The organism is Paenibacillus sp. 1-8 (assembly GCF_056316205.1).
In genome coordinates this window covers 4319999-4376549 of the sequence record NZ_CM149995.1, presented here as the reverse complement: position 1 = coordinate 4376549, position 56551 = coordinate 4319999, and the positions used below count along the sequence as shown (strand labels likewise).

Below are 56551 nucleotides of genomic sequence, written 5' to 3'. Positions count from 1 at the left end.
AAAACAATCATTCGCAGTATGAAGCGAAAAAGAAAATAGTGTTGTTTTATTTCTTATTATTCTTATTTGATTTTAAGTATATTATATTTGCTTTTTTTGGAATCTAATATTAAAATGGAAGTAACTTTCGAAAAGGAGATGACGTGAATTGGCAGAGCAAGTGCGTATTGGCAAAACAGATCTATATGTAAAACCAATCGGTTTGGGTGCAAATAAGGTGGGAGGACATAATCTTTTTTCCGGTTTGAACGATGAAACGGGCAAAGAAGTTGTTCGCACAGCTTTGGATAACGGCGTCAATTTTCTGGATACGGCTTTTATTTATGGACCTGAGCACTCAGAGCGGTTGATCGGTGAGGTGCTGAAGGAGCGCGGCAAACGTGAGGAAGCTGTCATTGCGACCAAGGGGGCACACAAATTTGTGAACGGAGAGGTTGTTGTTGACAACTCGCCTGCTTTTTTACGTGAATCCGTCGAATCCAGTCTGAAAAGATTGCAGACCGATTATATTGATCTGTTCTATATCCATTTCCCGGATGAAGCTACGCCGAAGGCAGAGGCTGTCGGAGAATTGAAGAAGCTCAAGGACGAAGGCAAAATTAAGGCCATTGGCGTATCTAACTTTTCCATTGAACAATTGAAGGATGCGAATAGTGACGGCTATGTAGATGTGCTTCAATCCCATTATAATTTGCTCCAACGGGAAGCTGAGAAGGAACTGCTGCCTTACACCAAGGCTAATGGCATTTCGTTTGTGCCTTATTTCCCGCTGGCTTCCGGATTGCTGGGCGGTAAGTATACGAAAGACACAACCTTCACAGACAACAGAGAGAAAAGTCCATTGTTTCAGGGAGAAGCATTTGCTCGTATTTTGGACAAAGTGGAGCAGGTACGGGAGATTGCCAATGCGTTGAATGCAGAGGTCGCTCATGTTGTGCTCGCATGGTATTTGACCCGCGATTCGATTGATGCCCTCATTCCAGGGGCGAAGGGGCCGGAGCAGGTGCTAGCGAATCTGAAAACGCTGGATGTTAAGCTGAGTCAGGCAGATATTGAAAAGATTGACCGTATTTTTAAATAATTTTCAAATAATCTTAAGAATCACATCGGAAATTATATATTTTTAGTACACCAAAAGGAGCTGCCGGACGGGCAGCTTCTTTTTCGTGTACCCGCTGCATATCCTTGTAGGGTAAGCTCATCGCTGCGGAGGGATCGGGATGAAGAGAAGACCGCATTGGCACAGCAGGCCTAACAGAAGGCGACATGGAAGACACAGAGTATGGCTCATTGTGGGGCTGATACTGCTGGTAGGAATCGTACAGGTTGCCTCTTATGTAGAGCAGCATTTGAAGCCGCCTATGATGCATTTGGCAAAAGTGCGGGTCAAGCAAATGGCGACGGAGGCCATTAATTCAGCGATTACTGCGCAGGTAGAGCAGGGCGAGACCGCTGATAAACTGATCGAATGGAGAACGGATGCGCAAGGGAAAACCTCCGGCTTTGTTCTGAATTATGCGGAGCATATGAGAATTACTTCGGATACGCTCAAGGCAGTCAAGGCAACGATGGACAGCATGAGCCATTTTGATGAGAGTGTTCCGATCGGTCAGGCATTGGGTAGTCCGCTGCTGGCTGCTTATGGCCCGAAGGTTCCACTCAAGGTGGAGCCGCATGGAGCTATCAAGGTAGATTTAAATACACGCCAGCAGGATGCGGGCATCAACATGGTTTTGGTGGAAGTGTATATTCGGATTACGACGGAGGTGTCCGTCGTGATTCCTTTTGAAATGCAGCCTCAGGTTGTGGAGACGGAAATTCCGGTGTCTTATTTGCTCGTGGTGGGCAATGTCCCGATGTATTACTATGATAATCAAGGTAAGCCTGTTGGTAAAAATGGAGCTGTCGCCCCCAATTTGGCGCTTCCACCCCATTCGACAGAGACAGGCGGTGCTGCGGATTCCGGCATAGAGAGTGTTCCACAAATGCAGGAAGATGAACCCACCACTTCATCCCCAACGCCATAAGCGAAGGCAAGTGGAATGTGAGAGGGCTTGATTGTTGTATATGCAAAGCAAAAGGGACCTTATGTGGAGGTCCCTTTTGCTTTGCTGGTTTTGAGCGCTTTGCGCTCCGTTTGCTCCCATTGTCTTAATAACGGATATGGGTCAAAGGACCAGTCCGTCCAACCGCTGTCCTGGTATATCCCATAGTGTAGATGTGGCGGGAATTTGCCTTGGGTACCGGGCTTGCCGTAACCCGAGCTACCGACCCAGCCGATAATCTGACCTGGCGTGACAATGTCCCCATTGTGAACGGTCTTGTCAAAGCCGGAGAGGTGCGCATAGTAGTGATAGCGATTGTTGAGATCCCGAATCCCGATTCGCCATCCACCGAAAGGATTCCAGCCTTTCATTTCGACTACGCCGTAGCAGGTACTTCGAACTGGTACGCCATAGCCGGCGAACAGGTCTGTTCCTTCATGAATGCGGTAACCGCCCCAGCTCCGACGACTGCCCCAAGTGCTGCGATAGCTATAAATGCTGCCCAAGGGAAGCGGGAAGGCTTGTTTGCCAAGCTCCAGCTTTCCATAGGTCCGATACAGTTTGGCAAACTGCTGCACTCTTTGAACCGCGCGGCTGTTGTGGTAATATTCCCATACTGCAATGGAAAATTCATCCTGGGTGATTCCATATTTACCGAGATAAGAGGCCATGCTGAACAGCAAGTCCCTGTCATTATCGCGGTCGGCAATTCCGTCACCCGAGCCGTCCTGTCCCAGCCCGGAAAAAAAAGAAATGGAACGTGGATACCGGTCCTCGGGATCAGGATTCATCAAACCGGACCAGACGGGGCCTGTGACAAAGATACCTGTGACTCGCTCCCCATGCTTGCGATCCTTGGGACGCGCAATCGTAAGCGTGCGTTCATACTGGTCGATAGCGGCCAGCCTGTACCACGGAATCCCTGTCAGGGCTTCGACGGAACGATATAGAGCAAGCCTCGATTTATACAGTGATGACTGGGAATTTGGAATAGCAACATGTGCTGTCTGGATGCTTTGGGATGAGGCTTCTAAAGGTTTAGCCAAGGCCTGAGCAGGAAGCGGACAGGCCATTGTCAGTGTAGTGGCGCACAACAGCAGCGGCAACAGGCGAATAGCGCGAACTGTACGTTTAGGGTAAGGCACGTGAACCGACCTCCTCATGAGGGAGCTTGACAGCCCCCGTAGATTACAGGCCCGCATCCAACGGCATCGGTACGGGCACTTTGGTTTAGGTTGAGCCATATCCGTCGCTTTTATCCATCTAAGGAGTTTACTTTTCCGGCATCAAAGTCATATCAAAAAGGGAACAATGAATGGAGGTTTTTCCATGGCTTTCATGTTATAATGTATGGCAATGACAGCTCAAGCTTATCAGAAAGAAGGTTTATACCATTGTCTAGAAAAGTGAAGGAAGCCAAGCCCGACTGGATTCGTATTAAACTCACGACAGATGATAACTATCAGGAAATCAAGAGCATGATGCGTTCCAAGACATTACACACCGTATGTGAGGAGGCGCGATGCCCTAATATATATGAATGCTGGGCCAACAGGACAGCTACATTTATGATTTTGGGTGATATTTGTACGCGTGCGTGTCGTTTTTGCGCAGTGAATACGGGAATGCCTACGGAACTGGACTTACAGGAGCCTGAACGCGTCGCGGAAGCGGCTGAAAACATGAATTTGAAACACTGTGTCGTAACCAGTGTGGCCCGCGATGATTTGAAGGATGGAGGAGCTACTATATTTGCAGAAACGGTGCTTGCGATTCGCCGCCGCTTGCCTTTTTGCAGCGTAGAAGTGTTGATTCCTGATTTTATGGGCGATATCGAATCGCTGCGTATTGTCATGGATGCCAAACCAGATATTTTGAATCATAATATTGAAACGGTGGAGCGGACGTCCGATAAAGTTCGGGCCAAGGCCAAATACCGTCGCTCTCTGGAGCTTCTTCAACGTGCGAAGCAATTAAATCCGTCCATCCCTACCAAATCCAGTATCATGCTGGGTGTCGGAGAAGAGTGGGACGAGATCTTACAAACCATGGATGATCTGCGTAAAGTCGATTGCGATATTATGACAATTGGACAATATTTGCAGCCATCCGAGAAACATTTATATGTGCAAAAATATTACCCACCGGAAGATTTTGCGAAGTTAAAGGAAGAGGGATTACAACGGGGGTTCAGCCACGTCGAATCCGGTCCGTTGGTCCGCAGCTCCTACCAAGCGCATGAGCAGGTGAAGTCCGCCGCTCAGCATAAGGAAGAAGGCGCCCTTTCGCAGGCTTGATCCGGGAAAGGCGGTCAGATTAGCTTGTTTCATATCGGTGGTAAAAACTATGAAGTGTTGCAGGATCACAAGAACGGGTGGAATCCCGAAGCTTTTCGTGACCGGTATAGTGAAGTGCTGGAGCGTTATGATTATATTATTGGTGATTGGGGTTACAACCAGCTACGTCTAAAGGGCTTTTATCGTGACGGACATCCCAAGGCCAATAAGGATACATCCATAGCGGTACTGGACGATTACATTAATGAATATTGTAATTTCGGTTGTGCTTATTTTGTGCTGCTTAAGAGCCGCGAAGTGATCAGCAAGATTGAAAACAATGATGAATCCGTTACGCCGGATAATCAACAGTTGGAAGAACCTCAAGCGGAACCAACGGAAACGGTTGAAGCCGGTGAGCCGCAAGAAGTGCTGCAACGCGCAGACGGAGAAGAACGGGAATGGCCAGAGCCACAGCGCGAGTCAAGGGAAGCCGAGGAGCCGCGAGTGGAGCAGCCGCGTGAAGCTCAGGAAATTCAGGAGCTGCAACGACGTGAACCAAGGGAATTCCAGGAACCGCGTGAGCGACAGCCGAGGGAATTCCGTGAAAACCGTCCGTCCAGAGAAGGACGTGAAGGGAATCGGCAGCGTGAGCCACGGGAAGCACGTGATTCGCGCCCGCCGAGAGAACCGCGTGAGGCGAAGGACGGGCGAATTTCCGGTGAAGGACAGCAAGCCCGGGAACCACGGAAACAGCGCAATCAGCAAGGGAATTTCGATAAAAAGGAATCCCGTGGCCCACGCTATGAGCGTCAACCGAAGGAAAATCGGGAGGGACGGCAAGTCCGCGTCTCACGTGATTCCGGAGGCCAGCGTCAGGCGCAGCCTGCTGCCAAAGCCGAAAGAGCTGAGGGAAGCAAAAAGATATAACATTCACAGCTCCACAACAAAACGGTTCCTGAATTTCAGGAGCCGTTTTGTTGTGGCAAAAGGATTAACCATGGATTGAGTTGGCCCTATTATACAAAAAAGAGCCAAGGTTGGCTCTTTTGCATGTTCTAGTGCTTTTCAGTTCTATGTGTATTCCAAAGCGCTTGCCTAATTGAGAAAAGCATTGCGTACCCGATCCCAAAATGGAAAGGGACGATAACGAGCGAAGCTGATTTTGTGACTGGAAACCTGGCAACGAACAGAAATCAAATCATCCACAGGGAAGTTCAGATGATCTACCGTCAGCAGAAGACGCTGATCTTTTCTCGAAAAAATATCACAATGATGGTGCTTGGGTAGCAACAATGGCGATCCAACTGTCCGATACACCCGGTTGTTGATGGAGGCAATCTCAGTTAATTGCAACGCTTCAATGCTGGGGTGAACCATAGCTCCGCCGAGTGCTTTGTTATAGGCAGTCGTGCCTGAAGGGGTAGAAACGCATATACCGTCTCCACGGAACATTTCGAACGTGACATCGTTAATATCCACTTGCGCAACGACCGTGCCATCGACCCCTTTTAACGTAAATTCATTCAACGCAATAAAAGAAGCATTTCCCGACTTCTTGTGAATCTCCAGCTCGATCAATGGATACTTGACGATTCTCGGTTTAAGCGGTCCCTCAGATCCGCTTTGGCTCATCAGGTGGATTAGCTCCTCCAGCTCGTCCGCACGCCAATCGGCATAAAAGCCCAGATGACCGGTATGTACACCAACAAAGGCTATATCCGAAAGTCGGTCGATGAAGGTATGAAACGCATGCAGCATAGTACCGTCGCCTCCAATTGACACGACGATTTCCGGCGATTCGGCATCCAGCTTGAAATTCTTTTCTTGGGCAAGACGGTGAAACTGCTGACTCAAGTCCATGGAGTGCTGATCCCCGCGATCCAGAACATAATATCTCAAGATGAAAAGCTCCTTTGTCATGGGTATATACCGATCATAATCAATTATGAGCAAGAACACAAACGTTCATTGCCTGGACGCTCTCCTCAGACGTGCGAATAAGCGGCTAGTGCCTGCACTCAACCAAGAGAGACAGAGCATGGCTATCAGCAGGCAAGTGAGGAATAGCAGGCTTTGCCACAACACAGTGGATGAGAAGCCGGGAGACCAGGTGATATCGTGTATCGGAGAAAAGACTGGCGAGCTTCCCTGTCCCATGAGCGGACGCCATAGCACGAGAGCCAGCAGAGCAGAGATGATGCCGTGCGCAGCGCGGGCTAGCAAAAAAGGCAGGTACCGGAGATTCGTTGTATTCAAAATACTCGCGACCTGCGCATGAACCGATAGTCCGCCCCAGGAGAGAACAAAGGCTGCTGCGGCTACCTTGAATGGCAAAGCTGCTCCTGTGGCTTCACCAGCGGCTTGTGCCCCTAGAGTGACTTCGAAGATACCGCCTACAATGGAGTCTGTTAACGTAGGAGGAAGGCCACAGGCGGACAATAAGCTTGCTGTAAGCAGGCGAAGCCCGCTCATTAAACCGGAGTTCGTTAAAGCTTCCAGAATGACGCAGAAGAATACAACCAGTCCTCCTACGACAATAATAAGACGGAGGGAGGAAGCAATAGCTTGACGCAGCAGCTCGCCAAATGGACGGCCATCTTCCAGGCGCGCTGTATGCATGGCATATATCGCTTGGCGCAGTCGTCCGCGTCGCTGCACAGAGGACGTGTCTGACTTGGCATTTGGAGCGACAGTGAGGGATGTTGGTGTAGGCTGCCCGGTGTGGCCTGCTGGGGTTGCAGCAGACTGGGGACGCTTGCCGTGAGTATCAGCGTTCCCCGAACGGGAGCCGTGGAAGCGCATGAGCAGGCCGATGATCAGCACGCCACCATAATGGGCAGCACCCAGCACGGCTGCAATTTCAGGCTGATGGAAGAAACCGACGGAAACGGCACCGATCAGAAATATCGGATCAGAGGAGGTTGTAAAGGCGACCAGCCGTTCTCCTTCGATGCGGGTGATCCATTTTTGCTCCCACAGCTTGGCCGTTAATTTGGCTCCAATGGGGTAACCGGATGCACAGCTGACCGCAGCGACAAAACCCCCACAGCCAGGTACACGGAATAGGGGCTGCATGAGCGGGTCCAGCAGCGCACCTATAAAATGGACGATGCCAAAACCGAGCAGCAGCTCGGAAATAACGAAAAACGGGAATAAGGACGGGAAAAGCACGTCCCACCAAATAGCCAGACCACGAAGTCCAGCATTTAGAGAAGATTGCGGGTGTGCCGCCATAAGTATAAAAAGGAATAGCAGCATAAGAATGAGCAAAGGGAGCGAGTAACGGCGGTACAGCGACATAGAGGCCCCTCCTTTGGAGTTCTACTACTATTCCTATGACGAGGATGGACAAAGAGTACCAAAAAAACAAGAAAGCGTTTGCATGGAATGCTGTGTTTTTGTAAAGATTATGTTAAAATTAAAAAAATAACGATCCATAACCTTAAGGATGGAGTGATCAGGATGAGCATCGTTGCCGGTCTACTCGTGTGTGCTTTTGTGTATGTCATTCGTGCCTCTCTCGTCCGTCCCGGTGAAGAGGATTGGCGGAGTTATTAGCTGTATTCGTAGATTGGCAGGCTGTTTGCAAGTCGTGCAAGCCTGTCCTCATACGTGAAATGATAAAATGACGCTTATTCTTAGCGTCATTTTTTGTTTTTTGTTATAATACGGGTGTATATTTATTACCATAGCACAGAAAGTTGGAGGAAAAAGTGAATCCTAGCCTGAGCATTTATGACAACCTTGGGGGTGCGGAAGGTGTTCGTGCTATTATTGAGGCCTTCTACCCGAGAGTTTATAAAGATCCGTTGTTAAGTCCCCTGTTTCCTAAAGACATGGAACCGGTAAAGGAAAAGCAGTATATGTTCCTGAGCCAGTTTTTTGGCGGACCGTCCCTTTTTTCTGATGCATATGGTCATCCGATGTTACGTGCCAGACATATGAAGTTTCCCGTAACGGAGGAGCGAGCAGAGGCATGGTTGTCTTGTATGGCAGGTGCGTTAACGGATACGGGCATTGAGGAGCCGCTTCGTTCAATCATACTTAACCGTTTGTCCGGTCCTGCGCATCATTTTGTAAATACCCCGTAAGCTTGCGGGGATTGCCGAATTTTGGAGAGGGTTGTAAAAACATTGGAACTTGAACCGTTATATCAGATCAAAATTGCTTGCCCGCATTGCGAAGAAGAATTTCAGACATCCCGTGTCAGACCAAGCCTAAAGAAGGCCATTCGTACGGATTCAGATTTTTGCGCGTACTACAAGAATGAAAATCCCGATTTTTATGTCGTACGGGTTTGTCCTCATTGCGGATTTACCTCGACAGAGCATTCAACCGTTCAGTTAAGCGATCAACAGTCGAAGCTGTTTAAGGACAAAATCGGTAATCGGTGGCAATCCCGCGAATATGACGGACATCGCAACTGGGAAGAGGCGTTGGAAACGTATAAGCTGGGTTTACTGTGTGCGCAGGTCATCGGGGAAAAGGAGCGGGTGATAGCCAGCCTGTTGCAGCATATCGCGTGGATGTACCGATACCAGGGAAATGAGGAGCAGGAGCTTCGGTTTCTCAAGTTTAGTCTGGACTCCTATATTCGGGTCTATGAGCTGGAGGGTGTCGGGGCGAATAATGCTAAGCTTCTCTATCTGATTGGAGAATTGCATCGACGTACAGGCAACTTTAACGAAGCGGTACGCTGGTTTTCACGTGTCATTAATGACAAGAAAATTATGGACGCAGCTATGATCCGGGCTTCCCGTGAACAATGGGCTGTATTGAGAGAGCAAATGCTCGCTAAGAATATTCAGCTGCCGGAGGAAATGCAAGACGCAAGCTCCTCTTGAAGGAATAAAGGTGTGCACTATGGCCGGTTCAGGCTCATGGTTCACACCTTGTTTATCAACAACGGCTACCTGTCTCTAAATTGCCTCATGAATTAATGATGGCGCAGGGTGGTATCTGACAGCAAATAATCGTCATCACAATCTACCAAAGTAATCCTGCTGTGGCAGCATGGAAACACAAGCAGCTTTTTCATCCCTTCGTGTATGAGCTTAAGCTCTTTGGGCTTCAGGGGCAGCAGGACGTTCTCATGGTCGCAAAACGGACAGGATTGTACATAAACGTCTCCCATGACAATGTCATAAGGCCAGGTTTTGTGAAAAGGAATCATGATTTGTCCGATTCACCGCCGTTCGGGTCAGCGGTTTCTTCTTTGGCCAGTTCGGCCAGTTTTTGCATCAAAATATGCTGGGGTGTATGCATGAGATGTTCCAGCGGAATGCCGAGCTTTTTGGATAATTTCACAGCCGTTTCCGGCGAAATTTGTAAAGGTCTCATCCTGTATTCCTCCCAATTGTAGTGATTCTATCATGACGATGTAGCTTTATTGTATATGAAACCACATGAATTCGCCAAAAAGAAAGGTGGAACTGCTATGAAAACACCGTTGAAGCAAACATGGGATTTGGAATCCATATTTAGTGGGGGGTCTTCCTCTCCCTCATTTAAAGCATTTTTGGAGGAGCTGGAGAGCAAGGTTCAACAATTGCAGTCCCAGCTTAAATCAGCCAAAGTACCGCAAACGGTATTGGATACCGAGCGTCTTGATAGTGTGCTGAATGCTATACAGGAGCTGTTTAACGGAGCATCGCAAGCCGGTTCATTTGTTTCCTGTCTAACTGCTCAAAACCAACATGACAAGCAGGCTGTTGAACTGGGCGCACGCATAAATACGCTGTATGCACAGGGGAAAAGTACGTTGGTATCCTTCCAGAACTTGCTGGCACAAACGAGTGAAGACATTTGGCAGAAGTGGATGGACCGGGAAGCGATTAAGCCGATCTCTTTTGTCCTGAATGAATACCGGAACGAAGCTCGTGAAAAAATGGCACCTGAGCTGGAAAGTCTCGCATTGGATCTGGCTGTGGATGGCTACCATGGTTGGGGGGATTTTTATGACACGATTGTCAAAAATATGACTATCCCTGTTCCAGAGAATGGAGAAATCGTAAATCTGTCCGTAGGGCAGGCTGCCAACAAGCTGGATGAACCGGATCGTAGTGTGCGTCAAGAAGTGTTCACACGTTGGGAAGAAGCATGGACCAAGGTGGAGGACTATTGTGCGGATACGCTGAACCACCTGGCAGGCTTCCGCCTCAAGCTGTATGAAAACCGGGGTTGGACTGATGTGCTCAAGGAGCCGCTGGAAATCAGCCGTATGTCCGCACAGACGCTGGATACGATGTGGCAGGTTATTAATGAAACGAAGCCTGTACTGGTTAAATATCTGGAGCGGAAGGCGAAGCTGCTGGGCTTGGAGAAACTGTCCTGGCATGACGTTGAGGCCCCACTTGGAACATCTACTACTAAAATCTCGTACGACGATGCAGCCGTAACGATTGTTGAGCAATTCGGTAAATTTAGTCCAAGAATGGCTGATTTTGCTCAAATGGCTTTTGAGAAAAGCTGGATTGAAGCAGAGGATCGCCCGGGGAAACGTCCTGGTGGATTCTGTACTTCCCTTCGTCTTAGCAAAGAAACTCGTATTTTCATGACCTATGCCGGATCGCCTTCCAACGTTTCGACACTGGCCCATGAGCTTGGACACGGTTATCATCAGCATGTGATGAATGAATTGCATCCATTGAATCAAAATTATGCGATGAACGTAGCCGAGACGGCTTCGACGCTGGCAGAACTGATTGTATCGGATGCTTTGCTGGCGGCTGCCGAGGGTCAGGAGAAGGTAGCTTTGCTGGAGGATAAAATTCAGCGCGGCGTGGCCTTTTTCATGAATATTCATGCACGTTTCCTGTTTGAAACCCGTTTTTACGAGCTGCGGAAAAAAGGAGTTGTAGGAGCGCAACAACTGGGAGAATTAATGGAGCAAGCACAGCGCGAAGCGTTCAGCGGTGTTTTGGATGAGGCTCACCCTCATTTTTGGGCATCCAAGCTGCATTTCTATATTACGAATACTCCATTCTACAACTTCCCATATACATTTGGGTACATGTTCAGTGCCGGGATTTACGCCTTTGCGAAAGAAAATGCCGACGGCTTTGCCGATCAATATGATGCCTTGCTGCGTGATACGGGGCGCATGACTGTGGAAGAATTGGCCTCCAAGCATCTGGGGACCGATTTAACACAGGCTGACTTCTGGCGTAATGCCGCGCAAGTCACAGTTCAGGATATTGAGCAATTTTTGCAAATGACGGAATAACGGATATACTCCAAATCAGGTCTCTCGCGAGGGGGGCCTTTTTTGCGATTCTTGCAGAAGATGAGGAATAAAGTCGTAATGTGTCGAATTAGAGTTGGTATTACCTGTTAGCGAAATTTAAATTGATGGATATACTTAGAAATTAGTTATAAATGCCCATTTGTGTTGTTTATGATTGTAACGTTAAAAAGCTTCGCATATAATTGAGTCATAAGACCTATTAATGGTTTTGAAACAGGTATATAGGGGGATTTTTGTAATGAGCGAAGTAGGTCAATTGTCGTTAGTGAGACAGATGGATATTGTTTTTAAAGAACTGGATGATGAACTGGCGGGTTTGTCGTCAGGAACTGTATTTGTACAAATACGTAACAACGTGGTTGGAAAATTTGGTATCCGTCATAATCCGATTGCAGGTAAAGGCGGTACATTTGGAGCGGTGGAGCCTGGGCTGTCAGTAGATCATCGGGCGGACTTCCGTCGTATGGCGCTGGATACACTAAATCACAAGCGTAGCTGGACTCATGGTGAAATTGCTTTCGATTTTGCCGTCAGACAGGGAACCATTCTGGTAGATGCTACGCTGGAATCGAATTATAACATGGCGAATCTCATGATCCGTTATAACAAGCCTACATACCGAGCGGCTAATTCCGAATAATCATCCATATTAAAGAGTAAAGAAAGGGCGGCCTTCCTGGGGAAGACCGCCTTTGTTATATGCCCGCCTTATCGTATTTTGGTTAAATGCGATAAACGGAATGCTTCATGTGGAATAATGACGCTTATTGACCTGAACGACCTGATAATTGCTGTTCGGCCAGTTGCACCAAGCGTTTAGTGATATAACCTCCCAGAGAACCAGCCTCACGGGATGGCATGTCACCATAATAACCGTCTGCCGGAATGGTGATGCCCAGCTCTTGCGCTGCTTCATATTTCAATTGTTGTAGTGCGTTGTTGGCTTGAGGTACGACCAAGTTGTTACTGCGGCGTCCTCTGCCTTGATTAGCTCCATTAGCCATGTGTAGTCACCTCCTTCGGCTGTGATGAGGTTATTATGCGACAGAGTTATGAAAATATGCGCCGAAGGAAGGAAAATGAATAGAGGGAAATTACGGATATATCATATGAATCTGAGTTTTCAAGTTAATGGATTGCTGAGGCTCCAGACGAATCAAACCGCCTGCGCCCACAGGATCGTGTAGATTGGGTGCATCAGACAACCAGGTATAGGGCTCGATGCAAAGATACTGATCGCATTCACCCTTGGTATACAACACCCAATACTTAAAGTATTGATCATCCGCCGTGTAGCGAATCTGATAACCGTCATCACGGGTCAACAGGGCCTCAGCAGGTCCCTCCGATGCTCGCAGCAGCGTATCCAGATTCGTTCCTTTCAGGGAAAGTCCCGTAGAGAGCGGCTCCAAGTCATTCAAAGGGGTAATTGTACCTGTTGGGAGCTGTTCAGCGTCTTGCTCATATACCCCGTTTACAGGCAGCTTCAAGCGCCAGCGTTCAGGCTCTCCATCCACCATAAACCAGGTGTGATATCCCAAGCCGAACGGGGCTGCTTTGTCACCCAGATTCGTTACACGCAGCGTTTGACTCAAAACGGGTCCCTGCAAGCGGTAAGTCATCTCAAGACGCAGAGGAATAGGAAACTGCTCGATCCAGTGCGGATCACTTTCCGTCAACAGCTCGGTGGTCACGCTGCAACCTTCCTCATCTTCTTCAATATCACTGCAACGCCAGGATTGATTACGATGCAGCCCATGTATATGATTGTCGTTGGCCGTATTCCGATCAAACTGATAGGGAACACCGTCAAACTCGAATTGTCCTTTGCGGATTCGGCCGGGAGGGATCAGAATCGGCAAGCCAAAATGATACGGCTTTTGCAAATAAAAGGCCAGTTCTTCCTCGCCAGGACGCCGTACGATATCCCGATCCAGCTTCAGATCACGCACCGAGATAATATTATTCCCGAGACGGGGGATCATCGTAACTTCCAGCTCAGGGCTATGTAAAACATACGTGTCGTAATTATTCCAATGTTCTTTGGTCACTTGTTTCATATCCATGCTCCTTTGTCCACTATAATCGGTTGAAGCTTCGTGTCATTATGATAACAGATTTTAGACCGCAGGGCACAATCGTCATTTGACAATAACAGGATACGGAATTATCATAAATGTAGTTTACAATGTAATGACATGGATAACGCGATGATAAGGACAAGTAAGCCTTCGCATACGCTCTTCAGAAAGCCGGTGGTAGATGCGAACCGGTGAGCCTGCACTGCTGAATGGACCTTGGAGTGCCGCACAGAACAGGAAGCATTCTTCCTCAGTATGACGGCCGATTGCTCCCCGTTAACGGAGCTATAAGATTGCAGGCAGCCACGGAGCATGACTCCGACAAGTAACAGGCTGAAGGCAATGAATAAGGGTGGTACCACGGTCTCGCGTCCCTTGAGGATGCGGGGCCTTTTTGCGTTCAATTATTTAAATAAATTTCAGGAGGAATGATGAATATGAAAACGGTACTTTCAGGCATTCAGCCCAGCGGACAGCTTACTTTAGGCAATTATATCGGTGCAATGAAAAACTTTGTCAAATTGCAAGAGGATCATCGCTGTTACTTTATGGTCGTAGACCTTCATGCCATTACGGTGCCCCAGGAACCGGCTCAATTGCGTGAACAGTCGGAGGCCGTGGCGGCATTATTTATTGCAGCAGGTATTAACCCCGAGCAATCCAACGTCTTTTTACAATCCCATGTACCTCAGCATGCGGAACTGGGATGGTTGATGACAACCCTGACCCATATGGGCGAGCTGGAACGCATGACCCAGTTCAAGGACAAATCGGCGGGTAAGGACTCGGTAGGTGCGGGATTGTTCGTATATCCAGCGCTGATGGCAGCTGACATCTTGCTTTACAATGCGGATTTGGTTCCTGTAGGTGACGATCAGAAGCAGCATCTGGAGCTGACACGCGATTTGGCAGGTCGTTTCAATCACCGTTATGGAGATTATTTCACTGTTCCCGAGCCGTATATCCCTGAGGTGGGCGCACGAATTATGTCATTGGATGATGCCTCCAAAAAAATGAGCAAAAGCAATCCGAATGCGGGCAGCTATATTGCTCTGCTGGATGAACCGAAAGTCATTCGCAAGAAAATCAGTCGTGCTACCACTGATTCCGGCAGTGAGGTTAAATATGACCCGGCAGGCAAACCGGAGATCAGCAATCTGATGGGAATTTACAGCCAGTGTACGGGCCTGTCGCTTCAGGAAGTGCAGAATCGTTATGAGGGTCAAATGTACGGTACGTTCAAAAAAGAGCTGGCAGAGGCGGTTGTAGCCACCCTGGAGCCTATTCAACAGCGCTATCGTGACATTCGGGAGTCCGGTGAAATTGGACGCATTTTGGCCCAATCCGCAGAGCGGGCGCAAGAAGCTGCTGAAATCACGCTGGCTGCGGTCAAAGAGCGTATGGGGTTTCTGCCCCGCAAGCGCTAAGACAAACCGCAGGCCAACGCAATCAGCCGTTTACCAGAAATGTCTCAGGAGCGACGTTGTCTGGCCTTAACAACAAAGCCCCAGCCGATGTTGCCGACAGAGAGAAGGCCCAGTAAAATGGCAAGCCAAGCGGAATAACTGATGGATATGGCGGCTGCCGTCAGCAGGACAATAGATGAAACGGCGAACCACAAGGATAGACCTTTGCTCATGGGAAAAACCTCCAGCGTTCGAATGTTGAATTTTAGGAATAAGCAGGTGTAGGCGAGCCATAATAATCTTGCAAGCTTGCAATGAACCTCACTCACAAAGAACTGAAAGGAGATTCAAATATGAGCAGACGTCGTTCAAACAACCTGCAAGTACCGCAGGCCAACGCCGCTTTACAACAATTAAAATATGAGGCCGCTCAAGAACTCGGCATCACAATTCCTCAAGATGGTTACTACGGTAACGTCGTTTCCCGCGAAACAGGCTCTCTCGGGGGATACATCACTAAAAAGCTGGTCCAACAAGCAGAGCAATCCTTGTCGGGCAGTGGCCGTATGCAGTAATACACATAAACACCCCATCTTGGAAGCTGTATTATGAGCAACTGTGATGAAGAAAATCCGGAGCAATCATGCTCCGGATTTTTTGCGCGCATGGCTTATGACCATTGTGAATCACACAAGTCCGCTTCGTCAAGAGGGCGCTTTCATGTAGATATTTCATGGAGGGATGGATTTTTCTCTGTAAACGGCAAAAAAACAGCAAGCTCCGGGGATCAGGGGAGACTTGCTGTTTGTCGTTCGCGTTGCTTGCTGATATGCTTTTTTAATTCGTATGCAGGGAGAGGCGTTTCTGCATCTTTTCATGGCTGAGCCAGCCGATATAGCTGTTGATCAGTCCAAACTGCTTATCCATGGCGACGACGGCCACGAAGGGATATTGCCTCCGATGCCGATAACGAACATCCGCCCAACGCACAATGTAGCCCCATTCCAGCTCTTCCACCTCTGCAACAGCAAAGGAAGAAAAATAGCGGAATGCCTGCACATCACGGTAGGATTTGGATGCTTCTACGGCAGGATGTGTGGACGGAACCGCATGTTTTGTCCAAAAAAGATGCTTCCCGTTCAGTCCGCCAATGTCATAACTTCCATTCTGATGAGCTTTTACCACATGCCACCGGTTCCATGAAACCGTGGGAATGATATAATAGATATCGTCCGGCTGGCGCTCGGGGTCCATATCACGTACCGCGTTTCTGGTACGGAAATGACTCCAGGTACGCCAAATATAGTACAGGCCTGTAATGATGTACAACGTAATAAATAAGGGAGCTGGTAAAACCAGTCCAGTGATCCACAGTAGAATAGCAGCAACATGGGTGCCGAATATAAAGGGATCAAAGATGTGGATAATATTCCATGATATCCACTTGGACGTAAACGGCCGAAATGCCTGTGTCCCGTACGTATTGAACAAATCTGTAAACACGTGCAGGCAGACAGCAATCGTGACCCACAGGGCGACATGACCGACAGGTACATCCCTAAAAATAAGAGCAATTAATCCCGTGATGGACAAGATCCATATCAACCAGAAGGGAATGGAGTGCGACAGTCCACGATGATTGCGGATGTAGGCTGCATTGTTTCTTAATCGCAGCAAGGTGTCAAAATCCGGTGCCTGTGACCCTACGACCGTGGCCAGCAGTATGACTGCCGCCAACTTTGGATCTGCGGCGACGGCAGGATCGGTGTAGGCCAGCCCGGCCAACCCGATCCCCATGACAAAGTGTGTGGCTGTATCCATATTTGTCGCTCCTTTTTTGTATTGTATCCTGTACTTATTACTACCCTAATTTACTGTAAACGATCAGCAAGGTCGATTCGTCATCGAAATTGTGAACGTTTTGTGCGTTTTCTGTCAAACTTTTTACGGAAACTATATGATAAAATTTATATCGGAGTTCAACTTACTCCCGAATTCATACATCTCAAAGGGGGAGTTACTCACAGTGGATAATATTAGTTATGAGGCTACTTCGGATACGACTACCTATTCGGTTAAATCCAAACCACCCGGTAAGGCTGGGACATGGAAAGATTTTATAACGGTCACCAAGCCAGGTATTCTGCGCACCAATCTGGTTGCGGCATTTGGCGGTTTTTGGTTGGCTTCACAATGGGACGTTGACTATATAAAGCTGATTCTGACGTTGGTAGGTACAATGCTGGTTATGGCGTCTTCTTGTGTTTTTAACAATTATTTTGATCGTGAACTGGATTTGAAAATGGAGCGTACACGCAATCGCTCACTGCCAACAGGGCGTTTGACTCCCACAACGGTGTTGTCATACGCTATTATTTTGGGCGTTGTCGGGCTGGCTGTACTGTTCTTTTTTTCTGGTGTCAAGGCAGGATTGCTCGGTATACTCGGCATGTTCGTATACGTCGGTATTTACACGCTTTGGCTGAAACGCTCATCCACATGGAGTACATCCATTGGCGGTATTTCGGGCGCAATGCCTCCTGTGATCGGCTATGTGGCCGCTTCGGGTCGTATTGACTTGGGCGCATGGCTCTTATTCGCTCTTTTGTTCCTATGGCAGCCGCCTCATTTTTGGGCACTTGCAATCCGCAGGGTCGAAGAATACCGCGCAGCAGGATTTCCGTTGTTGCCTGTCGTGAAAGGCATTCAGCGTACTAAAATTCAAATGATTCCTTATATCGTGCTGCTGATTCCGGTACCGATCCTGATGTATGCTTATGGATATGCTGGCATGATTTTCATGATTGTTTCCGTGCTACTGTCTGTGCTCTGGGCATTTTATGCCTTTAAAGGTTTTACCATTAAAGAAGAAGAGACGGATTCATGGGCTAAAAAAGTATTTTTCTTTTCCATTAACCATCTGACACTCAGCTTTCTGCTGATGATCGTGGATACGGTTCACAAATTCTAAGACAAGACATTTTTAATAAAATTAATTGCGTGTAACATTTAGCTGTTCATCAGGCATAAATCGGCCTGGCGGACAGCTTTTTTTGTGGATGGTTTTCATGACTAGGGTTCTCATAACTATAGTTTTATAACTAGGGAACAGGCGGGTATAAAATATACTCTTCCAGTCCTGCCTTTTCCAATTGGGCGATCACATATTCATCTGGTGTGCCTTCTACTCCTGCGTATCCTTTGCGGGTATATATATGAAGCGCATCTGGAAAAGAGTCGGCAAGCACACCCCGTATTTTTTTGCCTGAGCTGTCATTGTCCATAAACAAGTATATTTCGTCATGCTTGGCCTGCTTGCGGAGGGACTCCAGTTTTACTGAGTTTAGCGTGCCGAAGGTGCATAAGATATGAACCTCGGGATCAAGTAAACGACGAAGTTTACTGCGGTCATTTTTCCCTTCAACGATAACGGTAATCGTCATCTTGCTCACCCCCTGCCTAAAGCCTGTGCTCGAAATTCCCCGGGAAATGAAAGAATATGTGTATAGTGTAGCTCCAAACAGGGTTCTCATGCAAAAAAAAGCAACAAAACAGCCTGCCAGAAGTGGCAGGCATGGGTACAAGGGCGGCATGTTAGGGCAATTCAGACATTAAATCCAGCAAGTACGGAGAATAATGACGAGCAGAATATAAAGAACGAGAATGATGCCAGTCGAAGTCCCCAATCCACAACAAGAAACTGGGCTCACAGGATGACAGTGGCTCACGAAATGCACCTCCCTTCATACATAAATGTTCAGTCAAACCAGTCTATGTTGATAAGGGCTTTAGGTACTGTGCATTCGCCTTCTTGTAAGGAACTTTGGGCGTTAAAGGGAGAGCTTCTCAAGCGATCTAGGAATGATACGGCCCTGAGGCAGACAGCGGCGGTGTTGGGAATAGCCGCTGAATGGGAATGAACAGCAAGCCGGTCATCAAAATCAAAAAAGCAATAAAAAAAGGTGAAAAATGAACGGGGAGCTGGCCAGCCAGCACCGGTCCGGCAAAGGAGCCGATAGATGTTGCAATGGATTGCAGCGCAAAGGTTTTGCCCAACCGTGCTCCTCCAAGCCGTATAAAGAGTGAGGCCAGCGCTGGAAAGGTAATGCCTTTGGCTGTTCCCAGTATAAAGAGTACGATTCCAATCACTGGCTCGGGCAAGGTGGCGAGGGCATAGAAGCACAGGGACATCAGTATGATGCCGCAAATCAGCCGGATCATCGGTGAATACTTGTTCAGAAAAAGCAGACTGAGTGTACAGAGCGCTCCCAGACTGATAATGGAAAAGAGCAGTCCCGTGGACATCATGGACGCAGTACCATTGTTGCGTAACGGGATTTCGTAAAATAAAATGCCTTGTGCGCACGCCAAAACAAAAGGTACAAGCAGGTATCGCCAATTGAATGGTAAAAGCGGCTGTGCCCCGGTCAGGGGAGCGGGTGCTGCATGCCCGTCAGACAGTTGAGCCTGGAGAGCAGGTGCTTTTTTAGGTAATGTAAAATAAGCCATGAGTCCTGTAACCACAAGAATGATACCGAGGGAACGGAACGTCTCGCTAAACCCAAAGCTGGCTACAATGAACGCGCCTGCCGCTGGAGACAGGACGGAGGCCAGCGTGTGAACGACGCCATGTCCTGACATATATTTGCCCTGCGTAACCGGATGATCGGATAGCTGCGCGAGCATAGTCATGCAAGCAGGGGACAAAAAGGCCAGCACAAAGCCGCTGATGGCACGAAGAAAAAGCAACTCCCATGGCGTATGAATGTATGCCTGAATGATCAGGATGATCCCTGCGGCTGTCAGGCTGAACATAATATATCGGCGGCTGCCGTGTTTATCTACTCTTGGCCCCGCCATTAAGTTACCGGGCAGATGAGTCAGGGAGTATATGCCCAGCATCCAGCCAATAAAGGTGGGCGCTGCGCCCAGAGAGATGGCGAATGGTGTCAGAATAGGATATTGTGCATGCAGATCAAAAAAAGCGATGAACAAAAACAGATACAGCCAGAGGGCTGTTTTCAAGTGGATGACCCCCTTTCCTTAAATGGACTATCTATGCTGCTATGTGGCACTAGCTCTTTCTAAGTTGTACGCTGGAGTGGACGAACATAGACCCTTTTTGTGCGGACAAGAGGCGGAAAAGAGCTAAGCTGACAGGGAGTTATGTAATCATGTATAATTACAGAGACGATTTTACAATTCAAAAGATGCAGTTGAAAACGGGAGTGTAGTGAAATGGACAAGAGCGTCTGGACAGAGTTTTTAAAACAAAATTGGCAGATCGTTCAGGATAACTGGCTGTATATATTAATCGGGCTTGTCCTATTGCTTGTCATATTGAAGGTTGTGAGGACCCTTGTTAAATGGCTGATTGTCATAGTGGTGGTTGTGGGCTTGCTGATCTACAGCGGTATTTCCTTTGATCAGGTCGGTAAGGTGGTTACCCAGGCGAAGGATGATGCGATTAACAAGTTTCAGAGCGAGGCCCTGAACATGATGATCAAGGAAGGACGGGATGCGAAATACACCTCTAACGGAGACGGTACATTTTCGGTAACCAGCTCCAATCTGGAGGTAAAAGGTCCGTTCGATGGCGATAAGGTCAAGGTATGGTTTCAGGGTATGCCGCTGGGCGAGTGGAGCATGAGCGACACCGTCAAGAAATATATCGAAAGTGCGAAAGACTCGACTGTAACACAACAGTCGCCGCAGTCGCCGTAAAGACAGGGGGAGCATGATGAAACCATCCTGGCTGGAGCCTGTCCTTCATTGGAATGGCGTGACGGTGTTTTTGATCGCTATCGTTCTTTTGTCATTAATACAGGGCTGGCGGCGAGGAGCTTCCAGATCTGTAGGTGCACTATTCGGTCTCATTGTGGATGGCATACTGACCGTTGCCGGGATTTTGTGCTCATTAGGGTTGGCTATGTGGCTTTCACCGAAGGTGCAGCAATGGCTGGCCGCTTATATGGAGCATTTGCCGCAACGGGGACTGAGCGGAATTGAGCAATTTTATTATACGCTTGTAGCAGGGCTGGAGGGCTTTCCGCTGCTGCGTTTTGCCGTATTGTTCATGCTCAGCTATGCTGTCGCGCAATTTGTGCTGCGTGCGATTTATGTGATGGTGGTGGGTGGCAGATCGGATGCCTCTCTGCGTGAGCAGGAACATAGATCGGGCTTTTTCAGCAGGCTGGCGGGGGCCGGGATTGGTACCCTTATCGGTGGAGCACGCGCTGTGATGGTCATAGCCTTGCTGTTTATAGGTGTAAGTTTATACCCGGACAGCGGGTTTAGCAGCTATGTTCAGGCTTCACCGATTTATAAACAAGGGGCGCAATCGGTCATTGAACCATTGTCCGGTACGCTGATTAAGGATAAGCTGCCCGTATTTACGCAGGCCGTCACCAAGGAATTGAACGGCATTTTGCAGCGTAAATATGAAATGATCGACCGGGATATTCCAAACGATATTGAGCAGGCCGCGACCAAGATTACAGAGGGGGCAAGCGGCGATGAACAAAAAGCCAGAGCGTTGTATCAGTGGGTAGGCACGCGCATTAGCTATGATTACGGCAAAGTAGAGGCCTATGAGCAGCGTGGTGACTGGCATGAGCAGACGCCCAGAGATACGTTTGATACACGCAAGGGGGTCTGCATTGACTATGCCCGCCTGTATGCGGTGATGGCCCGTTCTCAGGGACTTCAGGTCAAGGTGGTGACCGGGCTTGGCTACAACGGACAGGGAGGCTACGGTTCACATGCCTGGAATGAAGTGTACTTGAGTGGGCAGAATCAGTGGGTACCGTTAGACCCGACCTGGGCGCAGAGTGGAGACTGGTTTAATCCGCCTGGTTTTGCCCAGACACATATCAAGGATAAAGTGATTTAAAAAGGAGTGGAAAAGGGCACATGAGAAAGATGGACAACGAGCAGGGAAAAGAAAACGAGACGTCCGACCGAAAAAGATTCAGCTTCCGGATCAATCTGTTCTTTTTCAGCTCGTTCATTATATTTACGGTCATTATCGTAAGACTGGCGATACTTCAATTTGTGGAGGGCCCTCAGCTTAAGCAGCAGGAGGCCAGTAATGTTACCAAAAATGTGCCGCTTACGCCGATTCGCGGAACGATTTACGATTCAACCGGTCAGAACAGGCTGGCATATTCTACACCGGTACAGTCGCTGTATATCACGCTTTCCAAGAACTACAGTGATGGTGTGGAAAAATTTCGTGATAATGATAAAAAGCTGTTGCCTGAGCTGGAGAATATGACACAAAAGCTGGCAAATCGGTTTGCTGAATATGGCAATAAAGATGAGCCTAAAATGACGGCAGCGCAAATTATGGACGCTATGGACCGGAACTATCAGCGGTTTAGCGGTTTTACGCCCCGTTTGATTAAAACCAATCTTAATAAAGATGAAGTCGCCTATTTCATGCAGCATAAGAGTGAGTTTCCAGGGGTAGATGTTGTGGAGGAAACCGTACGACATTATGATCCGGATACGGTGGCTGTCCAAACCGTTGGTTACATTAAAAGCTACAAAAGTGCGCGTGAAACTTTGCCAAAATATAAAGACATTCAGAAGTCTCTTTCCGCAGATAATGACCCAGGCCTGATTTATATGGATAACGAATCTGTTGGCTTTGATGGATTGGAACTGCAGTATCAGGAACAGTTGCGGGGGAAAAATGGTTACAAAACCGTCCCAATTGATCCGCGCAACATGCCGGAAGGCGTGGATTCGATCACTCCTCCGCGAAAAGGGAATAACGTCTATTCCACCATCAACAAGGAGATTCAGGTTAAAACAGAAAACGCCATTATGGATCAATTGAGATGGTTGCATTCCCATGCTGTATCTGGCAAGACTCATCCTTATGCCAAAACAGGCTTTGCTGTAGCCATGGAAGTGGATACAGGGAATGTAGTCGCGATGGCCAGTATGCCGGATTATGATGCGAACTATTGGCAAACCGGAAATATATCATCTGATAATTATAAGAAAATTCAAAATGTATATTTGAATGGTACTATTCGCTCCTTTGGCTCCGGTCAATCGGGTCAACATCCAGAGTCAGTTGTACTGCTCGGTTCCACCATCAAACCGCTGTCTGTATTAGTGGGTCTAGAGGAAAATCTATTCAGTACATCGTCCTATTATCAGGATACAGGGGCGGCTTATTTTGGGCGTAACAATTCGTCACGAGTTCGGAACGCCTCAGGTCATGTGTACGGTGGGTTGGACCCGGCTTCTGCCATTCGGCATTCCTCCAATGCATTCATGGTCGATATGGTCGGCAAAAGATTGTATAACAAGTACATTAATAATGCCAAGGAAGATCAGGGTGTGAATGTATGGGACCGCTACATGAAGGAATTTGGACTAGGTGTGCTGACGGGGGTTGACTTACCAACTGAATGGCCAGGACGAAGAGAGTATGCGCATAATGATAGCGAGTCGTCACTGTCCAAATTAGCATATGCTTCTTTTGGTCAACAGGGTAAATATACAACGCTTCAGCTTGCACAATATACGACAGTGCTCGCGACCAAGGGGAAACGGATGGAGCCGCATTTGGTCAGTCAAATTAAAGATACCAACGGCAATGTAGTCCAAACGATTAAGCCAAAGGTGCTGAATGAAGTGAAATTCCCGGATGCTTACTGGAATGAAGTCATACGCGGGATGGCTACAGATGTCAGCGCATTTAATGGTTTCCCGTATGACTTCGCCCGCAAAACGGGTACATCTCAGCAAAGCGTAGGCGGGAAACTGAAAGATAATGGGGTATTTATTGCATTTGCACCACGAAAGAATCCGAAGCTGGCCGTAGCTGTCATTATTCCCGAAGGAGGTTTTGGCGCGACGAGCGCTGGACCTGTGGCACGCAAAATCTTTGACGCCTATGATGAGGTGTATGGTTTGGACGGAGTGCCTAAGAAAAAGGATGCTACAGCATCCGATCCTAATGCAGTTAAACAGCCATAATAAAGTACTACGTAATAATTCATTCAAGCTTCTCTCGGCCTTTGTGCTGAGGGGAGCTTTTTTTATGATCTTTATACGTTTTCTTACAAAATTGTCACCATTAAATTCATCGTTTATTGCTTTAGATATGGTAGGATCAGGAATATGAAACCCTAATTGGAAGGAGTAATGACCAGCTAATATGAACAGAGGAAGCTTGGATAAGAAGTTTTCATTCAAAAAGAAAAGTCATGATGAGAATGAAGAAGCACAAAAAAAGCGGACAGTTTTTCGGACTAATCTTCTTTTTTTCAGTGTTTTTGTGTTATTTGCCATTATCATTACCAGACTGGCGGTCTTACAGTTTGTGCAATCGGCAGAGCTGAAGGAGCAGCAGCAATCCGTAAATACGAAAAATGTCCCGTTAGCCCCAAGTCGCGGCACAATTTATGACTCTACAGGTCTCGTCAAGCTGGCGTATTCAACTCCGGTACAGTCGCTGTATGTGACCTTATCAAAGGATTATAGCAAACTTGCAGAAAAAGAGCGTAAGCCGGGAAAAAAGCTGCTTCCTGAGTTTAATGCTTTTGCTGAAAAGCTTGCAGCCAAGCTGAATGAGTTAGGGAGTACAGAGGGCGAGCACCTTGATGTAGAGAAAATTAAGGAACGACTGGACAAGGACTATACTCAATACAGGGGCTTTACTCCGCGCCTGATCAAATCTGACTTAAATCAGGAGGAAATCGCATATTTTCTGGAGCACAGGCAGGAGTTTCCCGGAATTGAGATTGTAGAAGAAAGTATCCGCCATTATGACCCGGATCGGGTGGCGGTGCAAACGATTGGATATATGTACAAGTTCAAAGGAGCGCGGACCAATCGGCCAAAGTACAAAGAGCTATATCAAGCCAATTCGGAGGTCCAAAGACCCGAACAGGTTTACTCGGAAAGTGAGACCGTCGGATATGATGGCTTGGAGCTTCAGTATCAGGATGTGCTGAGAGGAAAAAACGGCTATAAAACGGTAGAGGTAAATCCGCGTAGCATGCCGGAAGGCATTGAATCCATTACTCCGCCGAAAAAGGGATACCATCTGTATTCCACCATCAACAAGGAGATTCAGCAAAAAACCGAACAAGCGATTGTGGATCAGCTTCGTTGGCTTCATACCCATCCGGTATCGGGTAAGCTCCACGGCGATGCCACCACTGGCTTCGCTGTAGCGATGGAGGTCGAGACAGGAAATGTCGTAGCGATGGCAAGTATGCCGGACTATGACTCCAATGTATGGAAGACGGGAAGTACATCCCCTTCGGTATATAACGAAATTCAGCATAAAATGGGGAACGGAACGATTAAATCTGTCCCTAGTGGAAAAGCGGGTCCGCACCCGGAATCCTCAGTGCTGCTGGGTTCAACCATTAAACCCCTAACCGTGCTGATCGGGTTGAAGGAAAACTTATTTTCTCCCGGACAAACTTATCTGGATACGGGGAGCGCGTACTATGGTAAAAATCGTTCCAGCCGGGTTGGTAATTCGAGTGGACATGTGTATGGTCCTCTTACCCCCAGCAGGGCAATTGAAGTCTCATCGAATACTTTCATGGTGGATATGATCGGCAAGCCGCTGTATGCCAAATATGGCAGTCATGCAGAGGTACATCAGGGAATTGATGTATGGGACAAGTATATGAAGGAATTTGGATTAGGCGTACCGACTGAAGTCGATCTGCCGGGCGAGTGGGCAGGCAGACTTGAGTATACGAGCAAGCATGAAAGTGCGCTGACACGCTTGGTACAGGCATCCTTTGGCCAACAGGGGAAATATACGGCGATGCAGCTTGCCCAGTATACGACCGTGTTGGCAACGAAAGGCGAGCGTATGCAGCCGCATTTGGTCAGTAAAATTGTGGATGATCAAGGCAACCTCGTGCGTGAGTTCAAGCCCAAGGTGCTAAATGAGGTCGCTTTTTCAGATACGTACTGGAATACGGTGATTCGCGGTATGGCTACGGATGTTAGCGCATTTAACGGGTTTCCGTATGATTATGCCCGTAAAACGGGGACATCCCAGCAGGTCGTGGGACGTGCTGTTAAAGATAACGGTGTGTTCATTGCTTTTGCTCCGCGTCAAAATCCGAAGCTGGCCGTCGCGGTCATTATTCCTGAAGGGGGCTTTGGCGCGACGAGTGCTGGACCTGTGGCGCGTAAAATATTTGACGCATATGACGAGGTTTACGGGCTGGATGGTATCCCTAAAAAGCGGCAGACCGCAAAGTGAGGATTTGAATTCTTTTGTGGGCTACTCTTTTTCATGGTAAAATGTCGTTGGACATAAGGGACATACAGGAGGAAGAGAACCCATGGGAGAAAACCAATATAAATATAAACTGCTTGCGCTCGACATGGATGGAACTTTATTGAACGACAATCATGAAATTACGCTGGAAACGATCAACTGGATTAATAAGGCGATTCAAGAGGGGATTCACGTGTGCTTGTCTACCGGACGGGCGGCGATGCATGCTTTGCCTTACGGGCAACAGCTCGGTCTGGATACGCCTATGGTAACGGTAAACGGCAGTGAGGTATGGAAATCCCCTCATGAGCTGTGGCGCCGTTATTTGCTTGATAAGGAGCTAGTTCGGAAAATGCACCGGATTGCTGTAGAAACAGGGTCCTGGTTCTGGGCATATTCCACTGAGGAATTATATAACAGAGATCGTTGGCCGGATACATTGGATACACAGGAATGGCTCAAATTCGGTTATAATACGGAAAATGACGAAATTCGTCATCAAATTTTGCTTAAGCTTCAGGATATGGGCGGACTTGAAATTTCCAACTCTTCCATGACGAATCTGGAAATTAACCCGGCGGGCATATCGAAAGCCAGTGGGATTGCAGAAGTATGCGATTTGCTCGGGATTACAATGGAGCAGGTAGTCGCAGTAGGTGACAGTCTGAATGATTTGGCTGTAATTCAAGCGGTTGGACTGGGTGTTGCGATGGGCAATGCACAGGATACGCTAAAAGAAGCGGCCGATCTGGTCGTCGCTTCGAACAATGAAGATGGCATCGTTGAAGTTATCCGCGATTATGTACTTGTCTAGGAAAACGAATATTAAAACATCTGGGATAATTGGACGAGAAGGAGGGAGCCAATGGACATTGTAGGCTGGATTATTATCGTTGCGCTGTTCATTGTTGGCATGGCCGGGGCGGTATATCCCGTATTGCCAGGGGCGCTCGCCATCTATTTTGCATTTTTTGTGTACGGCTGGTTTTTCTCGTTTGCTCCATATAATGTATGGTTTTGGATCATACAGACACTAATAGTAGTTGCGCTATTTGTTGCAGATTATGCCGTCACTGCGTGGGGGGTCAAACGATTTGGCGGCTCGCGTCTGTCCACGATCCTTAGTACCATCGGGATTATTATCGGCCCTTTTGTTATTCCAGCGTTTGGTCTGATTTTAGGGCCGTTTATTGGCGCTGTGCTGGGTGAACTAATTAGCAAGGCCCCGCTGGATCGAGCGATTAAAGTGGGCTTTGGTTCTGTATTAGGGCTGTTTACCAGTACCGTGATGAAAGTAATTTTACAGCTTGTCATGATTCTTGTATTCTTGATTTGGGTGTTCTAGCTTAACATCCTATGTTTGTGATTTGCAGAGACAGAATCGACATGCGGCTCCGCACCGGTGATGGCTCAGGCCATGACTGCTTTGCGGAGCTTTTGCATGCGTGTCAACAGCAAGAAAGAAGGGAACGCATTTTGTCCAATAAAGAAACATTCCTTAAAGGTACGCTTATTTTAGCCGCAGCCGCCTTGGTGGCGAGAGTGCTGGGTCTGGTACAGCGCGTTCCATTGGAGCATTTGCTCGGTTCCGTCGGGAACGCCTCGTTTACGATTGCGAACAATGCTTATTTGATGTTGCTCACGGTGGCTACAGCAGGCATTCCAAGCACGTTGAGCAAAATGGTCTCCGAGCGTTATGCGCTGAATCGGCCTTCAGAAGCACGACGTGTGTACCATGCGGCGTTGCTGTTTGCGGCGGCGGCTGGCATTATCATTACGGTGGTGCTGTATTTTGGAGCGCCTTATTTTGCCGAGCATGTGGCGGGAGTTCCTCAGTCGGCCTTGGCTATTCAGGCATTGGCACCTGCCTTGCTGCTGTTTCCCGCCATTGCCATGATGCGCGGGTACTTCCAAGGGCGCGGTAACATGACCGCAGGCGGTATTTCACAAATTGTGGAGCAGGTCGCACGGGTGGCTACTGCTATTTTGCTCGCATTTATTATTTTAAAGCTCGGTTATGGAGATCGTGAGGTGGCGGCCGGGGCATCGTTTGGGGGTGTCATGGGAAGCATTGGCGCACTGGCGGTCATGCTGTATTACGCGGTGAAAATGCGTCGCCAGGATCGTCAGGATCGACAAGAGCAATTCCAGGAGGAAAGCTCCGCACTGCCGATGATGCGCATTTACAAAGACATTTTTACGCTATCTATTCCAATTGTATTGTCTTCTTTGACAGTTCCGGCCGTTAACTTTATTGATACGTCGATTGTGGTTAGACTACTGTCCGTCCAAATCGGCTTGGATCAGGCAACGACCCAGTTGGGTTATTTGGGAGCACGTGCGCAGAGTGTGGCGGGGATTCCGCCGATTTTGGCTATCGCGCTCAGTCAATCGCTCATTCCGATCATTTCGGCGGCTTTTGCCCGCAAGGATGAACAGCATTTGCAAAATCAGATGACGCTGGCCTTGCGGATCTCTATTTTGACCGGAATGCCGATTGTGCTGGCCTTGTGTGTAACCGCCTATTCCATCAATGGCTTACTGTTCAGTTCGCTTGGAGGCAGCGGGATTATCGCTGTTCTGACACTCGGAACGATATTCCAGATCACGATGATGACCTCTAACTCGATTTTGATCGGCATGGGCAAACCGCGTATTTCAATGGTTAATGTTTTGGTCGGTATCGTTGTTAAGCTGGCTGCGAGCTGGTTGCTGGCTGGCTGGCTCGGGATTTACGGCATCATTGCCGCAACCGGATTATGTTTCCTCGTGATTACGCTGCTGAATTTGCATGTGCTCAAAGGCATCGTATCCTTCTCAATCATGGGCCGTCGCTGGGCAGGCTTTCTGACCGCAGTCGTGCTTTCGGGAGCCATTGGATATGGTGTGAATGAGGCTTGTATTCTGCTGGTTCATATCATGCCTGCACGTGTGGCCTTCTTCATCGCGTGCTGTATTGCCGGAGCGGCTGTACTGGTATGCTATTTGGTGCTGCTGGTTGTGCTGCGCGTACTGCGCCGGGATGAGCTGGGTAACTACCCGCGTGTGTTGCAAAAGGTACTGCGTCCGCTGATGCGTCTCCAGCGTGAGTCCACAGGGCAACGAGGCTAAAAAATAGGCAGTTCTCCAGCTTTTTCAGTGGAAAGGCCGCAGGCTGGCATGCGCGTCATGGGCCATCGCTATTTTTTGGATGCCATGGAGGTGTTCATGCCGCATGGCAAATAACAGCGGTCGTCTTGGTTCGCTGAAATGCCCGAGCGTGGAGCCGTCCTGAAACCAGTCGTAACGGGGGATCGGATCATAAGACGTATCCGACCAGACGGCGTTCAGCTCGGGGCTGTACAGGCGTTGTCCCGGCAGTAGACATTTATGTGCCAGTAGCGCTGCACTCTCTTCAGGAGAGCGCAGCGCTTTTTCTTTGTGCGGAGTGAATAGTCCCGGCCAATAGTCGCTGCGTGAGCCAGTGTGAGGCACGCTGGTAGCGAATGCTGTTACTTGATCCAGCACCTGCTGGTGACCGAACAGCATGGCATACAGACTTTTACCGAAGCCGATCCGCTCATCCAGATGGCCGAATCGCTCCATTACAAGTCCGGTGAGGCCGTCGTTTAGCCCAAGCGGAAATATGACCTGATTCAACTGGAGCCAATCGTGCAAATAAAAGCCCAGCTTGTGCGTCACAAATTTTTGGAAATACGGATCTTTCACCACCCGGCCCTCAATATAGTTTTGTTCATTGATGATCAGGGCTACGCTTAAGAGAGAACTGTCCCTCCAAGCCCAGAAACGTTCCCAGAAGGGTCTCATGAATGGTGATACATGAAAATGGGGGAGCAAATGAAAGAAGCTTCGGCCCAGATGACGGCTGTGCATGTATAATTGCAGCTGCGGGTAGGCGTCCTGAAAAATAAGGGCATTGCAGCGCTCCAGCAGCCGATATAACCATTCCTTTTCCTGTTCGCCGAACAGACTGTCGATCAGACCGCCCTTCAAATCGGTCATGTTATAGCCACCATTGCGAGAAACCAGATGAGCCAGCAGCGCCCAATGTAACTCGGGGTAGCCGTGATAGCACTCAAGATAAGCGGCTGTCCGGGTGATGTTGCTGCGATTTTCCTGTGCCGTATCGTTCTTGATCCGTTCGACCAGCTCACAGTCCGTTTCGGATAAGGGCATATTCAGGGTATAGGGACGGGAAGCCGGTCCATTCCCCATCATGAGTGCTTCGGCTTCATCCATGGCGGCCTGTGCGGCTTGATCATCCCACGGCAGCTCACGCAGTGGATAGCGCAGCTTGCGGGACTCGGTCCAGGCCGCCCGCTTGCCTTCCCACGCTTCCTCCGCAGCACGTGGTACGGAACCCAGCAGCTTTAGCCCCCCCTGAAGCTGGCGTGATGCCACATGAAACCATTCGGTGAAAGACATACTGGATAACCTCCATTCAAAGTCTGAGAACACTCCATATTCCGCTAAGTATGCAGGGATGTTCTAAGTGTGTTCTGAAGTATATTGTTAGTATGTCTCGATAGCAGGGCTTCCAATCGGTGATTCGGGAATAATAGGGGAGTGTGCAAAAGCGCTACTTAGCGTTACAATAGAAAGCACAAGTTCTTTTTTTACAAACAGAATTCAAGGAGGAATCATCCATGCAAAAGATCGTCTCTCATGAAGACTTTAATAAGGCAATATCCACTTCTGGCGTAACAGTAGCAGTGTTTAAAGCGACCTGGTGCGGAGATTGTCATTTCATTGATCCGTTCATGCCTGATGTGGAACAGCAATATGCAGACAAGCTTACACTAATTGAGATTGATGTAGAGCAGGCGGAAAGCGTCAGCCAGGAGCAAAACGTACTGGGTATTCCCAGCTTTATCGCTTACAGTGAAGGCCGCGAGTTGGTGCGTCTGGTGAACAGATTGCGTAAATCCCGCGAAGAAATCGAGCAGTTCTTGAATCGGGCTGTGGAAGTACACGCCAGCTTGGCTAAATAATTGATGTTGTGCATGGCATAAGGATTCCGAGAGGAATTCTATTCATTAGGGCATTCAGAAAGCCGCTTCCTTCCAAAGGGGGCGGCTTTCTCACGGGACACGTTCACATTTTGTCAACAAAGCACGTATGTCAAGGAACGATATATCAGTTATAATTATTTTAAGTGATCATTTCACAACATTATGAAGTGAATAAATATTATATTTGGAAGGATACGGGTGAATTCTTTGAATAACAAAATCAGAATATTAAAGTGGCTTGCACTCGTAACATGTATTGTCATGTTTCTGGCTACCTTCGGTGGAGGCGTCGTGACGCGGACGGATTCGGGGCTGGGCTGCGGACGTGAATTTCCGCTCTGTAACGGCAAGCTGGTTCCGGCGCATACGATCGCATCTGTTATTGAGTTTACGCATCGCTCTGTTAGTGCCATGGCTGGCATACTCTCCATTGCCTCTTTTGTTGGCTTTTTGCTGTTTATGAAGCATCGTAAGGATTTACAGCTATTCTCGTTGCTGACGTTAATGTTTGTCATAATACAAGGAGCGATGGGGGCACTGGCTGTAATCTTTTCCCAATCTGCTGCAGTCATGGGGCTGCATTTTGGCTTTGCGCTTATCGCTTTTGCCAGTGCGACCATGATGACGCTGGGGGCCTGGCAGGAGCATGCGGATTCACGCTACACCCCGCGTCTGATTCCTGGGCCTGTCAGTCGGGGCTTTCGTAACTTTATATGGCTATCGACGATTTATACCTATATTGCTGTCTATTCAGGGGCGTTGCTTAGTCACTCGGTCATCCAGAAGGTTGTAAATATTGGGGGCTTCATATCTCCGCTGCTGCTTCATCAGATTTCAGCTGGTCTGCTGTTCGTCATTATCTTGGCTGTGGGTCACTACTCATACCGTTACCACCCGAATCACCGGGATATCCGTATATTGGGTGTCGTATCGGTCTTGTTAATCTTGCTTCAAGTGGTGATTGGAATTATCTTGTTGTACGTCAACAGACCTGAAATCTACATGTTTATCGTGCTGGGACATATGCTGGTGATTGCATCGTTGTTCTCCATCTTGGCTTATCTGAGCTATCGTGTATGGCAATTGTCACCGGACCGCAAGCTTGTTCCGACCCAAGCACAACGTACCTAAGCATTTCATAGATCATAGTGGAGCGGATTTTTGCCCAAGAGGCGTTGAAGCACGTATAATAGCATATAAGAAACAAACCAGGCCCGCGAGTTTCTCGAGGGCTTGATTTGCTTAGGAGGAATCGTCCAGTTGATCTACCAGAATTTGCGCCAATTTATTGAAGCGCTACGTAAAGAAAATAATCTTCAAATTATAGAAGCACCTGTCGATCCTTATTTGGAACTGGCCGAAATTCATCGGAGAGTTATTGAGGAAGAAGGCCCGGCATTGCTGTTCACCAATGTAAAAGGTACTCCGTTCCCTGTAGCCAGTAATCTGTTTGGCACAAACCGCCGTGTGGATATGGCCTTTGGGCCTCGTCCGGAACAACTGATGGATACGATTGTAGGGGCGACCAAAACATTGCTTCCACCTACCCCCAAGGCATTGTGGAATGAACGTGGGCTGATTAAGGACATGCTAAAAGTAGGGCTGAAAACGGTATCCCACAGCGAGGCTCCTGTACTGGGAGTTCGCCGTACGGATGCTCCGCTGGCTCCACTTCCAAGAGTGACGAGTTGGCAGGATGACGGGGGGCCGTTTATCACGCTTCCGCTCGTATATACCGAGAAGCCGGGTCAGTCCAAGGATCATAATTTGGGCATGTATCGCATTCAGATTTATGATGATCAGACCACCGGGATTCACTGGCAAATCCATAAAGGCGGCGGCTTTCATTATCATGAAGCTGAGCTTCGTAATGAGCCGTTGCCTACGACCATTATTATCGGCGGGCCGCCAGCCCTGATTGCATCCGCAATTGCTCCGGCACCGGAAAATCTGCCTGAGCTGCTGCTTGCCTCGCTCATTATGGGCGGCAAGCTGCCAATGACAGAAGACCCACTCGGCGGTCACCGGATTCCGGCAGAGGCCGAATTTGCGATCAGCGGTTATGTGCCGCCTCACGAACGTCGTCCGGAAGGGCCGTTTGGCGATCATTTTGGCTACTATTCCTTGCAGCATGATTTCCCTGTATTCCATGTCAAGCATATGTACCACCGTAAGGATGCCATTTATCCAGCAACCATTGTAGGTAAACCACGGCAGGAGGATTATTATCTCGGTGAATTTTTACAACGTCTGTTGTCACCTGCTTATCCGCTTGTGATGCCTTCCGTTAAGTCTCTGTGGGCTTACGCAGAAACGGGTGTACATGCATTGGCAGCGGCAGTTGTGCGTGAAAGCTATTCCCGCGAAGCGCTGGTATCAGGCTTTACCATTTTGGGACAGGGCCAATTGTCATTAACCAAATTCCTGATGCTGACGGATCGGGTCATCGATTTATCTGATTTTAACCTGCTGCTGGAAACCATTCTGGAGAGATTTAATCCAGCGACGGATTTATTTATTTTCAATCATACGTCTCACGATACACTTGATTATACGGGCCGTAAGCTGAATCACGGCAGTAAAGCAATCCTGATGGGTGTAGGTGAGCCTGTACGTGAACTGCATCGTGCCTATGAAGGAGGCGATCTGCCGGGTATTCGCGAAATTGAGCCGTATTGCGGAGGATGTCTCGTCGTATCCGGTGCGACCTTTGAGCAGGAGCCTGAGCTGGCAGCGCGGGTACTGGAGCGTTTGTCTGCGGGTGAGCAGGAATGGCCGCTTGTCTTTATTGTAGATGATGCCAAGGAAGTCGTTCGCTCACAAGCATCATTCCTGTGGACGGTGTTTACGCGGTTTAACCCGGCTACGGATATGTATGCAGACAGCGAGGTACGTTTGCATCATTTGAACTATAAGCTGCCCATTGTAGTGGATGCGCGTATGAAGCCGGGCTACCCGGATGAAGTGCTGCCGCGCGAGGATATTGTTAAGCTTGTAGACCAACGGTGGACGAGTTATTTCGCTTGACGCCCTAGCCAACCCAACAACCGGATTTTACATTCATAAAGGAGGGGTGAGCATGATACGCAAGCTACTAGGCGAGCCGCCACGTGTGAACAAGGGCAGCCTGCTGGATGCTATGAATAGCATGTCAGACATGCTGAAGCTGCTGGAGCGGCAAATTCAGGCCAGTGGAGATCCGACTCATGATTTTCGCAAGGCGGATATTTTGACACGTGGCCTGATGTCATCTCTGGATGAGCTGGAGCAGAGCCATCATGCTGCCGCCTTTTTCCGAACGAAAGTCAAAGCCGGATATGCCGAGGATATGAGCGTGGATGAGAAATCGGATTACGCGCTGTACGTCTTCTTTTATAAAGACGGGTTTGTGCGGGTATTTTCCATTCTGGATAAGCTTGGGAACTGGCTCAACGATCTGTATGATCTGAAAACGGGTCAGTACAAGGCACATTATTCGTATTTTACAGTGCTGCGGCAATTGAGATATTTGAAAATGCATCCTGAAATGACGGACAGCTTAAATGATATCAAGGACTCATATACCGATGCTATTAACCGACTGCGCAAGCGGCGTAATACGGAGATACACTATATGAATACGGAAATGCAGGATGATCTCTGGCAGCGACATCGTGCTTTGTACGGCAAGATACAACTGGAGGATCTGGATCATCACCTGGAGGATTTGAAGCAAGGTCTGGAGACGGTAAACCGTTCCCTGGCGACTGCCTTTCATTATACGGCAAAACAGTGGGAGAATCGGGAAGCTCATCCATAATTATGTCAGAAAATATCCTTTGACAAAGCTATGTAAACTATCTATACTGAAATCTAGTTTCAGAAAATGCTTGAATTATGATTTTATATATCAAATTTAACGGACAGCTAAAGCTGGAGTTTAACATATTTTCTTATCCAGAGAGGTGGAGGGACTGGCCCGATGAAGCCCGGCAACCCGTTCTTTTCCGGTGTGAAACACCGGAAGGGAACATTATGGTGCTAATTCCTACAAAACCGCTAGACTTATAACGGTTTTGACAGATAAGAAAAGGTTCGCATGGTGGGGCCCTTTTCATTTCTGTGAAAGGGGCTCTTTTTGTATAATTTTAGAGTAGGAATTTTATAAATCCTGAGAGATGAACGTCGCTTAAAAGGGTAAGGAAGAATGAAGGGGGTCGCAGCACGTTGATAGAGCTTAAGCAATTAACCAAGCATTATGGCAAAGGAAGCCGACGCGTTAGTGCGCTGTCCGGTTTGAATCTTTCCATAGAGCGTGGTCAAATATTTGGAGTCATCGGTCATTCCGGAGCGGGGAAAAGTACGCTGATCCGCTGTATTAATTTATTGGAACGTCCGACCTCGGGCGAGGTATGGGTAGATGGCGTGAATCTCGCCACGGTAAGCCAATCCCAGTTACAGAAACAGCGTCGTAAAATCGGAATGATCTTTCAGCATTTTAATTTGTTATCCTCGGCGACGGTATATGACAATATTGCCTTTCCGTTGCGCTTGGTAAATACACCGAAGGAGAAGTTGGACCAGAAGGTTCGTGAATTGCTGGAACTGGTCGGTCTGGAAGAACACAGCGCTAAATATCCGTCACAGCTCTCGGGTGGACAGAAGCAGCGGGTAGGTATTGCACGAGCGCTTGCCAGTGATCCTCATGTACTGCTGTGCGACGAGGCGACTTCGGCGCTTGATCCGCAGACGACAGGGTCCATCCTGAAATTGCTGTTAGACATTAACCAGCGCTTTAATTTGACCATCGTGCTGATTACGCATGAAATGCATGTCATTCAAAGCATCTGTGATCGTGTCGGCGTCATTCATCAGGGCGACATCGTGGAGCAAGGTCCGGTGGCAGAAGTATTCCTGAAGCCGCAGCATCAGGTGACCAAGGACTTTATCCAGCGGGAGTCTGAGCATCCCGAGGAGCTACAAGCAGCGATTGCGGCAGCAGGAGGCGGCGAATCGGCGCATGTTGTACGGATTTCATTTTTGGGCAGCAAGACATACGATGCGATTCTGTCGCGAACGGCTCGTAGTACCGGCGTTGATTTTGCGATCTTGCAGGGAACCATCTCCACAATTAAAAACGTACCGTATGGACAGCTTATCGTCCGTTTTGAAGGAAATCAGGAGGATATTGAGCATACGCTTCGCGAAGTGTCCAGTCAGGGACTTGATGTGGAGGTGATCGGACAATGAGTGAACTTGACTTTTCACAAGTGAGTTGGGAAGAATTAGGTAACTCTACATTAGAGACACTTCAGATGCTCGGTGCATCTGCGTTGTTCACCCTTATTATTGGTCTGCCTCTCGGGATTTTATTATTTCTGGCAAGCCGTTCTTCATGGAGTCTGATGAAGGTGATATACGTTGTACTTTCCTTTATCGTAAACATTTTGCGTTCCGTACCGTTTATTATTTTGATTGTTGCACTGATTCCTTTTACACGGTCGCTGGTGGGGACTTCCACGGGGGTGCTGGGTACGATTCCGCCGCTGGTCATTGGTGCTGCGCCATTCTTCGCCCGTCTGGTGGAGACGTCATTGCGCGAAGTGGACAAGGGTGTCATCGAGGCTGCACAAGCCATGGGCGCCTCTACAGGGCAGATTATCCGTCGGGTGCTGTTGCGTGAGGCACTGCCGGGTCTGCTCGCCGCATTAACGATTACCGTCGTTACGCTCGTATCCTATACAGCGATGTCCGGTATGATCGGGGGCGGTGGTCTGGGTACGCTGGCTATTAACTACGGATACTACCGTTATGAAACGGCTGTAATGATCGTTGCGGTCGTACTAATGGTCGTACTGGTGCAACTGCTGCAAATGGCGGGTGACCGTCTGGTGCGACATTATACTCGAAAATAGGGAAACCATATAGATATCCTTATTGATCAGGACGTCTAAATCCTGAACACTACAATTTATTGGAGGGGTAATCACATGAAAAAATGGGTATTGGCTGTATTAAGCTTGACATTAATTGCGGTACTGGCTGCTTGCGGTACAAAAAACACGACATCCGATACAAACAATGCGACCCAAAACACAGGCGGGTCACCACGTGAAGTCGAGCTGAAAGTTGGCGCTTCTCCTGTGCCCCATGCGGAAATTTTGGAAGCGATCAAGCCTCAGTTGGAAAAAGAGGGCATTCGTCTTCAAGTCGTTCAGTTTAACGACTACGTACAACCGAACGTACAATTGTTCGACAAGCAACTGGATGCTAACTTCTATCAACATGTTCCTTACCTGGATGTTATGAACAAAGAGCGCAAAATGGACCTGGTATCTGTAGGCGCGGTTCATCTGGAGCCATTCGGTATCTACTCCCAAAAATATAAAAAGCTTGATGAAATTCCGGACGGTGCTACCGTAGCCATCCCGAACGATGCAACCAATGGAGGTCGTGCATTGTTGTTGTTGGCCAAACAAGGTCTGATCAAGCTGAAAGACGCAAGCAACATCGAAGCTACAGTAAAGGATATCACAGAAAACCCGAAAAACCTGAAATTCAAGGAGCTGGAAGCGGCTATGCTGCCACGTCAGTTGCCTGAAGTGGACATTGCACTGATCAACACGAACTACGCTCTGGAAGCGAAGCTGAACCCTACAAAGGATGCACTGGCGTTGGAAGATAAAGATTCTCCATATGCTAACATTCTGGTAGCGCGTCCGGATAATAAAGATTCCGAAGCGATTCAGAAGCTGATCAAAGCGTTGCAATCCCCTGAAACTAAAAAATTCATTGAAGACAAATACCAAGGCGCGATTATCCCTGCATTTTAAGCTGGGAACGAGAACGTGTTCAACCCCAACCCCGAATTCTCTTGAACAAGAGAATTTGGGGTTTCTTTTTTGCTTGGAGTTGTAGGCGAAGCCTAAATATTTTATACTTGGGGGTGACCGTTCTCTGTGAAGAGGAGGAAAACTGTTGAGACACAAAGTCGCACTTATAACGGGCAGTGCTAAAGGATTAGGTAAAATGACCGCTCTGCGTCTGGCTGATGAAGGCTGTGATATTGCACTGAATTATGTGCATAGCCACACCGAGGCCGAAGAGCTTAGGCAGGTGATTGAGGCCAAGGGAGTACGCTGTCTGTCTTTGCAAGGAGATATTTCGATTCAGGAAGATATTACAAGGCTGATCGGTGAAGTACAGGATCGGCTGGGCGGCGTAGATATTATGGTAAATAACGCCGGACCGTTCATTCGGGAACGCCGCTTGTTTGCGGATTACAGTGTAGCCGAGATTCATACCATGATTCAGGGGAATCTGGTGGGTACGATGCTGCTGGATCATTTGGTATTACCTCATATGCGTAATCAGCAATGGGGACGTATTATTCATTTTGGCTTTGGTCATGCTGGAGAAGCACGGGCTTGGCCGCATCGCGCCGTGTACGCAGCCGCCAAGGTGGGGCTGGTTTCTTTTACGAAGTCACTCGCTGTGGAGGAAGCTCCTTATGGTATCACGGTCAATATGATTTGTCCCGGGGATATCCGGGGTGCGAACAAGGAAAAGTCAATTGCCGACGTCATCGGCTTGCAGGATAAAGAGACACCGCGTGGACGTCCGGGGAGTGGAGAGGATATTGCGCGAGTGATTGCTTATTTGTGTAATGAGGATTCGGATTTTATCACAGGCAATATTATGGATGTGTCGGGAGGGCTGGACCCGATTCGACCGACCATATAAGGGATTAAGATCCAATAGACTCCGTCACACAAAAAAAGAGTCTTGAGCTTCGTTACCGAAGTCAAGACTCTCATGATCATTATGCATCAAGCATTAGAATACTTGTACCACTTCTTGGACGCCGTCGACTTCTTCGAGAAGAGCGCGTTCAATCCCTGCTTTCAGCGTGATTGTGGAACTTGGGCAACTGCCACAAGCGCCTACCAGCTTCAGCTTAACGATGCCGTCTTCTACATCAACCAGTTCAACGTCGCCACCATCGCGTTGCAGGAACGGGCGAAGCTTATCCAATACTTCGGATACTTCATCATACATTGGAATGCTTTGTGTTTCGCTCATTAGAATTCAACTCCTTTCCTATACCTTATATATTATATTACAAAGCGGGCCAAATTAAAATGCCCGTCGACCAAAGCAGGTGAAAAAATGTTAAGACCCATCATTGAATTTTGCACCAGCAATATGCATTTTGGCACGGATGAAATTATGTCCAGACTGGAGCAAAACCCGGATTACGACGTCATTGAATACGGCTGCCTCAGCAATTGTGGTCAGTGTAACGCAGAGCCGTATGCGATGGTCAACGGCGAGATTGTATCTGCCGATTCAGCAGAGCTGCTGTACGAAGTGATTATGAACAAAATCAAAGAAGCCGAGGCATGGGATAACCTTGATCTAGACTAAGATGTTAATCATTCGTCAGCCTGCTTCGTTCTGTCTATGATATATGCACCGTCTATACATGTTTAACACAAAGAAGACCCGCTCCCAGAGCAGGTCTTCTTTGTGTGTTGTATTAACAGATTAGCCAAAATGGCGTTTGGATTTCCAGAGCACGCCGCTTTTGAGCAGGCGGGGTACACGACCACGCAGTGAGGTGCTGCCCATAAAACCATAGCCGAATCCGGCCTTCTTGCCAAGCGCACCCAATGTGCCACGCAGCTTCAAAGGATGCGGGTGAGGCGTGTGGCCTTTCCACAGGTCGTGTACAATGTGTGCAATCTGCTCACCTTGTACCTCGGCCGCCTGAGCACTTGGGGAGTAGGGGAGACTGGCGCAGTCTCCAACTACATACACCTCGGGATGATCCGGAATTTGGTAATATTCATTTAGCACAATGCGGCCCTGAGGATCTTTGGGCACAGCTAAATCCTGCACGATTTTCACGGGTTGAATCCCGGCAGTCCATACAACCGCATCCGTCACAATTTCTTCATCATGGTTGTAAATAGCGCCCGGCTCAATGCGGGAAACCCCCACATGATTTAACGCATCAACTTGATGCTCCTTAAACCAGGCATGCACATAGGCAGACAAACGCTGCGGGAATGCTGACAGCACCCGCTCGCCCCGATCCATAATGGTAATATTCAAATCCGTGCGGCTTTCGCGCAATTCCGCCGCAATCTCAACACCGCTCAAACCGCCGCCTACAATATGCACATGTCCGTAAGGCTTGATTTCATTCAGACGCAGATACGTTTGACGTGTATTGTTAAAGGACTGAATGGTACAGCTATGTTCCTCAGCCCCCGGTGTATTGTGAAAACGGTCCGTACAGCCCAGTGCAATCACAAGCTGCTCATAGGGTAACGGCTCGCCATTCTGAAAATGTACGATTTTATTTTCCAGATCCATTGAAGTAACTTCCCCATATTTGCGAATGAGCCGTTGTTCATCGGGAAAATGTACCCGTAAATCAAAATCAGATACCGTCCCCGCCGCGAGGGCGTAGTATTCTGTTTTCAATCCCTGAAAGGGCATTCGATCCACTAGAATAACCTGTACATCATCGGGAATATATTTATTGAGTAATTCCTTGGCAATGGTAAGGCCACCGTAGCCGCCTCCCAGAATAACGAAATTTTTCATCAAAATCCGCCGTCCTTTCGCTACCGTGTCCCCGGCAAATGGTCTGGTGCCTCATCAGGAAACCTTGTTCGCCTTCAAATTACGTCTTATCCCGGCGACATGCAAATTCAATGTTTCCGATCAGACACAAGTTTTTTTGTTGTTATAAAACCCGGCTTCCCGGCCCGCCTATAGGCAGGCAGACGAGAAAGTTCCGGGGCAGCTTGACGCTGCATGGTGTGAGTAATGGGGATGAAATGCAAGCGGGAAATCCAAATCCGATATTACTTTTATTCAAAAACTTCGATTTCGTTATAGAAGGTGTCCCGTTCAACCGGGATGCGTCCTGCACCTTTGACCAGCCAGATCAGCTCTTTACGGGTCAATCCGGCCGGGGTCAGTGCGCCTGCGGCATGGCTGATTTGCTCGCGCACAATCGTACCATGGACGTCCGATGCGCCGAAGGTCAGAGCGACCTGCGTCAATTGCGGGCCAATATTAATGAAGTAAGCTTTGACATGGTCGATATTATCCAGCATCAGGCGGCTGATCGCAATGGTTTTGAGATCCTCGTAAGCGGAGTTACGGCGCATGATGTTGGCGTTTTTGCTTTTCGGCTGCATGGACAATGGAATAAATACCATAAATCCGTTCGTTTCGTCCTGCAATTCACGAATTTGCAGCATATGTTCAATACGATCCTGATACGATTCGACCGAACCGTACAGCATGGTCGTATGAGTTTTCATGCCGAGATGGTGGGCCGTGCGATGAACCTCAAGATAGCGATCTACATTCGCTTTGGTGACACGCATCTTTTGGCGATACTCATCCGATAAAATCTCTGCGCCACCGCCGGTCAGCGTTTGCAGACCTGCCTTTTGCAGTTCCTGAAGCACTTCCTTAATGCTCAAGCCGCTAATACGTGTGAAAAAGTCAATTTCCGCTGCAGTGTAAGCTTTCAGTGTAACGTGGGGATACTTTTCATTCAGCGCCTTCAATGAGTCTACATAGTATTGGAAAGGCACATGATTATTATGACCACCGACGATATGAAATTCTCTTACCCCCGGATGGATGTGTTGCTCAACATAATCAATCATTTCCTGCCCGGACAACGTATAAGAGCCGTCCTCCCCCTGATCCTTGCGGAAATTGCAGAACGCGCAGTGCGCTTCGCATACATTGGTGAAGTACAGGCTCATGTTCTCAATAAAATAAACCTTTTTTCCGTTCTTGCGTAAATTCGCTTCGTTAGCCAACTGACCCAGTGTGAGAATATCGTCAGTTTCGTACAAATATATACCATCTTCAAGGTTCAAACGGATGCCGTTCTGTACCTTTTCTACAATCTCCGCCATTCTGCGGTCTGTAAAGGGTGTAGCTAATGTGGACATGCCTATTCCTCCTTCAAGTTGCTCTGTGCGAGGCTGTACGCCCTATAAGCGGCACAAGCGCTTAATGCGCACAGGATGTCCCGTTCCGTCGGTAAGAATCCGGCAGCGCGGATATATGATATGTGAAAAATATTACAATGCCAGGCTACAATGATGAATGCCTCAAAATATCGCCTTTGAAATGACAAATTTCCGACAGTTTCTTTTACACACTCTTCACCTATTATAAACCTCACCTCACAGGTGTTCAATACAAACGAACAGAAAAACAGGTCCTTTAGCCTGCAAGGGAAGGACATTCCACGACTTGAGCACCTGCAAATAGTGGAGTATACTGAAGGAGAACATGAAGTAAAAGAGGAGGATGGAGTCATGATTAACATCACCGATTCCGCTGCCGAGCGCTTGAAAGATATGCTGGAGCAGCAGGAAACGCCGAATATGTTTTTGCGTCTGGGTGTTACGCCGGGCGGTTGCACCGGATTCTCGTATGCCATGGGCTTTGATGACAACGAGACGGATCAGGATATATATATGAACGTACAGGATATGAAGATTGTAGTGGAAAAAGAAAGCATCCGCTACCTGGACGGTCTGGAGATCGACTTTGAAGAGTCCGGTATGTCAGGCGGCTTCACGATTCATAACCCGAATGCTGTAGCGACATGCGGCTGCGGTTCGAGCTTCCGTACAGCTACGGATGCAGGTAAGCCGAACGAAGAGCCTTGTTAACACACGTTACGTCAACGTTTTGTCTTCCGATGATCTGTTCGGAGGTAGATGCGTTAGCCTAGCGGAATAGGTATTCGGGATTGCGGATAACGGCCTTTGTGACGGGATTTTACTCGTTGCGGAGGTCGTTTTTGTGTTGTTTTTTTCTGTCTATTATCATCATCATTTGCTTTTGAAATGCCGATATAACATGGAGTTTGGAGAACTATGTTCTACATAAATTTTACCTAAAGGAAGTGGAAAGAGATGTTAAGAAAGAAATGGCTTATCACCCTGTTGGTTGCGGTGGCACTGTTTTTCAGTCAATCCGCATTCGCGGCAAATACGTTTACTGATGTGAACGGGACAAAATATGAATGGGCTGCCGAATCCATTCGTTCGATGGTCGACAAAGGCGTTGTCAAGGGCTATGCGGATGGGACCTTCAAGCCGGGCAAAACCATAACGAAAGCGGAATTTGTAAATATGTTTCACAAGCTTTTTCCAGAAATCAATCATTCGTCCGGAAAAGCCTCAGACTTTGTTGATGCGCGTAAGCACTGGGCGAATAAAGATTTTGCAGCATTATTCAACGGGGATTATGTTTGGCCGTTCACTGAAAGTGTAGGAGGCAAATATCCAAACTATCAATTCTATATCAAGCCCGACAAACCGCTGACCCGCTGGGATGTGATGATGATTGCTTCCGTTCGGACGGATTATACGAATCAGACTCTTCATCCTGAGATCAAGGAAGTAATCTCTACAACTGCACAGTACAAGGATATGAAAATTCGTCAGGCGAATTACAATGACAATTTCTCGGTCAACTATCCGGTACTATTCATCGACACGACCGAAGAAGAGTACTTCTATGATGGAGATTTCCAAGAACAAAAGGCAGAAGCATTCTACACCCTGACTAATATGGGCGTCCTTACCGCTAATGAAGGATACCTTCACCCAAAAGCGCTAGTCACACGGGCTGAAGCGGTTACCATTTTACAGCGTTTGTACGAAGCCACAAAGCAATCGAAGTGATGATCAGACGAAAGCAAGAAAAGATCCAACTATAAATGAAGGCCTCTATAGCGGTATAGTCGCGTACTATATTGCTAAGGAGGCCTTTTTGAATGTGTTTAATGATCATTATCACTACGTGTGGATTGGACAAATTTACTCAGGGCATTAAAAAAGGCAAATACAACTGTAAAAAGTAAGAGTGCTACGGGTTTAATTTCAATCTCAGAAAAAACACTATATAGAACTAAAAATGCAAAAAAGAGCACTGAGGTATTTATGTTTTGTTTTGTGTAAATCGATTTTATAAAGTGCATTTTATCACTCTCCATTTTATTATAAGTGATTACTCTTGCATGACTTATAAAGCAATGAAGCAACCAATCAAAAGATCGAATATATAAATGGAACTTAAAAGTTACTTTAGTGCCACTCCGCAGACGGATGGTGCTTCCCATCGCCACCGCCCCCGGATTTCTTGAATAAAGCTTATAATTGGGTAGAAATCCGGGGACAAAAGCGACCGCTTCGCTTGTACAGCACCATTCCGTCTTCTCCGTTTTTCATGTACATTTCTTACTATATAGCAAAAAATAGAACTAATTGATCGGTTCCTTATGCAGCGGGTAGATTAACAATAGGAAAATATAGTTAATAAAAAGGAAGAGCGCTATCCTCTTCAAAAAGGCTAGCGCTCTTTTTCTGTATCTAATGGTTGCTCCTCTATAAACTCTACAACCTCTTCAATTCTACAGTCTAATTCCTCACAAATGCGTGCAATGACACTCATAGCTACAAATTCCCCATTAGACATTTTCGCCAAAGTAGATGGTGATATTCCTAATTGAGTGCGAAGGTAAGTTCGTGTTTTATCTCGTTTAATTAGAGTGATTTCCATTGGTTTATAACTTGGTTTCAATCCCATGAGCAATCCCCCTCAACTTATTATATGTACTCAAATCTTATAGAAGTCAAACTTAAATTACAATAATGCGTACATTTTATTCGATAAGTGTTGAAAGTTTACTTGTGAAAGTGTATTATATGTATAAGAAGTCGTACATTAAATACATATAAACATAACATTGTGTGCTTCATTGACAAGATTAATGAATACAGAAGGAGCGGAATTAATTATGAGCGAATCTGTTGAATTGAAAAGAGTTGCCATGGTATATGGACCTGATGATGATCCTCATATGTACGAATTATTTGAGGGAGTTTTGTATGAGCGTAGCTATTTCTTTTATCTTGAACATGGGAGATTGTGTCTGCGACATGTAAGAAAGGTAGAACAACCGGATCATCCGTATCTTTATGTGGATGGGGAAAGTGGGGGGCTACAATTAGCAGAGAATGTACAACGTGAGATCATGGAGGTTGCTACAGAGCTGATCGAGCGTTTGCGTAGTAAGGATGGATTGACGTTTTTACTGGATGAACTGCTATGGCTACATGGTCGAAGTCATGTTGAGCTTAACCTCGTGAAAACAAAGGGAAATCTGTAAGCCAGTATTGTTTTTCTTATGGTTCCTTCTATATTCCAATTATCCCATTTATGCTATAATAATTTGGACAAAATAACCGGTGGGGAAGATACGGCGAAGCTAGCCCGAGAGGGGGTGACGCCGTGTCATTTGATCTAATCGTGAAGATTCTTGACGTTGTGCTAAAGTTGGTCAGTATTACTACTGGTCTAAAGGCTTTGGTTCAAGCCTGGAAACAATCACGTAAAGACAGGAAAAACCACCGGGAATAGGTTTGGCCTCCTAGCAATCCGGTGGTTTTTCGTACGCAGTATGAAATTCTCGCCGTGGTCGCCCACCGGCCTTTGTCAGAAAGTCGCGATGGTGGAACATCGCGACTGTTCTTATTTTACCCACATATCATATGTTATATGACACATAGTACGTGATACAGCTTTTGTTGATAGTATAGCATAGTGCTATTTTTTTTTCCACAAATGGTGTTAGTCTTAACTATTTCACCAAGCTACAATGCCCTGAAATGATCTTCAACGCCCCATCCATATCGTGCCAAACACGGGTGTAGCACATTTCATCTTCAATGGGTTCATTACCTACCGTTCCTCGTAAAGAAACTCGCGTCACAGTTACCGCAGTACCATCCAGCAGAATCACCTTTTGGTCCAACACTTGCATATCCGTAGCTTTTACTTCTCCATATCCGTAAATAACTCCTGCGCGATGCGCACAAATAACTGTACAGCCAGAGAAGCATTGTGCAGGGATGGCACGGCGATACCAATCTGGCGTGTAATCAGGGGTGTGGTTTCCTTGACGGTCAGATCATGAGGGAATGTGGACAAGGAGAATGAAGAGACGATCCCCATGCCCAGTCCTTGTCGAACCATGCTGACCAAGGTGGTGACATTGTGAGTAGTGAAACGTGCCTGCAACTGGCTTTGTTCACGCTCAAAGCCTTCCATAATGGCAACCTCATGCCCGCCTTTACAGAAGATCATATCCTGCTGGTTCAAGTCTCGAATGGCGATTTTGCTTTGCGATTGTAAAGGATGACCGTCCGGCAGGAGAATAACCATATTATCCTGACATAAAGGGATGACATCCACCTGCGGATCTGGCAGCAGAATGATACCTGCTTCAATCTCTCGGTTATGCAGCCATTCCTTAACCTCATTCGTGGAGCCTTCGTGCAGATCGAATATGAGGTTCGGGTAATGCTGACGAATATGATGTATGATCGGGGGCAGAAAATAGGCGGAGGCCGAAGGGAAAGCTCCGATGGTGATTGTGCCAACGTCCAGCCCTTTTTCGGCGGCGACCTGCTGCTCTACTTTTTCCATGCTTTGCAGTATCATGCGGAATTGCAGCAGTACCTTTTGCCCGATATCTGTCAGCAGCACGCCTTTTTTTCGGTCACGCAGCAATAGCTGGACATCCAACTCACTCTCAATACTGGCGATGGCATGGCTGACTGCGGGTTGTGTCATATGCAGCTCATGGGCAGTTTGGGTAAAGTTTAGCGTTTCAGCTACGCGGACAAAGATCATGATTTGGGTAATGGTCATAATCGAAAAGTTATCTCCCTTATCGAAAACATTCATTTTATTTATTAGTGCCCACAGTATACGCTAATAAAGTAAAGCTTTGCAAATGGCTGTAAATGACTATAGCCGTATGAAATGAGCGATGATCATCGCTAGGGGAGAGGAAGATATCTATGAAAACATTAACACCTAAAGCTACGCTGTGGCTTGTATTGATATTAGTGATGGTGTGGGGGATTAACTGGCCGTTGACCAAGCTGGCTTTGCCGGATACACCGCCTATTTTATTTTCAGGCATACGTACGCTGCTGGGCGGGCTAATCCTGCTTCTGTTCGCTATGCGTCACAGGGAAACCTTGCGTTTGAGACAGAATGCGTGGACGTATCTCGTTCTGGCGATATTTAATATTGCAGGCTACTACGGCTTTCAGACGGTGGGGCTACGATATTTGCCTGCCGGGTTATTTTCCACTTTAGTATTCTTACAGCCGATCTTGCTTGGATTGTTCTCCTGGTTGTGGTTGGGTGAGCGCATGTTTCCGATGAAGGTCATTGGACTGGTTCTCGGCTTTGGCGGGATAATTGTGATTAGCTCCAGCGGGATGGCAGGGCATTTGTCCGTCTTGGGTATTGTGTTAGGGCTGGCCTCTGGATTGTCCTGGGCACTCGGAACGATTTATTTGAAGAAAAAAAGCAAGCAGTTGGACTCCATTTGGGCGGTGACGATGCAGCTCGTTTTTGGGGGAATTATACTTAATGGAATTGGACTTACGACGGAGAAATGGAGCGATATTCACTGGAGCCCCTCCTTTATCGCTATCTTGCTATTTATATCGGTATTCGTGATTGCGATGGGCTGGATGGTTTATTTTAAGCTGATCGACAACGGAGAAGCAGGAACTGTCGGCTCCTATACGTTTATGATTCCGGTGCTGTCTACGATCTTTAGTATGGTGATGCTCAAGGAGTCGCTTACCCTGACATTCGTGGTGGGATTGGTGCTGATCGCGGGCAGTGTGTATCTGGTGAATACGGCTTTACCGGGAAAACGGGGCAACCGAAGCTCGAAGGCCCACGAAACGAAATCCTGTACCAATGAATAGAGAATGAGAATGCAGGAAGAATATACTAGATTATAAAAGGGGGTCATAGTAAAATATGACTATATAAATAGAGAGGAAGTTTGTTATGGAGGAATTAAGTATTCATACTCAGTCTGTGGAGCCGCAAAAGGGTTCTGCTCGTAAGCTTGCAGTCGTAGCCACGGTCATTTCAGGCATAGCTGTATTAGGATGTATTTCTTTAGCGCTATGGAATTATAATTTGAACACGAAGGTAAATACTTTAACTACAGCGAATGCTTCACTCAACAAGACAACGCAAGCATTGACAAAGCAGCAAAAGGATACGGAAGCATTGCTTCAACGGGTTCAATTGGCAGCCAACCTGTCAGCCATATCGCATATTTTGGAGCAAACCTCTGTCGTCACTGATGATTTTGTATTGGAAAAAGTGACCTTTGATGTGACGGATGATGGTACGTTGAAGGGTGTGCTTTTGAACGTGAACAATCAACCGAATCTTGGTTTTGGGGGGGCTTATCAAGGTTATGGGAAATATAATATGGCTTCCGATGCCTTGACGAAGAAGGCGGAAGAAGTCATAAACATAGCCATGAAACAGTATAATGCGCCTAACAAGCTTCCGGTATGGGATAATAATACGAAGGTGGAAATGACGGTACAAAATTATGAACTTGGAAAGCGGGAAGGTGGAATTTTCAAGCTTGCCAGTCAGAAATAGGAGGTACCTTATGAAGGATTTTGATGTAACTAAAGCCAAGTATGATCCGAAGCAGGAAGAACAGGTGAAAAAGGGATTTTTCAAAAAGGTGAAATCCACGGCCGGGAAGGTTCCTTTTGCGAAAGATGCGGTAGCGATGTACTATTGTGCGATAGATCCTGAAACGCCTCTTTATGCCAAAGGGGTTGCCTTCGGGGCCTTGGCGTATTTTATTTCTCCATTGGATGCGATATCGGATGTCATTCCGGTGCTGGGATTCACGGATGATGCGGGTATCGTGCTGGCGGCCTTAAAAGTGCTGGACATGCATATCAAGCCAGCCCATCGGGAGAAGGCGAACGAATTTTTTTCTTGAGTTTTGCTTGAAGAGCGGGGGAGCCAGGGAATGGATAGATACACACCGGCAGCGAGGGAACGCTGGCAGATGAGACAGAGTGAGCCGCAGCCGCAGGGCTGGGTGCTTGCTTTGTTTGCCTGGATTTTTGCAGCACAAGGTTTTGTAGAAGGCCTGATAAGAGGTTATAATGAGCATTATCAGTCAGGGAGGTAAACAGTATTGAGCGTCATTATTTCACAGCAGATATCAGCAACGGGCGTGAAGGAATATACGAAGGTGATCAAAACATTTGATTCCCATTTTACACCTTTGGTTGGACAGAAAATCAGGGATACGGCTTTTGGCGATATGCAATATTATGACGTCGAGGATGTATTTATTGATCTGGCAGAGAATGAATACTGGGTGATTTTACCTGCGGTTCTGCTGCACACCGATGATATTGAGGATGTACGGGATGCGGTACGTGAGTATCGTTCACATGGTTGGGAATGTACAAAACCTTTGTAAATCCATACTGCATAAGCATCTATACGGAAACGTCTTTCTTTTGCGAGATAGGCGTTTTTTTGTGTATTTATGTATAAAATCTTCCTAATGATTGGCATGAAAAGAAAGAATTAATGCTGAAAATGCGCAAATTGTATCATTTTTTATCATAAAACGACAAGTTGGGAAATGAAAACGGACTTAATGTGTTATACTTAGTATATCAAAGGACAAGAGTCTAAAACGACCGGTAAGGCCCTTTCTTTGAAGAGCCTCGTAAGGTTCAACGTTTATCCAAAATAAATGGTCAAAAGGAAAAGGGGATATGCTAACGTGAGAGTGAATTTGAAATTTACGAACAAAGGGCAAGTTGCAGTCGAGAAGTTCAACAATGAGGAGCTTATCGAAATCTTTACCCGCTACATTAAAACGTTAAGCAAGAAGTATGATATCTCGGTTACTGTACCGGAGGATCTGAATGAGCAGATCTTGGCAGAGGGCACCGTAAAGGTCGTGTTGGATAAGATTAATTGTGACATGGACGCTTTTTTCAAGGAGCTTAGCCGGGATATTAAGGTGCCACTGGTCAAAAGATTGGGTACCAAATTGGATAACGTGTTTAAGACCGAGGTCGTGGAACAGAGCTAAGAATAAGGATCAAGCAAGTCTGGATGATGATTCGTAATATGAAATCATAAAACCTCCCGAATGGGGCGCATGGCTAGGCAATGTGCTCGTTCGGGAGGTTTTATATGTTTAAACTGCTCTATTCAGCAGGAAAATATGCAATGTCGGTCCGTTAGCGGGTGGTGGACGCAAGGCGCAGCTTGGCTAAATCAAACGAAGGAACAAGTCCTTCCTGTGCGGCGCGTCCGAGCAGTGCTTCGATGGCTGCGTATCCACTGTCGCCCAGATTGGCGGTGAAGTCGTTCACGTACAGGTCGATATGCGATTGGGCCACATCCGGAGACAGCTCCTGTGCATGGGACAATACATATTCGCTTGAGGCCTCGGGATGCTTCCAAGCATACTCGACAGAGGCGCGTATCCAGCCTGCGATCGCATCGAGGTCCAGTGAACGGCGGGCAATAATGGCTCCAAGCGGAATCGGGAGACCTGTATCTTCTTCCCACCAGTTGCCCAGATCCACTTGCTTGCTGAGACCGTAGGATGGATACGTGAAACGTGCCTCGTGAATAACCAGCCCGGCATCCATATGTCCGTCACGAACAGCAGGCATGATCTGGTCGAACGGCATCACGACAATTTCACCGACCCCTCCCGGCACATGCTTGGCCGCCCACAGGCGGAACAGGAGATAGGCCGTGGAGCGTTCACTCGGCACGGCTACACGCTTGCCGGACAGGGCTTCCGGGCCTTGAGCAGTGGTGTCTTCCTTGGTCAGCACGAGCGGTCCGCAGCCCCGGCCGAGTGCGCCGCCGCAAGGCAGCAGGGCGTATTCATCCAGCACCCAAGGGAGCGCAGCATAAGAGATTTTCATAACATCCAGCCCATTTGGCGTTACCGCCAGATTGTTGGTGATGTTGATATCGGCAAAAGTGATGTCCAGCTCAGGTGCGCCGGGAATCAAGCCATGCGCCAGGGCATGGAAGACAAAGGTGTCGTTGGGACAAGGTGAAAAAGCAATTTGCATCTATATAACCTCCGTTAATGTAGAGAATGCGGCTTCCAACGCTTGCAAAGCCTCTTTGATCCGCCAAGCTGCGCGGTCACGTGGACCCACGGCATTGGAAATCGTGCGGATTTCCATCACAGGCAGCTCCAGCTTGTTCGCCGCTACGGCTACCCCGTAGCCTTCCATCGCTTCGGCAGCAGCCCCGGGAATGCGCGTCGCCAGCCGTTCTGCGGTTGCCGCCGTACCTGTCGCCGTCGTGACGGTCAGAATCGGCCCGGCGACGGCTGTCTGTCCGGCGGCGCGCAGCGCCTGAACGAGCCGCTGCGTGGTTGCGCCGTTTACGGCGATTCGGCTGGAGCCGAAGCCCAGCTCGTCCACGCTGCTGAAGCCCTCCGCTGTCTCGGCCCCGAGGTCGGCGGCGATGATCGCGTCAGCGACGACGACGCTCTCCAGTGCGGCTACATCCACGAAGCCGCCGCCGATTCCGGCGCTGATGACCAAGCGGTAGCCACCGCCAGCCAGTGCCAACGCGGTCGAAGCCGCTGCGGACGGAGCGCCCACACCAGCCAGCTTAACTGCAAAGCGGCTGTCGCCTTTCAGCCCGCGCAGCACGGCTTCCCGTTCGCCCTCAACCGCGGTCATGATCAGGATGCGTCCGTCTGATGTTGTAGGCTCCATCGGTTGATTCCCCTTTAAATTTAGATAATATGCTACTTTATCATACTGCTTTTTGAAACGATGTTCAAAAAATAACGACAAAAAAAGCGCTCTGTGGCGCTTTTGGTATAAACCTGCAATATTTTTCACAAACCGAAAGCCAGCAGCATTGCTGCCTTAAATAATAACGATTACCCTGTGATAACAGTTGGACATCAGTTATTTTCAAGGTAAAAAAGCAATTCTAATCTGGAAGAACAGTACAGGCATAGCATATAATAATTATATCGGCTGATCCTTGGTGATCAACTGAAACATCGTGATATTGCGGTCATAATGGCTTTGGGTCCCATCCTGATTGCGCACCCGAATCATCTCGCTGCTGAACAATTCGATATATCCGCTGCCAATCTCGCAGTATACGCCCGTCGGGTCCTCCTGCCAGACTGAAACGAGATGCTGAGACAGCGCCGCGGTGAAAAATTCGATGTTTTTTTGCAGTACGCGTGGCGTTTTCTTGGGTTCCATAACGTAAATCCTCCCTATATGATGCCATTTGAAAATAAAGCAATTGAACGTGGCTGCTATGTGGCAAGTAACAACATGATAAAAATAACAAATATGGTGAAAAAGTACGGTTCGACAATCTACTACCTCAATGAAACAGACGTAATCACTGTACCCTTTAATGCTATTTTTGTAAAGTATCCGAGTGACCTTTTCAACATCAGGCTGCGTTTACACACATTTTACATTGCGTTTACACAGCTATGATGCTAGTGCGTTTCATCTAATAGTACAATGAAGCATAACTATACTGCATGATTGATGGAGGCCATATGTTGATAGAGAGTCAGAATAAGGATAAAGATAAAGCCGGGTCAGAACGCTACTTTAATCGGGATTTAAGCTGGATTGAATTTAACCGCCGTGTGCTTGAGGAAGCGCAGGATACAGATACACCGTTGCTGGAGAGAGCCAAATTTTTGGCGATTGTGTCCAGCAATCTGGATGAATTTATGGCTGTTCGGGTGGCAGAGACGCGAGAGAAGATCAAGGCCGGTTTTATGCAAAAGGACTTCACCGGATATACCCCCTCCGGTTTATACAAACGGCTGATTAAGCGCACGGTCTCGATGGTATCGGAGCAGTATCGAACCTATCGCGAAGTTTCTCGCCTGTTGACGAAAAAGGGGATTTTGCTGCTTGAATATGAGGGCTTGAATGCGACACAGCGCAAGTCTCTCGATACCTACTTTCATGAAATTATATTTCCGGTGCTGACGCCGATGGCGGTCGATCAGAGCCGTCCTTTTCCACTGGTTCATAATAAATACGTATATTTGGCAGTTGTATTGAGACGTCAAGGGGATACGGAGGAGGATAAGCCGTTTTTTGCCATCGTGCAGGTGCCTTCCAATATTCCGCGTGTCGTGTCTGTGCCGCTACGTTCCAATAGCAAGAAGAAATCATTCATTTTAATTGAAGAGCTGATCAAGCATCATATTCAAACGCTGTTCACGGGCTATGTGCCGGAATCGGTTCAAGCCTTTCGTGTTACGCGTAACTCCGATTTGTCCATTAATGAAGAAGAGATCGAAGATTTGCTCGAAGAGATTGAAAAAGAACTGCGTCGAAGAAGACGCGGTGCGCCGGTAAGGCTGGAAGTGGAAAAAGGGATTCATCCCTTTGCTTTGATGGAGCTTCAACGCGAATTCAAGCTGTTCGATCATGTGTTTGAGATGGACGGGCCGTTGGATCTGACGTTTTTGTCGTCTTTTGCCGATCATTTGGAGGGGTATTCGCATTTGAAATTTCCGGCAATCAAACCACTGTATCCGGAAGAACTGCCCCCGCAAGAGGATATTTTCAACGTACTTCGCAAACGGGACGTGCTCGTGTACCATCCGTATGAATCATTCGATGCGGTAACTGATTTTATCATTGAAGCGTCCGAGGACCCGGATGTGATGGCGATCAAAATGACTTTGTACCGTGTCAACGGTGAATCCAAGTTGATCCCGGCATTAGCTCGTGCGGCTGAATCGGGCAAGCAGGTAACGGTGGTCGTGGAGCTGAAAGCCCGCTTTGACGAGGCACGTAATATTGCCTGGGCACGCAAGCTTGAAAAAGCAGGCTGTCATGTAGTGTACGGTCTGGTCGGCTTGAAGACGCATGCCAAAATTATTCTCGTGGTACGCCACGAGCGCAACGCGCTCAAGCGCTACGTGCATGTGGGCACAGGCAATTACAATGAAAGTACAGCACGGGTGTATACGGATATCGGTTTGTTCACATCCGACCCGGTGCTTGGCGAGGATGCTTCCGAACTGTTTAATGAAATTACAGGCTTTTCCGCGCTCAAGACCTTGCAGGCTTTCACGGTGGCTCCAACAGGGATGAAGAATAAGCTGTTCGAGCTGATCCGCAGGGAAGCAGAGCAAGCTTTGGCAGGCAAGCCCGCCCGCATTATCGCCAAAATCAACTCCTTATCCAGTCAGGAGATGATTGATGAACTATATGCAGCTTCTCAGGCGGGTGTGAAGATTGATCTGATCATTAGAGGGGTCTGCTGCTTGCGTCCTGGTGTGGAAGGATTCAGCGAGAATATCAGCGTCATCAGTATTGTGGATCGCTTTCTGGAGCATTCCAGGCTGTTCTATTTTGAAAATGCAGGGGCTTCGGAGTTGTTCCTGTCCAGCGCGGACTGGATGACTCGCAACCTGACACGTCGGATTGAACTGATGTGCCCGATTTATGATGACCGGATCAAGGGGATGCTGTCGGATATTTTGCATTTGTCCCTGAGGGATAATGTGAAGGCGCGGCAGCTTCTGCCTAACGGTAGCTATCAGTTTGTGTCCAGAAACGACGAAGAGGCCCCTATGCGGAGCCAATCCGAAGCCATGAAGGTTAGAAATTGGAAGAAGGAAGAATGGACCACGACAACGTGAGGTTCCAAGCTTTTTGAAAATCTTTGGCGACAGCCTCCAGCTCCCGCTGTTCCAGAATCGGTTCACCCGTGCTTTCCAGACGAAGATGCAGTGCATCGTCTCCTGTGGTGGGATTGATGCTGGTGATAATACCGGATTCGCTCCGATCCATGCCAATCGCAAGCTGGAGCAGCGAGCCGAGTCGATGTACACGCGCTTCGTCGGAAGGCTCCAGAATATCGGCATGGGTGCGCAACAGACGGGGCGTACGGTTCTTGGGATGGTAGTCCGCGATCAACGCGGCCAATACCGTTTCGCGGTGGGACAGACCGCCGATGCCTGCATGCAGAATCCAGAACACGGAATGCTGGCGAAAATGGTAGTAATTTAGGGCTGCTCCGGTTTTGTACAGCGTTGCGGCGGTCAGCAGCAAACGTTTGTCCATCGCTGAGGACGACACGTCACCCCATACGTCAACGAGTTCGTCATAAAGTCGGACAGCGTACTCGTTAACTCGCTTGACGTGCGTTTCGCTAACCGGGACAGCGAATGAAAGTATATTGCGGATAGAAGCGATGAGTGGATTGTCGACCACAGGCTGTTCGGTATTGACCAGCTCATGAAACAGTCCGTCACGCAAGCCCGCTCCGCTGACCAAATAGGTGGAGCCTTGAGCGGCCTCGAATATCGCTTTCAATATAATGAGTCCTGGTACAATAATGTCGGCTCTGTCTTTGGACAGGCCGGCTGTTTTTTTGCGTTTTTCATAGGAGAGATGGGGCAGACTGACATAAAAATAATTGACATCTTCTGTCGTCATTTCGTAATGGTGTGTCACGGGCAACGAGTAATCCCGCCGCTTCTGATTGATTTTAGCCAAGGTACGCAAGGTACCGCCCAGACCGATGAACGGCAGGCCCGGATTGGAAAAGATCCAATCATGGTTTTGCAGCGAAGAACGGACGAAGCTCTCCATCTCCTCAATTTGCTGAGGGGACCATTCACCGTTCCTGACTTCCCGACCAAAGCGCCAATTCATGTTGACCGCGCCAAAAGGAAACGATACGGTATGAAGCCGCTGCCGCTCGCGGAACAGCGTAATTTCGGTGCTGCCGCCGCCAATATCTATAATAATCCCATCGCTCACATTCATTGTATTTACCACGCCCAGAAAGCCCGCATAGCCCTCCTGCTCTCCGCTCAGTATTTCCAGCGTTAAGCCCGTTTCCTCCGCGATCCATTGAACGATCTCATCTGAATTCGCCGCATTGCGGATGGCGGCTGTAGCTGCTGCACGCATACGAATGACCCCGTGCATACGGCATACTGCCATAAATTGATTCAGCAATGGAGCGATGCTCCGAACGGCCTCCCGTTCCATACGACCATTCGCTCCAACCTTCTCGCTCAGTCGTGCGGCTTCCTTGCATTCCTGCACAATCCGGTAGGCGCCTGTCTCTGTCATTTCATAGATTACTAGACGAATGGAGTTTGATCCAATGTCCATGATGCCGATTTTATTGTTCATGGTATGACCTCCTTGTCGAAAAAAACGATTTGCCCGTAAATTTCGCTGCTCCGTGCAAATGGTAGTCAGATTATTGTCATTGTACCAGTGAT

Annotated in this window: 62 protein-coding genes and 1 riboswitch (1 of these 63 only partly in view); of the genes, 38 read left to right on the top strand and 24 right to left on the bottom strand. The window is 47.9% G+C overall.

Annotated features, from left to right (window positions below):
• The 3 genes from AC0WRU_RS20160 to yunB form a co-directional block, all read left to right on the top strand.
• On the top strand, positions 1-39 hold the 3' end of the coding sequence (locus AC0WRU_RS20160; protein ID WP_476126083.1) for a DNA alkylation repair protein. 651 nt of this gene lie to the left of the window's left edge; 39 of the gene's 690 nt are visible here — the last part of the coding sequence; its start codon lies off the left edge, out of view; it ends in the stop codon at positions 37-39.
• Positions 40-148: 109 nt separating this feature from the next.
• On the top strand, positions 149-1081 hold the full coding sequence (locus AC0WRU_RS20155; RefSeq protein WP_025682060.1) for an aldo/keto reductase: 933 nt from the start codon (positions 149-151) through the stop codon (positions 1079-1081).
• Positions 1082-1220: 139 nt separating this feature from the next.
• Positions 1221-2027 (top strand): sporulation protein YunB, encoded by an 807-nt coding sequence (gene yunB, locus AC0WRU_RS20150; protein ID WP_025682059.1) that lies wholly within the window; start codon positions 1221-1223, stop codon positions 2025-2027.
• Between the two features lie 59 nt (positions 2028-2086).
• Here yunB and AC0WRU_RS20145 read toward each other — a convergent pair whose 3' ends face one another.
• Complete coding sequence (locus AC0WRU_RS20145) at positions 2087-3190, bottom strand: M23 family metallopeptidase (RefSeq protein ID WP_476126082.1); 1104 nt, start codon at positions 3188-3190, stop codon at positions 2087-2089.
• 249 nt (positions 3191-3439) lie between these two features.
• Here AC0WRU_RS20145 and lipA point away from each other — a divergent pair, with 249 nt between their 5' ends.
• Both lipA and AC0WRU_RS20135 read left to right on the top strand, forming a co-directional pair.
• Positions 3440-4342 (top strand): lipoyl synthase, encoded by a 903-nt coding sequence (lipA, locus tag AC0WRU_RS20140; protein WP_476126081.1) that lies wholly within the window; start codon positions 3440-3442, stop codon positions 4340-4342.
• 24 nt (positions 4343-4366) lie between these two features.
• Positions 4367-5251, top strand: a complete 885-nt coding sequence (locus AC0WRU_RS20135) for a YutD family protein (protein ID WP_476126080.1) — start codon at positions 4367-4369, stop codon at positions 5249-5251.
• Between the two features lie 168 nt (positions 5252-5419).
• Here AC0WRU_RS20135 and AC0WRU_RS20130 read toward each other — a convergent pair whose 3' ends face one another.
• Together AC0WRU_RS20130 and ylbJ are read right to left on the bottom strand one after the other, a co-directional pair.
• Positions 5420-6223, bottom strand: coding sequence for an NAD kinase (locus AC0WRU_RS20130; RefSeq protein ID WP_025682055.1), 804 nt, complete (start codon positions 6221-6223; stop codon positions 5420-5422).
• Positions 6224-6289: 66 nt separating this feature from the next.
• Positions 6290-7624: a sporulation integral membrane protein YlbJ gene (gene ylbJ, locus AC0WRU_RS20125; protein ID WP_476126079.1), complete on the bottom strand. Its 1335-nt coding sequence runs from the start codon at positions 7622-7624 to the stop codon at positions 6290-6292.
• A 413-nt stretch (positions 7625-8037) separates the two neighbouring features.
• Between ylbJ and AC0WRU_RS20120 the strand changes: the two genes are divergently transcribed.
• Both AC0WRU_RS20120 and AC0WRU_RS20115 read left to right on the top strand, forming a co-directional pair.
• Positions 8038-8415, top strand: coding sequence for a globin domain-containing protein (locus AC0WRU_RS20120; RefSeq protein WP_023990208.1), 378 nt, complete (start codon positions 8038-8040; stop codon positions 8413-8415).
• A 42-nt stretch (positions 8416-8457) separates the two neighbouring features.
• Entirely contained in the window at positions 8458-9168 is a 711-nt protein-coding gene (locus AC0WRU_RS20115) for a DUF2225 domain-containing protein (protein ID WP_025682053.1), read from the top strand.
• A 92-nt stretch (positions 9169-9260) separates the two neighbouring features.
• Here AC0WRU_RS20115 and AC0WRU_RS20110 read toward each other — a convergent pair whose 3' ends face one another.
• Entirely contained in the window at positions 9261-9497 is a 237-nt protein-coding gene (locus AC0WRU_RS20110) for a hypothetical protein (RefSeq protein WP_025682052.1), read from the bottom strand.
• Positions 9494-9664 (bottom strand): YycC family protein, encoded by a 171-nt coding sequence (locus tag AC0WRU_RS20105; RefSeq protein ID WP_081750666.1) that lies wholly within the window; start codon positions 9662-9664, stop codon positions 9494-9496. The genes AC0WRU_RS20110 and AC0WRU_RS20105 overlap by 4 nt, the downstream gene beginning before the upstream one ends.
• A gap of 97 nt (positions 9665-9761) precedes the next feature.
• Between AC0WRU_RS20105 and AC0WRU_RS20100 the strand changes: the two genes are divergently transcribed.
• Together AC0WRU_RS20100 and AC0WRU_RS20095 are read left to right on the top strand one after the other, a co-directional pair.
• Positions 9762-11549 carry a M3 family oligoendopeptidase gene (locus AC0WRU_RS20100; RefSeq protein WP_476126078.1) on the top strand — a complete coding sequence of 596 codons (1788 nt, stop codon included), beginning with the start codon at positions 9762-9764 and terminating at the stop codon, positions 11547-11549.
• A gap of 259 nt (positions 11550-11808) precedes the next feature.
• Positions 11809-12210, top strand: a complete 402-nt coding sequence (locus AC0WRU_RS20095) for an O-methyltransferase (RefSeq protein WP_283653206.1) — start codon at positions 11809-11811, stop codon at positions 12208-12210.
• A gap of 124 nt (positions 12211-12334) precedes the next feature.
• Here AC0WRU_RS20095 and AC0WRU_RS20090 read toward each other — a convergent pair whose 3' ends face one another.
• Positions 12335-12574 (bottom strand): alpha/beta-type small acid-soluble spore protein, encoded by a 240-nt coding sequence (locus AC0WRU_RS20090; protein ID WP_354451835.1) that lies wholly within the window; start codon positions 12572-12574, stop codon positions 12335-12337.
• Positions 12575-12664: 90 nt separating this feature from the next.
• A complete protein-coding gene (locus AC0WRU_RS20085) occupies positions 12665-13630 on the bottom strand; it encodes an aldose epimerase family protein (RefSeq protein WP_476126076.1) in 966 nt (321 codons plus the stop codon).
• Between the two features lie 458 nt (positions 13631-14088).
• Here AC0WRU_RS20085 and trpS point away from each other — a divergent pair, with 458 nt between their 5' ends.
• Complete coding sequence (gene trpS, locus AC0WRU_RS20080; RefSeq protein ID WP_476126075.1) at positions 14089-15078, top strand: tryptophan--tRNA ligase; 990 nt, start codon at positions 14089-14091, stop codon at positions 15076-15078.
• A gap of 44 nt (positions 15079-15122) precedes the next feature.
• Here trpS and AC0WRU_RS20075 read toward each other — a convergent pair whose 3' ends face one another.
• The gene (locus AC0WRU_RS20075; protein ID WP_007431986.1) at positions 15123-15290 is read right to left on the bottom strand and encodes a hypothetical protein; all 168 of its coding nucleotides are present in this window, start codon (positions 15288-15290) and stop codon (positions 15123-15125) included.
• A 120-nt stretch (positions 15291-15410) separates the two neighbouring features.
• On the opposite strand from AC0WRU_RS20075, the gene AC0WRU_RS20070 reads away from it, so the two are divergent.
• Complete coding sequence (locus AC0WRU_RS20070; RefSeq protein WP_025686385.1) at positions 15411-15632, top strand: alpha/beta-type small acid-soluble spore protein; 222 nt, start codon at positions 15411-15413, stop codon at positions 15630-15632.
• Positions 15633-15894: 262 nt separating this feature from the next.
• Here the strand turns inward: AC0WRU_RS20070 and AC0WRU_RS20065 are convergent, their stop codons facing one another.
• Positions 15895-16878: a metal-dependent hydrolase gene (locus AC0WRU_RS20065; RefSeq protein WP_476126073.1), complete on the bottom strand. Its 984-nt coding sequence runs from the start codon at positions 16876-16878 to the stop codon at positions 15895-15897.
• 205 nt (positions 16879-17083) lie between these two features.
• On the opposite strand from AC0WRU_RS20065, the gene cyoE reads away from it, so the two are divergent.
• Positions 17084-18028, top strand: a complete 945-nt coding sequence (cyoE, locus tag AC0WRU_RS20060) for a heme o synthase (protein ID WP_476126072.1) — start codon at positions 17084-17086, stop codon at positions 18026-18028.
• A 130-nt stretch (positions 18029-18158) separates the two neighbouring features.
• Here cyoE and AC0WRU_RS20055 read toward each other — a convergent pair whose 3' ends face one another.
• The 3 genes from AC0WRU_RS20055 to AC0WRU_RS20045 form a co-directional block, all read right to left on the bottom strand.
• Entirely contained in the window at positions 18159-18500 is a 342-nt protein-coding gene (locus tag AC0WRU_RS20055) for a toprim domain-containing protein (RefSeq protein ID WP_025686382.1), read from the bottom strand.
• A 168-nt stretch (positions 18501-18668) separates the two neighbouring features.
• Positions 18669-18767, bottom strand: coding sequence for a YjcZ family sporulation protein (locus tag AC0WRU_RS20050; RefSeq protein ID WP_245233457.1), 99 nt, complete (start codon positions 18765-18767; stop codon positions 18669-18671).
• Between the two features lie 145 nt (positions 18768-18912).
• A complete protein-coding gene (locus AC0WRU_RS20045) occupies positions 18913-20082 on the bottom strand; it encodes an MFS transporter (protein ID WP_476126071.1) in 1170 nt (389 codons plus the stop codon).
• 213 nt (positions 20083-20295) lie between these two features.
• Between AC0WRU_RS20045 and AC0WRU_RS20040 the strand changes: the two genes are divergently transcribed.
• The 7 genes from AC0WRU_RS20040 to AC0WRU_RS20010 all read left to right on the top strand — a co-directional run bounded on the left by AC0WRU_RS20040 (position 20296) and on the right by AC0WRU_RS20010 (position 29443).
• Entirely contained in the window at positions 20296-20781 is a 486-nt protein-coding gene (locus AC0WRU_RS20040) for a hypothetical protein (protein ID WP_476126070.1), read from the top strand.
• Between the two features lie 16 nt (positions 20782-20797).
• The gene (locus AC0WRU_RS20035; RefSeq protein WP_476128688.1) at positions 20798-21949 is read left to right on the top strand and encodes a transglutaminase domain-containing protein; all 1152 of its coding nucleotides are present in this window, start codon (positions 20798-20800) and stop codon (positions 21947-21949) included.
• A gap of 20 nt (positions 21950-21969) precedes the next feature.
• On the top strand, positions 21970-24054 hold the full coding sequence (locus AC0WRU_RS20030; protein WP_476126069.1) for a peptidoglycan D,D-transpeptidase FtsI family protein: 2085 nt from the start codon (positions 21970-21972) through the stop codon (positions 24052-24054).
• A gap of 181 nt (positions 24055-24235) precedes the next feature.
• Complete coding sequence (locus AC0WRU_RS20025) at positions 24236-26314, top strand: peptidoglycan D,D-transpeptidase FtsI family protein (RefSeq protein WP_476126068.1); 2079 nt, start codon at positions 24236-24238, stop codon at positions 26312-26314.
• Positions 26315-26396: 82 nt separating this feature from the next.
• The gene (locus AC0WRU_RS20020) at positions 26397-27146 is read left to right on the top strand and encodes a Cof-type HAD-IIB family hydrolase (RefSeq protein WP_025684727.1); all 750 of its coding nucleotides are present in this window, start codon (positions 26397-26399) and stop codon (positions 27144-27146) included.
• A 51-nt stretch (positions 27147-27197) separates the two neighbouring features.
• A complete protein-coding gene (locus tag AC0WRU_RS20015) occupies positions 27198-27677 on the top strand; it encodes a DUF456 domain-containing protein (protein WP_025684726.1) in 480 nt (159 codons plus the stop codon).
• A 131-nt stretch (positions 27678-27808) separates the two neighbouring features.
• Entirely contained in the window at positions 27809-29443 is a 1635-nt protein-coding gene (locus tag AC0WRU_RS20010; RefSeq protein WP_476126067.1) for a putative polysaccharide biosynthesis protein, read from the top strand.
• A gap of 24 nt (positions 29444-29467) precedes the next feature.
• Here the strand turns inward: AC0WRU_RS20010 and AC0WRU_RS20005 are convergent, their stop codons facing one another.
• Positions 29468-30757: a DUF2515 family protein gene (locus tag AC0WRU_RS20005; protein WP_476126066.1), complete on the bottom strand. Its 1290-nt coding sequence runs from the start codon at positions 30755-30757 to the stop codon at positions 29468-29470.
• A 221-nt stretch (positions 30758-30978) separates the two neighbouring features.
• Between AC0WRU_RS20005 and AC0WRU_RS20000 the strand changes: the two genes are divergently transcribed.
• The 8 genes from AC0WRU_RS20000 (at position 30979) to AC0WRU_RS19965 (ending at position 39066) form a co-directional block, all read left to right on the top strand.
• Positions 30979-31323: a thioredoxin family protein gene (locus tag AC0WRU_RS20000; protein WP_476126065.1), complete on the top strand. Its 345-nt coding sequence runs from the start codon at positions 30979-30981 to the stop codon at positions 31321-31323.
• Between the two features lie 219 nt (positions 31324-31542).
• Positions 31543-32475 (top strand): COX15/CtaA family protein, encoded by a 933-nt coding sequence (locus AC0WRU_RS19995; RefSeq protein ID WP_025684722.1) that lies wholly within the window; start codon positions 31543-31545, stop codon positions 32473-32475.
• Between the two features lie 129 nt (positions 32476-32604).
• On the top strand, positions 32605-34371 hold the full coding sequence (locus AC0WRU_RS19990) for a UbiD family decarboxylase (protein WP_476126064.1): 1767 nt from the start codon (positions 32605-32607) through the stop codon (positions 34369-34371).
• Between the two features lie 52 nt (positions 34372-34423).
• Positions 34424-35143 (top strand): Cthe_2314 family HEPN domain-containing protein, encoded by a 720-nt coding sequence (locus AC0WRU_RS19985; RefSeq protein ID WP_476126063.1) that lies wholly within the window; start codon positions 34424-34426, stop codon positions 35141-35143.
• 130 nt (positions 35144-35273) lie between these two features.
• A riboswitch (SAM riboswitch) is annotated at positions 35274-35413 on the top strand.
• 137 nt (positions 35414-35550) lie between these two features.
• Entirely contained in the window at positions 35551-36573 is a 1023-nt protein-coding gene (locus AC0WRU_RS19980; protein ID WP_476126062.1) for a methionine ABC transporter ATP-binding protein, read from the top strand.
• Positions 36570-37238 carry a methionine ABC transporter permease gene (locus tag AC0WRU_RS19975; protein WP_025684718.1) on the top strand — a complete coding sequence of 223 codons (669 nt, stop codon included), beginning with the start codon at positions 36570-36572 and terminating at the stop codon, positions 37236-37238. The genes AC0WRU_RS19980 and AC0WRU_RS19975 overlap by 4 nt, the downstream gene beginning before the upstream one ends.
• Positions 37239-37313: 75 nt before the next feature.
• Complete coding sequence (locus AC0WRU_RS19970) at positions 37314-38156, top strand: MetQ/NlpA family ABC transporter substrate-binding protein (protein WP_025684717.1); 843 nt, start codon at positions 37314-37316, stop codon at positions 38154-38156.
• A 145-nt stretch (positions 38157-38301) separates the two neighbouring features.
• On the top strand, positions 38302-39066 hold the full coding sequence (locus AC0WRU_RS19965; protein WP_476126061.1) for an SDR family oxidoreductase: 765 nt from the start codon (positions 38302-38304) through the stop codon (positions 39064-39066).
• A gap of 93 nt (positions 39067-39159) precedes the next feature.
• Here the strand turns inward: AC0WRU_RS19965 and AC0WRU_RS19960 are convergent, their stop codons facing one another.
• Positions 39160-39405, bottom strand: coding sequence for a NifU family protein (locus AC0WRU_RS19960; RefSeq protein WP_025684715.1), 246 nt, complete (start codon positions 39403-39405; stop codon positions 39160-39162).
• A gap of 87 nt (positions 39406-39492) precedes the next feature.
• Between AC0WRU_RS19960 and AC0WRU_RS19955 the strand changes: the two genes are divergently transcribed.
• A complete protein-coding gene (locus AC0WRU_RS19955; protein WP_014277865.1) occupies positions 39493-39750 on the top strand; it encodes a YuzB family protein in 258 nt (85 codons plus the stop codon).
• Positions 39751-39870: 120 nt separating this feature from the next.
• On the opposite strand, the gene AC0WRU_RS19950 is transcribed toward AC0WRU_RS19955, so the two are convergent.
• Together AC0WRU_RS19950 and mqnE are read right to left on the bottom strand one after the other, a co-directional pair.
• Positions 39871-40938: an NAD(P)/FAD-dependent oxidoreductase gene (locus AC0WRU_RS19950; RefSeq protein ID WP_476126060.1), complete on the bottom strand. Its 1068-nt coding sequence runs from the start codon at positions 40936-40938 to the stop codon at positions 39871-39873.
• A 269-nt stretch (positions 40939-41207) separates the two neighbouring features.
• The gene (mqnE, locus tag AC0WRU_RS19945; RefSeq protein ID WP_025682168.1) at positions 41208-42314 is read right to left on the bottom strand and encodes an aminofutalosine synthase MqnE; all 1107 of its coding nucleotides are present in this window, start codon (positions 42312-42314) and stop codon (positions 41208-41210) included.
• Positions 42315-42686: 372 nt separating this feature from the next.
• Between mqnE and AC0WRU_RS19940 the strand changes: the two genes are divergently transcribed.
• On the top strand, positions 42687-43046 hold the full coding sequence (locus AC0WRU_RS19940) for a HesB/IscA family protein (protein ID WP_013311832.1): 360 nt from the start codon (positions 42687-42689) through the stop codon (positions 43044-43046).
• Positions 43047-43292: 246 nt separating this feature from the next.
• On the top strand, positions 43293-44066 hold the full coding sequence (locus AC0WRU_RS19935) for an S-layer homology domain-containing protein (protein ID WP_476126059.1): 774 nt from the start codon (positions 43293-43295) through the stop codon (positions 44064-44066).
• A 98-nt stretch (positions 44067-44164) separates the two neighbouring features.
• Here AC0WRU_RS19935 and AC0WRU_RS19930 read toward each other — a convergent pair whose 3' ends face one another.
• Positions 44165-44503, bottom strand: coding sequence for a hypothetical protein (locus AC0WRU_RS19930; RefSeq protein WP_476126058.1), 339 nt, complete (start codon positions 44501-44503; stop codon positions 44165-44167).
• A 230-nt stretch (positions 44504-44733) separates the two neighbouring features.
• Positions 44734-44970 carry a helix-turn-helix domain-containing protein gene (locus tag AC0WRU_RS19925; protein WP_103049988.1) on the bottom strand — a complete coding sequence of 79 codons (237 nt, stop codon included), beginning with the start codon at positions 44968-44970 and terminating at the stop codon, positions 44734-44736.
• A 211-nt stretch (positions 44971-45181) separates the two neighbouring features.
• Here AC0WRU_RS19925 and AC0WRU_RS19920 point away from each other — a divergent pair, with 211 nt between their 5' ends.
• On the top strand, positions 45182-45553 hold the full coding sequence (locus tag AC0WRU_RS19920) for a hypothetical protein (protein ID WP_476126057.1): 372 nt from the start codon (positions 45182-45184) through the stop codon (positions 45551-45553).
• Positions 45554-46024: 471 nt separating this feature from the next.
• Here AC0WRU_RS19920 and AC0WRU_RS19915 read toward each other — a convergent pair whose 3' ends face one another.
• The gene (locus AC0WRU_RS19915; protein ID WP_476126056.1) at positions 46025-46207 is read right to left on the bottom strand and encodes a nuclear transport factor 2 family protein; all 183 of its coding nucleotides are present in this window, start codon (positions 46205-46207) and stop codon (positions 46025-46027) included.
• Positions 46208-46218: 11 nt separating this feature from the next.
• Positions 46219-47097 (bottom strand): LysR family transcriptional regulator, encoded by an 879-nt coding sequence (locus AC0WRU_RS19910; RefSeq protein ID WP_476126055.1) that lies wholly within the window; start codon positions 47095-47097, stop codon positions 46219-46221.
• Between the two features lie 152 nt (positions 47098-47249).
• Between AC0WRU_RS19910 and AC0WRU_RS19905 the strand changes: the two genes are divergently transcribed.
• The 6 genes from AC0WRU_RS19905 (at position 47250) to AC0WRU_RS19880 (ending at position 50353) form a co-directional block, all read left to right on the top strand.
• Positions 47250-48179: a DMT family transporter gene (locus AC0WRU_RS19905; RefSeq protein ID WP_476126054.1), complete on the top strand. Its 930-nt coding sequence runs from the start codon at positions 47250-47252 to the stop codon at positions 48177-48179.
• Between the two features lie 85 nt (positions 48180-48264).
• On the top strand, positions 48265-48879 hold the full coding sequence (locus AC0WRU_RS19900) for a hypothetical protein (protein ID WP_476126053.1): 615 nt from the start codon (positions 48265-48267) through the stop codon (positions 48877-48879).
• A 10-nt stretch (positions 48880-48889) separates the two neighbouring features.
• The gene (locus AC0WRU_RS19895; protein WP_476126052.1) at positions 48890-49234 is read left to right on the top strand and encodes a YkvA family protein; all 345 of its coding nucleotides are present in this window, start codon (positions 48890-48892) and stop codon (positions 49232-49234) included.
• 30 nt (positions 49235-49264) lie between these two features.
• Entirely contained in the window at positions 49265-49429 is a 165-nt protein-coding gene (locus AC0WRU_RS19890; RefSeq protein WP_476126051.1) for a hypothetical protein, read from the top strand.
• A gap of 6 nt (positions 49430-49435) precedes the next feature.
• A complete protein-coding gene (locus AC0WRU_RS19885) occupies positions 49436-49726 on the top strand; it encodes a hypothetical protein (RefSeq protein WP_025682160.1) in 291 nt (96 codons plus the stop codon).
• Positions 49727-50038: 312 nt separating this feature from the next.
• A complete protein-coding gene (locus AC0WRU_RS19880) occupies positions 50039-50353 on the top strand; it encodes a hypothetical protein (protein WP_476126050.1) in 315 nt (104 codons plus the stop codon).
• Between the two features lie 151 nt (positions 50354-50504).
• Here the strand turns inward: AC0WRU_RS19880 and AC0WRU_RS19875 are convergent, their stop codons facing one another.
• The 3 genes from AC0WRU_RS19875 to AC0WRU_RS19865 all read right to left on the bottom strand — a co-directional run bounded on the left by AC0WRU_RS19875 (position 50505) and on the right by AC0WRU_RS19865 (position 52526).
• On the bottom strand, positions 50505-51359 hold the full coding sequence (locus AC0WRU_RS19875) for a 1,4-dihydroxy-6-naphthoate synthase (RefSeq protein WP_025682158.1): 855 nt from the start codon (positions 51357-51359) through the stop codon (positions 50505-50507).
• Positions 51360-52019, bottom strand: coding sequence for a futalosine hydrolase (locus AC0WRU_RS19870; protein ID WP_476128687.1), 660 nt, complete (start codon positions 52017-52019; stop codon positions 51360-51362). It abuts the gene before it with no gap.
• A 261-nt stretch (positions 52020-52280) separates the two neighbouring features.
• Positions 52281-52526, bottom strand: a complete 246-nt coding sequence (locus AC0WRU_RS19865; protein ID WP_044645463.1) for a hypothetical protein — start codon at positions 52524-52526, stop codon at positions 52281-52283.
• A gap of 311 nt (positions 52527-52837) precedes the next feature.
• On the opposite strand from AC0WRU_RS19865, the gene ppk1 reads away from it, so the two are divergent.
• Entirely contained in the window at positions 52838-54952 is a 2115-nt protein-coding gene (gene ppk1 / locus AC0WRU_RS19860; protein WP_476126049.1) for a polyphosphate kinase 1, read from the top strand.
• Here the strand turns inward: ppk1 and AC0WRU_RS19855 are convergent.
• Positions 54912-56459, bottom strand: a complete 1548-nt coding sequence (locus AC0WRU_RS19855) for a Ppx/GppA phosphatase family protein (RefSeq protein WP_476126048.1) — start codon at positions 56457-56459, stop codon at positions 54912-54914. The two genes, ppk1 and AC0WRU_RS19855, sit on opposite strands and share 41 nt — an antisense overlap.
• Positions 56460-56551: the final 92 nt, after the last annotated feature.

What these genes read in the sequence shown, in the direction of transcription:
- yunB (WP_025682059.1), top strand. Translation starts at nt 1,221, where the DNA reads ATGAAGAGAAGACCGCATTGGCACAGCAGGCCTAACAGAAGGCGACAT.
- ylbJ (WP_476126079.1), bottom strand. Translation starts at nt 7,624, where the DNA reads ATGTCGCTGTACCGCCGTTACTCGCTCCCTTTGCTCATTCTTATGCTG.
- AC0WRU_RS20110 (WP_025682052.1), bottom strand. Translation starts at nt 9,497, where the DNA reads ATGATTCCTTTTCACAAAACCTGGCCTTATGACATTGTCATGGGAGAC.
- AC0WRU_RS20105 (WP_081750666.1), bottom strand. Translation starts at nt 9,664, where the DNA reads ATGAGACCTTTACAAATTTCGCCGGAAACGGCTGTGAAATTATCCAAA.
- AC0WRU_RS20100 (WP_476126078.1), top strand. Translation starts at nt 9,762, where the DNA reads ATGAAAACACCGTTGAAGCAAACATGGGATTTGGAATCCATATTTAGT.
- AC0WRU_RS20095 (WP_283653206.1), top strand. Translation starts at nt 11,809, where the DNA reads ATGAGCGAAGTAGGTCAATTGTCGTTAGTGAGACAGATGGATATTGTT.
- AC0WRU_RS20090 (WP_354451835.1), bottom strand. Translation starts at nt 12,574, where the DNA reads ATGGCTAATGGAGCTAATCAAGGCAGAGGACGCCGCAGTAACAACTTG.
- AC0WRU_RS20085 (WP_476126076.1), bottom strand. Translation starts at nt 13,630, where the DNA reads ATGAAACAAGTGACCAAAGAACATTGGAATAATTACGACACGTATGTT.
- trpS (WP_476126075.1), top strand. Translation starts at nt 14,089, where the DNA reads ATGAAAACGGTACTTTCAGGCATTCAGCCCAGCGGACAGCTTACTTTA.
- AC0WRU_RS20075 (WP_007431986.1), bottom strand. Translation starts at nt 15,290, where the DNA reads ATGAGCAAAGGTCTATCCTTGTGGTTCGCCGTTTCATCTATTGTCCTG.
- AC0WRU_RS20070 (WP_025686385.1), top strand. Translation starts at nt 15,411, where the DNA reads ATGAGCAGACGTCGTTCAAACAACCTGCAAGTACCGCAGGCCAACGCC.
- AC0WRU_RS20065 (WP_476126073.1), bottom strand. Translation starts at nt 16,878, where the DNA reads ATGGATACAGCCACACACTTTGTCATGGGGATCGGGTTGGCCGGGCTG.
- AC0WRU_RS20055 (WP_025686382.1), bottom strand. Translation starts at nt 18,500, where the DNA reads ATGACGATTACCGTTATCGTTGAAGGGAAAAATGACCGCAGTAAACTT.
- AC0WRU_RS20040 (WP_476126070.1), top strand. Translation starts at nt 20,296, where the DNA reads ATGGACAAGAGCGTCTGGACAGAGTTTTTAAAACAAAATTGGCAGATC.
- AC0WRU_RS20035 (WP_476128688.1), top strand. Translation starts at nt 20,798, where the DNA reads ATGAAACCATCCTGGCTGGAGCCTGTCCTTCATTGGAATGGCGTGACG.
- AC0WRU_RS20030 (WP_476126069.1), top strand. Translation starts at nt 21,970, where the DNA reads ATGAGAAAGATGGACAACGAGCAGGGAAAAGAAAACGAGACGTCCGAC.
- AC0WRU_RS20025 (WP_476126068.1), top strand. Translation starts at nt 24,236, where the DNA reads ATGAACAGAGGAAGCTTGGATAAGAAGTTTTCATTCAAAAAGAAAAGT.
- AC0WRU_RS20020 (WP_025684727.1), top strand. Translation starts at nt 26,397, where the DNA reads ATGGGAGAAAACCAATATAAATATAAACTGCTTGCGCTCGACATGGAT.
- AC0WRU_RS20015 (WP_025684726.1), top strand. Translation starts at nt 27,198, where the DNA reads ATGGACATTGTAGGCTGGATTATTATCGTTGCGCTGTTCATTGTTGGC.
- AC0WRU_RS20005 (WP_476126066.1), bottom strand. Translation starts at nt 30,757, where the DNA reads ATGTCTTTCACCGAATGGTTTCATGTGGCATCACGCCAGCTTCAGGGG.
- AC0WRU_RS20000 (WP_476126065.1), top strand. Translation starts at nt 30,979, where the DNA reads ATGCAAAAGATCGTCTCTCATGAAGACTTTAATAAGGCAATATCCACT.
- AC0WRU_RS19985 (WP_476126063.1), top strand. Translation starts at nt 34,424, where the DNA reads ATGATACGCAAGCTACTAGGCGAGCCGCCACGTGTGAACAAGGGCAGC.
- AC0WRU_RS19975 (WP_025684718.1), top strand. Translation starts at nt 36,570, where the DNA reads ATGAGTGAACTTGACTTTTCACAAGTGAGTTGGGAAGAATTAGGTAAC.
- AC0WRU_RS19970 (WP_025684717.1), top strand. Translation starts at nt 37,314, where the DNA reads ATGAAAAAATGGGTATTGGCTGTATTAAGCTTGACATTAATTGCGGTA.
- AC0WRU_RS19960 (WP_025684715.1), bottom strand. Translation starts at nt 39,405, where the DNA reads ATGAGCGAAACACAAAGCATTCCAATGTATGATGAAGTATCCGAAGTA.
- AC0WRU_RS19955 (WP_014277865.1), top strand. Translation starts at nt 39,493, where the DNA reads ATGTTAAGACCCATCATTGAATTTTGCACCAGCAATATGCATTTTGGC.
- AC0WRU_RS19950 (WP_476126060.1), bottom strand. Translation starts at nt 40,938, where the DNA reads ATGAAAAATTTCGTTATTCTGGGAGGCGGCTACGGTGGCCTTACCATT.
- mqnE (WP_025682168.1), bottom strand. Translation starts at nt 42,314, where the DNA reads ATGTCCACATTAGCTACACCCTTTACAGACCGCAGAATGGCGGAGATT.
- AC0WRU_RS19940 (WP_013311832.1), top strand. Translation starts at nt 42,687, where the DNA reads ATGATTAACATCACCGATTCCGCTGCCGAGCGCTTGAAAGATATGCTG.
- AC0WRU_RS19935 (WP_476126059.1), top strand. Translation starts at nt 43,293, where the DNA reads ATGTTAAGAAAGAAATGGCTTATCACCCTGTTGGTTGCGGTGGCACTG.
- AC0WRU_RS19930 (WP_476126058.1), bottom strand. Translation starts at nt 44,503, where the DNA reads ATGGGAAGCACCATCCGTCTGCGGAGTGGCACTAAAGTAACTTTTAAG.
- AC0WRU_RS19925 (WP_103049988.1), bottom strand. Translation starts at nt 44,970, where the DNA reads ATGGGATTGAAACCAAGTTATAAACCAATGGAAATCACTCTAATTAAA.
- AC0WRU_RS19920 (WP_476126057.1), top strand. Translation starts at nt 45,182, where the DNA reads ATGAGCGAATCTGTTGAATTGAAAAGAGTTGCCATGGTATATGGACCT.
- AC0WRU_RS19915 (WP_476126056.1), bottom strand. Translation starts at nt 46,207, where the DNA reads ATGCAAGTGTTGGACCAAAAGGTGATTCTGCTGGATGGTACTGCGGTA.
- AC0WRU_RS19910 (WP_476126055.1), bottom strand. Translation starts at nt 47,097, where the DNA reads ATGACCATTACCCAAATCATGATCTTTGTCCGCGTAGCTGAAACGCTA.
- AC0WRU_RS19905 (WP_476126054.1), top strand. Translation starts at nt 47,250, where the DNA reads ATGAAAACATTAACACCTAAAGCTACGCTGTGGCTTGTATTGATATTA.
- AC0WRU_RS19900 (WP_476126053.1), top strand. Translation starts at nt 48,265, where the DNA reads ATGGAGGAATTAAGTATTCATACTCAGTCTGTGGAGCCGCAAAAGGGT.
- AC0WRU_RS19895 (WP_476126052.1), top strand. Translation starts at nt 48,890, where the DNA reads ATGAAGGATTTTGATGTAACTAAAGCCAAGTATGATCCGAAGCAGGAA.
- AC0WRU_RS19890 (WP_476126051.1), top strand. Translation starts at nt 49,265, where the DNA reads ATGGATAGATACACACCGGCAGCGAGGGAACGCTGGCAGATGAGACAG.
- AC0WRU_RS19875 (WP_025682158.1), bottom strand. Translation starts at nt 51,359, where the DNA reads ATGCAAATTGCTTTTTCACCTTGTCCCAACGACACCTTTGTCTTCCAT.
- AC0WRU_RS19870 (WP_476128687.1), bottom strand. Translation starts at nt 52,019, where the DNA reads ATGGAGCCTACAACATCAGACGGACGCATCCTGATCATGACCGCGGTT.
- AC0WRU_RS19865 (WP_044645463.1), bottom strand. Translation starts at nt 52,526, where the DNA reads ATGGAACCCAAGAAAACGCCACGCGTACTGCAAAAAAACATCGAATTT.
- ppk1 (WP_476126049.1), top strand. Translation starts at nt 52,838, where the DNA reads ATGTTGATAGAGAGTCAGAATAAGGATAAAGATAAAGCCGGGTCAGAA.
- AC0WRU_RS19855 (WP_476126048.1), bottom strand. Translation starts at nt 56,459, where the DNA reads ATGAACAATAAAATCGGCATCATGGACATTGGATCAAACTCCATTCGT.